Source organism: Streptomyces sp. NBC_01257, from assembly GCF_035917255.1.
In the GTDB taxonomy this organism is placed as follows: domain Bacteria; phylum Actinomycetota; class Actinomycetes; order Streptomycetales; family Streptomycetaceae; genus Streptomyces.
Window position 1 is genome coordinate 1 of record NZ_CP108472.1, and the last position, 57,456, is coordinate 57,456.

Below are 57,456 nucleotides of genomic sequence, written 5' to 3' on the forward strand. Positions count from 1 at the left end.
GACCTGCTCGCCCAGACGGAGTCCGCATGGCGCGAGGGGGGCCGCCGGGGGCCGGTGATCGGGGTGTCCTCGTTGCGGGGCGAGGAGGTGTCCTTCCCAAACACCACGGACGTGGACGAACTGGTGGAGTGGACCCGTGGCCTGGACAAGGTCACCGTGTACGCCACGTACGCCAGCCTCGGTCTGGGCACGCTTGAGCGGGCGCACGTCGCCGGCCTTTCGGCTTGGGACCTGATCGTCGTGGACGAGGCCCACCGCGTTTCTGGCCGGATCGGGAAGCCGTGGGCGGTCGTCCACGACAACCAGAAGATTCCGTCCCTGCGCCGCCTCTACATGACGGCCACGCCCCGGCTGTGGCAGCTCGGGGACGAGGACGAGACCGGCGCACCGGGCGAGCTGGTCGCGAGCATGGACGACAACCCGGACGGGCCTTTCGGTAGCCGCTGCTTCACGCTGACGCTCTCGGAGGCCATCGACCGGGGAATCTGTGCCCCCTACCAGGTTGTATGCGTGGACGTCACCGACACCGCGCTCCAGGCCGCGCAGCTCCTGGGCGCCGAAGGCCGCTCGGCAGAGGTCCGCGGGGCCCGGCTCGCCGCTCTCCAGACCGCGCTGGTGAAGGCATCCTCGGAGGAGGGCTTCCGCCGCACGCTGGTCTTCCACCACATGGTGAAGGAGGCCGAGGCGTTTGCGGCCGGCCTCCCCGACGTCGCCGCGCAGCTGCATGCCTCCGACCCTGAGCTGTATCCGGCCACGATCTGGGCAAACTGGCTGTGCGGCGACCATAAGCCGCTCCACCGGCGGCGTCTGCTGGGCGAGTTCGCCGACGGGATCGCCACCGATGGCACCGTGGTGGAGAAGTGTTTCCTGTGCTCGGTGAAGGTCCTGGGCGAGGGCGTCGACACCAAGCACTGCGACTCCGTCTACTGGGCCGACGTACGCGGTTCCATGCCCGACCTGGTCCAGGCCGTGGGCCGGGCGCTGCGGATGCAGCCAGGCGAGGGCAAGGTGGCCTCGCTCGTGGTGCCGGTGCTGCTCGGACCGGGCGAGACGGCGGACAACATGCTGACCTCCCGGGCGTTCGGCGGGCTGGCCAAGCTCTTGGAGGCGCTGCGGGCGCACGACGCGCGGATCGTGGAGGCCCTCGCGGAGCAGCAGGCCCCGAGCGCCTGCAAGCCCGTCAGCAAGGGGAGCGGCGAGGGCTCCGGGAGCGTGAGCTCCCCCGCCAGGGCCCTGCTGAAGTTCTCCACGCCACGCGACCCGGCTGCTTTGGCAGCGTTCATCAACCTGCGGGTCATCAATCCGGAGCATGAGCACTGGCGCCGGGGTGTGGAGGCCGCTGTGATCTACGCGCGCGAGCGCGGTGACCTGCGGGTGCCGTTCACGTTTCGTGTCCCGGCCGTCAACGACCAGGAGTCTGAAGGCCAGGGGTGGCCGGCCTCGCTCGCCGGGTTCCCGCTGGGGCAGTGGACCGCCGACGCCCGCCGCTTCTACGCCCGCGGGGATATGGACGAGGCCCGTGTCGCACAGCTGGAGAAGCTCGGCATGATCTGGTCCCACTTCGACGTCGCATGGGAGGCGGGCCTGACCGCCGCGCGCGGGTGGGCCGCCGAACACGGCCACCTCCTGGCCCCGCTGGACGCCACCTTCCAGGGCGCGGCGGTGGGCATCTGGCTGAAGAACGCGCGGGCCGCCGCCCGCAAGGCTGCCGAGAACGAGCAGCGGCGTGCCGAGGGCCTGCTGGTGGGATCGGTGGCCGGGGCGCTGTCGGAGGACCGACGCGAGCAGCTGGAGGAGATCGACGCGTCCTGGTGCCCGTCGTGGCCCGTGACGTGGCAGCGGTGCTTCCACCTCGTGCGGATGCATCTGGACGCGGGCGAGGCGGTGCCCGCCGAGGCGGGCGAGGTCCTGCGCCAGGGTGAAGACCTCGGGCGGTGGGTGACGTCGGTTCGCTACGGGTGGGACCAGCTGAGTGGCGTGCAGCAGTGGATGTGCGAGCAGGTCCTCGGGGTCACGCCTGTGCCCGAGGAAGAGAAGCCGAAGCCGCGTCGTACGCAGGCCGATAAATGGGTCGCCAACCTCGCGGCCGCCCGGCAGTTCTTCGAGCGCGAGGGACACCTCAAGGTGCCACGTAAGCACGTGGAGATCGTGCTCTCCGAAGACAGTCACGAGGACCAGTTCCGCCTGGGGGCGTGGGTCAACAATCAGCGCAGCCGGGCCGCCGCGCTGACCCCGGAGCGGATGGAGCAGCTGTCCGAGGTCGGAATGCGGTGGGTGTAGGAGCGCGTCGCGGGGCGGGGTCGAAGCGCAGCCATGCAGCTGTTTCTCATTAGACCCAGGAAGAGTTCGCCCCTGCAGAGGGCGAGCATTCCCGTGTTCCAGTTGGCGTCGGCGCTCTTCGGCCGTCTGGGCGCTTGTGTGACCGCTGACCACGTCTGCCCGCGGCGCGTCCTCGTTACTCCTGGGTGCGGTCGCCGGGCGCCGCCGGGAGCGTCGGTGGTTGGGCTCCGGCCAGTGGGGTGCGGGTGAGGCTGCCCCAGTTGCTGGCATCCTGGCTGAGTGTCGCGTCAAGCAGTTCCATCGCCTCTTGCGCGATGGTCTGCCGGTCCTCGCCCGCCGCTTCGCGACGCTCGACATTTCTGATGATGCGTTGGAGTTCCGCAAGGATCAGGCTCCGCTGCTGCCACAGATCGTGGTGACGCATGAGGCCGCTCCACGCCGTGATCACGCCGATCACGCCTGCTACCGCGGTGCTGGCCAACCCGAGCCAGGGAGCGTAGGCCCGCCAGGCCGCGACTGCTACGCCCAGCACCGCGATCATTCCGTTCAGAGCGGCGATGCCCACCGTGGTCCGTCGCGCCTTCATCTTCATCAACTCGCGGGTGCGCGTGTACTCCCTGCGGAAATGTTCCAGGTAGTGGGTGGTCACCTCAAGGGCGTCGGCTCCGGTCGGAGGCGGTTCCGTCGGGCGCATGCCTGTGAACCTCTGCTGCCTTACGGCCTGTTGCTCCGTTCCGGGCCTCTGAGTCATGCACGGGATCCTAATCTCGGTAACTTCAGCCCCGGTCGGGGCCGTCCTGCCCGGCCGTGTGTATTCCTCACGTGCTGTCCGGACCCACCTGCGGCGGCGAGGGGTCCGCGTTGTCGTTCCATAGCCGTCCGACCAGGTTGGCCGTGGCCTGAAGCGAGGCCGGCTCGGTGGCCGTCCGCCCGATTTCGGCAGCAGGGCATACAAGTTCGGTTGGGCCGGCCCCCTTGCCACCCGCTTCGGCGGAATGGGGTGCCGGCCGTTTTCAGGGATCCTCATCATCGTCCGGGGCATCCGGCGAAGCGAAGTGAAATGGCACGCCAAGGTGGCGGGCCAGCGCCCGGCCCGCCTTGGCGGAGGCAATGCCGGGCGGAGAGCCGTCAGGGCGGCGGTAGACGGTCGCCAGGCGGCTCGCCCCGTCTGGGGAAATCCAGGACCGCGACCAGGAACACGAACCAGTAGTCGTGCACGGTGTCGCCGTCCCAGACCGCCTCCACCGCGGCCACCCGGCCCGGGAGGGCTGCGGCGCGCGCTGCGAGTGACGGAAGGTCGAGCGGATCCGGCGGGGTGTGCTGCACTCGGTCGCCGAGGGCCTCGTATCGTGTGTGGACCACCCGCTCGGCCTCGTGCAGGCCTATCCCCAGCGGACGCAATGCCTCCCAGACGGACCTGACCGCCGACAGCCGACGATCCCGCAGCACGGCGGCGTCCACCTCCCGGCAGGTCCGTTCCTCCAGGTAGGCCCACCAGCCGCTCACTGGGCCACCGGTCGGGTTTTCAGGGCCTGCGTCATGGGCCCGAACGTACGTCAGGGCCCGGAACCCGGACCAACGGCTCCTTGGTGCTGCCGGACCCCGGGCTCTGGCGCAACTTCCGTGAAGCCCCGTCGGCCGGGGCTCGCGCTGGCCTCTGGACGCGCTGCTGGCCTGCCGGTTCGCCAGGGTCGCCGGCCTCGGACGCCGAGGATCGGTACGGCTTCACGGGAGTTGTGCCAGAACCCAGTCTCGTGGAGAAGGCCAGGTGACGGACAGCCGTCCAAGAAAGGTCTCGTTCACAGGGCCGGGCAGGGCCACGGTCAGGGGTAGCCGGACGCGGCGGCGCGGGCAAAGGCTGTTCCGAATTCCACATGGCTGTCCGGGCCCGCGATGCCTCAGGGGTCAGCACGTAGGTGTCAGGGCTATGGAACCGGGCGTTGGGGACGGTCAGGTCGTGGTCGGGTCCGCCCGCGTGGTCCATCTGACCGGCATGTCACTCCTGGGGGCTGGTGGAGACCGTCAGGCGCTGGGGGGGACGCGCAGGGCCAGCAGGGCAGTGTCATCGCTGGCCCACCCGCCGTGGTGATCGGACAGCACGGCGGCCAGTTCCTTGACCGTCGCGGCAGCGTCCAGGCCGGTCGTGGCGGCCAGCGCCGCGGCGAGCTCGGCCTCACCGAAGGTCGGCGGGGCGGCGGCCGGGGTACCGGGGCGCGGCCGGCCCTCACAGGCCCCGTCGGTGTAGAGCAGCAGCAGGTCGCCGGGCGCCAGGCGGTAGCGCACATCGGTCAGCTGCGTGGTGGGCAGCACACCCAGCAGCGTGCCCGGCGTTCCGAGCTGCTGGATACGGCCGTCGGCGCGGCGCACCAGTGCCGGCAGGTGGCCTCCCAGTGCGATGCGTCCGGACAGCCCGGCCCGGGTGATGCGGAAGGTGGTGTATACGGCGGTCAGGAAGCGGGGGGCCCGCTGTTCCAGCATCGCGGTGTTCAGCCGGTCCAGAAGCGCGGCCGGTGACGGCGTCTGTCCGGCGTCGGCCCGAACCGTGTAGCGAGCCATCGAGGTCACCTGCGCTGCGGCCACGCCCTTGCCGCACACGTCTCCGAGTACCGCTCCGTAGTAGTGCCCGTGGGTGTGGAAGAGGTCGTAGAAGTCCCCGCCGACCTCGACCCCGGCCCGTCCGCTGGTCGATGCCGGGAGGTAGGACGCAGCGGTCTCCAGGCCCGGTACGGGGCGCAGTGTCGGCGGCAGCAGTCCCTGCTGGAGGCTGTGGGCGAGATCGGCGGAGACCCGGTGCGCCTGGCGGGAGGATTCCAGGCTCTGCCGCAGGTGAATTTCCGCCGAGACCGAGCGAGCCAGTGTTGCCAGGGTCGTCAGATCTCCCGGTGTCCAGGTGCGGGGTTTGTCGTCGATGACGCAGAGACTTCCCAGTACCTGCCCCTGCGGGGACAGAAGGGGGTAGCCGGCCCATGCGCCGATGCGCATGGGCGTGAGCGAGGGGTGGTCGCGGGTACGCGGGTCAGCGGCCGCGTCGTCCACGATGAAGGATTCCCCGTCCAGGCCGACGAGGAAGTAGCAGAAGCTCTCGCGCACCGCGTTCTGCCGGTCGGACAGCTCTTCGGCGTCCACGCCGATGCAGGTCTTCCAGAATGAGCGGTCGGCATCGACCAGGGTCACGAACGCCCGCCCGGAGCCGGTCACCCGCGCCGCCAGCGTCGCCAGGTCCTCGAAGGCCTCCTCCGGCCCGGTGTCCAGCAACCGCGTGGCCGCCACCGCTGCGAGCCGTACCGAATCCGACAGCGCCGCCGGCAGGCCGTCCGGCCGCACGCCCCCCGCGAAATGCACCCCGCTCACCACCGGTCCAGCAACTCCCTCAGGCCCTGTTCGGGCACATAGCAAATCACGCCCCCATCCCCCACGACAGCCTTCCTGTCGCCCGCACTGGCTGACCACGATCAGTCACGTCCCCTCAGTGATCGGACGGCACATGCTCAAGATCGCGGTGGGCTCGCCGCATCACAGCTGTTGTCACCCGGACCCTCTGGGTTCGCCGGCATCACAGCTGTTGTCACCCGGACCCTCTGGGTTCGCCGGCATCACAGCTGTTGTCACCCGGACCCTCGTGGAGTCCTCGGCGAGGTCGGCGGCCGGCTCCCACGCCCAGGGTTGGGAGCCGGCCGGCGGGCAGGGTGGGCGCATCCGGTGGGAGCCGGGCAGCCCGGTCGTCCAGGTCGGCAAGGATGCCCAGTGCCTCTGTGAACCTCGTTGCGGGCCAGGTCTTCGCCTGCCGTCTGACCGAGGCCGGGCTTTTCGGCGAGCTGCGGGTCTGGGAGCCGCCGGATCTGCTTGACCGTGGGCTCTGCGCGGTGCGGTTGCTCATACAGTGCCGGATCACCCGCGTAAGGGCCTGGCCCTGTCCTGCGTTCGCAGCGCAGGGTCAGGTTGTCGAACGCCTCAAGCCGCTGTCTCATCCAGTCCTGATTCACGGGCCGCATTCCAGGCGCGGAGTCCGGCAATTCCCGGTCTCACCGGCTCGGCAAAGCCAGGAGCAGCGGTAAGGGCCTGCACCCAGAGGGCGGTTCGGGCCCTTCCGCTGGGATCTACAGGTCGAACTCGAGGTGTTCGATGTCCGTGAACCGGACCTCTTCCAGGCTGCCGGCGCGGCGGCCGCCGTCCTGGAAGTACACCTCCTTGAGCGCTTCGGCCGCGATCTCCTGGAGCCGCTGGTCGGTGGCGCCTTGCTCCTGGGCGTCGAAGAGGCGGGCGGCGTAGCGGGGCGGCAGGGCGATGGTCAGGTGGCGGATGCGGTCCTGGTCCGTCGACCCGATCGGTGCGGTGTAGCCGATGCGGGCGCGGGTGTCGACGACGATGCCGCCCGTGGACGCGGCCTTCGCCTTGGCCTTGGCACGGATCTGCGGCTGCCAGCGGGCCTTCACCTCGCGCTCCAGGCGGGCGGCGAGGTCCGGGCGGGGCTTCCTGATCTGGTCCTTCACGTACCGCTCGACGGTGCGCTGGGAGATGCGCAGCATCTGGGCGACCGCCTTGGTGCCCCCCAGCTGCTTGACCAGGTAGCGCATCTGCGGGCCCGCGCTCTTCGGCGCCGGGCGGGTGAACGCCTTCTGCACCGCGGCTTCCAGGCCGTCCCCGAACAGGCTCATCGTCGCGTTCTCCTACTCTCCCCTGTCGACGTCGGTGACGGTGCCGTCCTTGATGTACCGGGCGAGGTTGAGCTCGGGGGCGTGGAACTGCTCGCGGACGCCCTCGCCCCACAGCACGCTCTGGGTGCCCTCCCACTTCACCAGGCCGGGGTTCACCCCGAGCTTGAAGCCGCCGGGCAGCGGCTTGCCGTCCCGGTAGGGCAGGAAGTCCAGCGGGGAGGGCCCCTGGGAGGCGTAGACGGCGCAGTCCGAGAGGACCGCGACCGGGTACTGCCCGGTGAAAGCGGCATGCTTGACGATCTTGCGGTGCATGTTGATCCGGGTCCGGGAGATAACGGCGGCGCGAATGTCCGGCCGCCAGGTGGGCCGGGCGAGGGCCCGCCAGGGCTGCCCAGGTTTCCAGCCCTCGCCGCGCGGGCGCTCGCGCAGCTTGCCGATGCCGCCCTTCACGGACGCCTTGACCGCGGACACCACGATCGCCAGCTCAGGGTCACGCTGCCGGTAGCCGTCCATCGCCTTCAAGAACTCCTCCGGCGACAGATCGGCGCCCACCCCGAGGTCGGCCATCGTAGCCAGGTAGGCGTCGCGCAGCCGCTGGTACCAGCCGTCCAGGTAACGGCCGTTGTCGTGGCGCACCCACGCCTCGATCGGTGTCACGTCGTAGCCGAGCTCCACCGCGTAGGCGACGGTGGGCGTGGCGTACCACGCCGGGCCCTCGGGCCGTTCACCCTTCGGTGTGAACGGGCTGGGCAGCAGCGAGCCGTCCAGGTCCGCCCACGTGTCCTTGGCCACCTTCACCCTCGACAGGTCGGCATGGGACAGGTCGACCAGCCAGGAGCCGGGCAGTTTCGCGTCGAAGACGGGGTTCTTGACGTGCACCGGTGCGCCCAGGCCGACCGTGAGGCCGTTCGCGCCGGCGGCGAAGGCCATGTTCACATCGATGCCCACCAGGTTGCGGTGCAGGCATTCGGCGTCAGTGAGCGGGCGCGCCCAGTCGTACGCCTCCTCCACCAGAACCTCCGCCGGGGTGCGGTGGTGGAAACGCGGCAGGTCCGCGAGCAGCGGGTGGCCGTCGGGAGCCTCGCACGGTGCACACTGAACCGGGTCCCTGCCCAGCGAGCCGGGGTTGTGCTCGGAGTGCCGCTTGCCCGTCTCATCGGGTTCGGAGGCACGGGTCGGCGGATGCAGGGCGGTCATCAGTTCCAGACCGGTCACGGCGGTCGATCCGCGCGGCGTCATCACCCGGGCCGCATACGTGCCCAGCAGCCGGGCCAGATCCGCCGGTGGCAGCTGCCCCGTGTCCGCCCAGTGCCGGGTGTCGAGCGCGTCCCACGACGGGATGCACAACTGCACGCACGCCCGCTCCGAGCCCTGCGCGGGGCGGTAGATCCGCGCCCACGGCCCGAAGCCGCGCTTGGTCAGCTGCCAGCTGGCGCGCGTCAGCTGCTTGATGACCTTGTGGCCCTCCGGGATCCGCCCGGCCAGGCGCTCCTGTGGTGTGAGCGTGACCGGCAGGCCGTAATACTCCAGCGCAGCCCTGGTGAGCACGAGCAGCGGATCGCCGTCCTTGCCCGGCCCGGACAACTTCGGCTGACCGAGCCGCCCCTGGCTCAGCGTCCACTCCACCAGAGCCGCAATCGACTTCGCCGGTACGTCCAGGACCAGGCCCCCGACGCAGTACGCCAGCACCTGACCATCTGCGTCGACGTCGACGACCGCGAGCGGCCCGTTCTCGAACCGTGCATCACCACCACCGCCGTCGCTGGCGGCGGGGGCAGCCTTACGCGCGGGCGGCCGACGCGGTGCCGGCCTGGTCGTGGCCACCGGATCCGGCACGACGGCAGAGACCAGCGCGGTGTCCTCGGAAACAGGCCCCGGCGCCTGGTCTGCGGGTTCGGGGCGGGCTTTGGCCGGTTCAGCTCCCGTTGGCGCAGGAGCGGCTGCGAGGACAGGCGTCTCGGGGGCCGCCGTGTCCTCACAGGGCACCGGGGCGCCTGCGGGGTAGAGCTGGGCAAGCTGCTTCAGCAGGCGGGCGTAGGCATCACGCTCCGGCGGCCGCGGTTCGGTCCTGCCGGCCTCCCAGCCGGACACCGTGGCCCGGCGCACCTGCAGAGCGGCGGCCACCTCGTCCAGCGTCAGGCCGTGCGCCTGGCGCAGCCTCTTGCGTTCCGCCGGAGGCGGCAGCGTTGAACGGGACGAAACCAGCGCGTCGACCGCATCGAACAGCTCTGACATGCAGCACCTCCAGTCCCCCAACCCTAGCCTGAAGCGCACCTTTCGCGTACTGAACGCGTACGGATGACGTAAATGACGGTTGTGGCCCGGCATCCCCGCCCGTACCGCGAGTCGGCCTGGGGGTGGCGCGTACCGGCCACCACTGGTGGCAGCGTCCCCCGGAGCCCGGGAGGGCATCGGCATCCACGACCCGGCCAAGTCCTCCGCCGGCGTCGCCATCGCCTCCGGACCCCCGGTGGCTCCACACCCGCCGGTTCCGGGCCGCGGGAGAGTGATCGCTCAAGCGCGTCCGAGGCAACGGGATGCCACCTCCAACAGGAAGCGCCGGCACTGCCGGTGTACGCGAAGGGATCCGTCAGGACGGAACCAATGATGTACACGGTGCTCTCGGCGAAGGAGCGCCAAGTTCCCCCGGGCACAGCACCCGCCGGCCCGGACGCTCTGCAGTGATGCCACCCTCGCCCACAACGCGTGAAAGGCAGACCGTGCACACGGCGCCTGAACAGAGGCCGACAGCCGGATGCACCGGCGGGCCCGGATACGGAAGACCAGTCCCGGCACCCGCCGCACGGCCAGGGCCGCATCCGGCACCAGCTCCCGTACCAGTACCAGTACCAGTACCGGCTCCCGTACCAGCTCCAGTTCCAGTACCAGTTCCAGTACCGGCCAGAACGAGAGGGACACGAGGGACACGAGGGACGCGAGGGACGCGAGCAGCGGGCACGCCACAATCGGCGCCTACACCGAGGCTCGGCCGCAGTGCCGGGGCAAAAAGGGGTGCCGTCCGGGGCGTCGGGGCCGCAGAAGTCACGGATAACGGGGTGGGTGGGAACGCAGGCGTTGGCGGGGCTTCAGCCGTGGGATGGGGGTCACGCACGGATATGGGCTCCAGCACCAGGCGGGGCTTCCTCCCGGTGAGTCAGGGCCTTTGGCGTGTCAGGAGTCTGGGTGCGCCTCCGTCCGGAGCCTCCACGAGCCCCCGGGGCAGCCCGCCGGGAGGGGTGGGAATCGGTGGCCTTTCACGTCGGTGCTCCAGTCGTGGCCGCGCCGCAGTCGCACTCGTAGATCCCGCTCTCCGGCACCACCTCGCCCGAATGCCAGGACGTCTGCTCTTCGCTCATGTTCCCCGTGTACGTCGCCCGCGGGTCGGGGCGCGACTCCGGGAACCCACCCGGCATAAGCAGCTGAGCCCCGGAATGCTCAGCCGACGGAGCCGCGAACGAAAGGCGTAGAAGAGCGTTTCATTCCAACAGGGGTGTTTGGTAACGCGGGCGTAGGCGCTTGGCCTGGGAACTCTGCGTGTGAGACAGGCGGCGTCCATCACCTTCCATCGCTTCCTCCCTCGGAGCGGGGCCTGCGGAGCATGACCATCAGGAACGCCGCAACCAGCAGCACCACCCCTGTCACGGTACTCAGCGCGCCGGCCGTCCCAACGCTGCTCCACAGCCCGCTTTCCACGCGTCGGCAAGTCGATTCACACGTCCACGACATCGCCCCGTCGCTATGCGCACCAGCAACGCCGGCCAGACCGAGTACGAAGAACGGGATTCCGCACCGGACCATCCAGCGTGCGGCAAGCAGGTACCCGCGCGAGTGAGTGTCGACCATGCGACCAGAGTCCCAGCCGCCCGGTCGGCAGGCAACGGTGCCGAACACGATCGGGCAGTTCCTTCAGCGCCCGGGACAACCCACCACGGTCACAGCCACCGAAAGCGATGCAGCCGTCCCGCCATGGCCCTTCCTCCGGATCACCCCGAGGTGGTCCGCGAGCCACTCCCAGGGTTGCTAGACAGCTACGAGCCACAGAATGAGCAGGCCCGCGGATAGCACGGCCGGGAACGCGACGAGGGAAAAGAAGAAGGGCTTGCCAGACACTGGTTTCGATCGAGGTCGCGGTCGCCAGGAGGAATGCCGTGACGGTCAGCCCCAGCAGAGCCAGGAGGATGCAGATAATCAAGCCCAGCATCCCGGCGCCCGGGTGGGCCTGGATGCCGGCACTGAGCGTTGCCGTGACGGTGCAGGCCAGCACGGCCGCCAGCGCTGCACAGACCCAGGCCCAGATGAGGGATGAGCCCGCGTCCGTCTCACCGGGGCGAGCCTGCGGCGCGAGTGCATGTACAGCTCTGGGCATCTGGACGGCCGCGGCCCAGCGCATCCGCCACGCAGGAAGTCCCTTGGGCTTTGTCCACGAGATTGGGTTCTGGTCCAACTTCTGTGGAGCTCACACGCTCTGTAACGTGTCGGGATCGGATGGCCCTTCGTGGCTCTTTGAAGCTCCTATAGATCGTCAAGCTGATCTGCTGGGTCAATAGGGTGCGTTTGTGGCTCGGTTCGATGAGGTGAAGACGACGTTCTGGGACGAGGGCGTGTATGGGGTTCAGCCTCCGCTGACCGACGCGGTCATCCAGGACGCCGAGTGTCGGCTCGGCGTTCGCCTGCCGGCCTCGTTGCTGGACATCCTGCGGGTTCAGAACGGTGGCCTGGTCGCGGAGTCGTGGAACGCGTTCCCGACGGACGTGCCGACGTCGTGGAGCGAGGACCACGTTCCGCTCGACGAGATCAGGGGCATCGGCCGTCAAGACGGCCAGCCGTCTTTGCTGGACTCGGATTACCTGGTTGAGGAGTGGGGTCTCCCTTCGCCTCTGGTTCTGCTTTCCGGTGATGGTCACTGCTGGATCGCTCTCGACTACCGGACCTGCGGCCGGCTCGGAGAGCCGTCCGTGACGTGGTTCCACGTGGACGACGACACGGAGCTCCCGCTGACGCGAGCACCGCGCCAGCCGATGGCACCCTCCGCACCATCGAACGGTTGCGGTGGGCAGGTGCGATCCTGGAACCATGAACCATCTCGGCGAGGCGCACCTGCGCACCTGGACGCTGCGCTTCATGGCTCTCCTGGCAGCCGACGCCCGAGATCAGCTTGTTTGGCTGGGCGAGCGTGAACTGGAGACGAAGGACGCCGTCGAAGAGGTGGAGCTGCTCTGCCGTGTCTCCGAAGAACTCGCGGAGCGCAGAGCCTTCGAGCCCGAAGACATGCGTAATCTCCGGGCCATCGGCCAGCGCCTCGGCGAGATCGACGCCACCTGCCGCGTCGGCCTCTGGGGCAACGCCCTGGCCACGGATCCGGCGTGGGACGACATCCGTTCTCTTGCCCGCCGGTTCCTCCTCGCGAGGTCGGGCGAGTGGCGTCAGCCACTGCCACGTCCTGTGCCCCCGGACACGGGCGGCCGCTGAGCACATCCAGGGCGCCTCCCGGGTCGGAGATTCAGCGTTCGAATTCGCGGTGGCTCCGGTGCATCCCCAAGTCGTGAACATCTGCTGTCCGCTCTCGGTTCTGGCACAGATCTTGGGGAGTCGTCGCTCAGCGTTACCTCGCTGTTCGATTGCGAGAAGACTGGTTCGCGCGAGACCGCGTACGCCCTGTAGTTCCCCATCGGAATTGACGCTCCCTCAGGTGTCCGTCGGCCGCTGCCGTGGTCAGTTGTTGACCGTGATCGTGCTGGTCATGCAGACCGATGCACCGTTCTGGGACTCGCTGGTGTTCGACGGGATCGACGAGGTGGACATCGAGGCGGTTACGGCCGCGGTCGGCACGGTCGAGGTGATGGCGAGAGGCCGCGCGGTGGGGGCGGCATGTCCGGACTGTGGTCGCTTCTCAGACCGAGTCCACGACCGCTATCAGCGCAGGCTGAAGGACCTTCCGCTCGCTCCGCCCCCGAAACGCAGGCCCTTTTCAGACCGACGACGTCAACGCGTTCCGCAAGTTCACTGTATTGGGTGACGGTGTCAATGAGGCGCGAATACCAGGCTACGCCTTCCACGACCACAACACCTATACGCCCGATCCCACGATTTGCCCCTCAAGAGATGTCCATATACGCGGGCAAACCCCAGCCTCAACATCACCCGCTTTCAGGTCTTCTTATGATAGATGACTCTCCATCCCCAACGTAGGCCCAGAGAACCAGCTCTCTTTTACGGGTAGCCACTCGAAGCGTGGCTGTTCCTCCCGACTCAAATCTTAGGTTCACCACCCACTCGTCGGCATAGTCGTCAAGCGACCACTCCCCCTTCCCTTTGATTAGTTCCTTCGAAATCACCTCCACTCCCGCACCACCCGTATGGGAGGTATTCAACGAATTCGCCGAAAACCTTCCGCCCTTCTCCAGAACAAGAACAGCAGCTCCCCCATCCTCACCCCGCCAGGAACCGATAATCTCGGACTCATCCACGCTAGACACATCACCCAAGGCAGGCGTCGAGCCGCACGCAGAGGCGAGCCCAACACACAGGAGGAAAACTGTACTTGCAATTACATTCCGCAGAGTTGAAAACATCTGAATTCCCCCTACCTCAGTAAAGCAACGTTTCTCGCCACGTAATCGTCTGACTACTGAGGTTTAACTCGTGGTGTCGTCATGCGGATTTGATGGTCAGGCCGGTCTCGGTGAGGCAGCCGTCGATGAGGTTGCTGCGGTACTGGATGTGCCGTAGGCCGCTCCGGAGGGTGCGGATGAGGTGTTCTGGCGTGGAGAAGGCGACGTTGGAGAGCCAGCCGCGACGTAGCAGGGACCAGATGCCTTCGACGGGGTTGAGGTCGGGTGCGTATGCAGGCAGGTAGTGGATGGTCAGCCAGTCGCGGGATCCGGCGAACTCCCGGAGTCCGGCGGCTTTGTGGACGTTGAGGTTGTCCCAGATGAGGACGATCGGGCCGCCGAGCTGTTGGTGGGCTGCGATCAGAAGGTCCCGGTAGTCGCGCCAGGAGAAGCTCTTGCGCCCGTCGCGCCGGCCGTCGTCCCGTCGCGGCCGGTAGATCAGCCGGGATCGGTGGCCGGATTTGTAGCAGGTCAGCGCGGCGATCGATATCCGTCTGCGTGAGCGGCCGCGGACCCGCACCACCGGGGTCCGCCCGCGCTGCGACCAGGTCTTGGCGTGCGACGGCGTCATCGAGAAGCCGGCTTCGTCCTCGAAGACCAGCCATCCTCCACGGGCCGCCGCCAGCCTTCCGCGCGGGGCCACACCTCCTTGACCCACCCGGCCACCGCATCATCGTCCCGCTCCATGGCACGACGGGCCGGGACCTGGCAGGACCAGCCGTTACGCACCAACAACTTGCGGACACCCTGAATCGTGTACGTGAGGTGGAAGCGCCGTCCGATCACCGTCTTCACACGGCTCAGAGTCCAGCGCTGGTCCTCCCAGCCATGCGCGGCCGGCCCCTTGGCCAGCTCCGACTCCAGCTGAGCAAACTGCTTCTCACTCAGTCGCGGCAGCGATGCAGGCCCCTGCGATCGCAGGGAGCGTGGGCCGCCCTCGGCCCACGCTTGACGCCATCGCTGCACCGACCGGACGCTGACCCGTAGATCCCTGGCAATCGCTGAACTGCCCTCGCCCACAGCGAACCGCTCAGCTGCCCGGAGCCGTAACTCCTCGCGCTTGCACTGCCGTTCAGCGGTCAACCCGCCACCCTGTGGATACCTCATCCTCCCGTGATACCGCAGGCAAGCACCCCGGTCAGCCCCTACGACTTCACGAGTTCAATCTCAGTAACCGGCGCCATAGCGCCCGCGACGCCGACGGTCCAGACCGAGTTGGTCAGGGTGCTCACTCGGCGGCTGCCACAACTGAGGCTGCGACAGCCGATGCCGTTCCTCAGCCTGTTCTTCCCAGTGAAAACGGTCATCCGCGTCGGGCCACGCGACTTGCAGAACAGGGAAGGGAGGTCGTCGGTAGAACCCGATGGCCCGCCCGAAGAAGGTCCGGTACCAGCGGAGGTCAACGTGCCTGAGCGCGACGTGGTGACCGTCGACAATGCCAGGGTGCCTCTGGCCGTCAGCCAGTACAGCGCACGCGGCGGACTTCTCTCCGATGCTGTTGAGCATGCGGTGCATGGCGTGGATATCGAGTCCGAACATGGCGAGCTCAGAAGCGCCGTGAGTGTGTGCGAGGCCGATCGTGTAAGCGAATCCAGGACCGATGTCGTCCTCGGGAACCATGACGACGTGCCATCCGTGCTGCTGCACATTCTCGATGATCGTCAGATCCATGCGGTCCGCTTCGTCTCGGTCGCCGTAATCATGGCAGAGGACGCAGCGGCACCGGAACGGATCAGCAGTCACATGCGGAGGCTACGAGGTGAGCGTTCGGGCCGGACAGCCGGGCTCGCGACCACCCTTTCAATCGAACGACGCGGTCCCTCTGCGACCGGTCCCCAAGATCTGTGCCAGAACCGAGATTAGGCAGTAGTTGTTCAGCCCTTCGGACAGCGCCCAGACGGGCTCCCGATTCGAACAGCAAGCAGCCGTAACGAGGGGCAAGTGGGGCGGTCAAGTGTGTCCCAGACTCAGGTCGGGCTCGCTGCGGAGGGTCCGAGCCTTCCGATGACCTCGCGCATCTCCTCTTCGTCGGCCTCGTAGACCGTCTCCCCCATTCGTGGATCCCGGGCGTGGAGCGTGTGGATGAGTGGGCCGTGGGGCGCTCCGAGGTGGACGAGGGAGGCCGACGGGCCGTGGACGGCGCGCTCGGTGCCGGGGCGGGCGGTCAAGTCGATGCGGCTCACGACGCCAGGCGTGACCGAGACGGTGGCCTGCTCCAGGCGCCCCAGGATCTGCAGGTGGAAGTGCCCGCAGAGGATGAGCTGGACGTCGGTCCCGCGGATCGTCTCGGCCAGTTCGGCGCTGTTCTGCAGGCCCAGCGCTCGCTGAACCTCGACGTCCAGTGCGACCGGCGGGTGGTGGAAGGCCAGGACGGTGCCCACCGGTGCCGCCGTGGCCAGCAGTTCGCGGAGCCAGTCGAGTTGGCCGCCGTCCAGCCGGCCGTAGCCCTTGCCCGGCACGAGCGTGTCCAGTGTGATCAGCCGCCATCCATCCACTGTGCTCGCCCCCGCCCGCTCACCGGCCGCTCCCTCATATGCCGTCTCGGGCTGGAAGTGGCCGATGCCGAGCACGTCGGCGAATGCGGTGCGGTCGTCGTGGTTACCAGTCGTGTAGAAGACGTTAGCCCCTCGTCGGCCCGCGTAGTCGGCCAGGAGTTCACGCGCCCGTGCGTATGCCTCGCGCGAACCGTCGTCCGCGACGTCGCCGGTGACCACCACCGCGCCGAGGTCGCGCAGATGGCCCAGTTCGGCCAGCAGCCCGCGCAGTGCAGCAGTGCCATCCGCGCCATCGGCGTCAGGGCCGCCGGACCGATCGAGATGGGTGTCGGAGAGATGCAAGATACGCATGAGCTGACGCTAGCCTCCAGCACCCACGCCGGGCCAGGGCCTTTCTCACTACGCGCTCCCTCCCATCTGCCGACCCCGGCTACCCTGCCCCTGAAATCGAACGGCGACAGAGCTGGGTGCTGTCCGAAGTGCTGAACAACTGCTGCCCAGTCTCGGGCTATGGCGCAACTTCTGTGATGCCGTAACTTTCTGCCATGCGTGCGCTTCCAAGCCGAACGGGAGAGCGACTGATGGCCGGTGGAGTCGTTCTCGACGGAGAGCTGACCCGTCTTGTCCCGACGACCGAGAGTGATTTGGACCTGCTGGCCCAGTGGTTCGCCTCCCCCGACTTCGTCGAGCACTGGGGTGGACTACCGATTTCGCGTGCCGAGGTGGCTGAGAAGTACGTGGGGAGGCGCCGGCCGCGTGTGGAGTCCTTCCTCGTACTGGCAAGGAGCACGCCGGTGGGCTACGCACAGTACTGGCGGGCCGGAGCGGCTGAAGGCGGCATCGACATGGTATTGGGACCGGAAGCAAGGGGACGGGGCTTGGGACCGGATGCCGCTCGCGTGCTCCTTGCGCACTTGGGCGGGAACCTCGGGTGGCGGCGTGTGACAGTCGATCCCGTGAGAGGGAACCAGCGGGCCGTACGCGCCTGGGAGAAGGCCGGCTTCCGGCAGGTGTCAAGCGAGGCCGAGGACCTCCTCATGGAGTTCAGGTTTCCCGAGGGACGCCTGAACTGACCCCTGTCGTTCATCACTCACCGTGCGCTCTTCACAGAAGTTGAGCCAGAACCCAATCTCGTGGACAAAGCCACCGCGGAGACCCTCTCGAAGGCGACCCGGGGTTACGACGCCGGGAAGAAGATCAACGGGCGCAGGAGATACATCGCCGTCGACACGCTCGGCCTACCCGTGATGATCACGGTGACGCGCGCGGACATCAGCTACCGGGACGCGGCCCGCGAACTCCTTTGGCGGCTTCGACTCACGCAGCCGCAGATCACCCAGGTCTGGGCGGACTCCGCCTACGCCGGTCAGCTCGTCAACCGGGCAGATGACCGCCTCTGGATGACCTTGCGGACAATCTCTCGTCCGCGCGGCGCCAAGGGTTGCGTCGTCCTGCCACGCCACTGGAAGGTCGAGCGCACGATCGGCTGGGTCATGAATGCCCGCCGCAACGTGCACGACTACGAACGACTCCCGCACCACTCAGAGGCACACATGAAACCGGGCACTCATTGCGCTCATGACGAGGCGGCTCACCCGGAAAAGGGCCAGCTATCAACTGGTCGAGAAAGACCAGGCCAACCAGCTGAGACGCGTGCCGCACCCATCACGTCAGCCGCAGTACTCCGCCGGGCGCCTCGACGTCAGGCGCACACTCCACGCAGTCCGCGATGGGCAGTGGCTGCGGGAAGTCCTCCTCCCCGCCGTTCAACCAGCCAACGAGCCGCTGGGCGAGAGTGAGGTCCTCTGGGAACAGGGCATGACGCAGGCACCGCTGATTCGGATGGGTGCGGATCCTCTGGAGGGGTGATCGGCAAGCTTTTTCCAACCTCAGCTTGAGCAGGTCATGTGGCCGGGACTGCTGGCCGCCGAGTGCGGGGCTGCCTTGCTTTGCCCTGCTGTCGGTGGCGAATGCTTGACTCGCGGGCATGGACGACGAACAGCTTCTGACCGCCGTGGCCGAGATCCTGTGGCCGGATCACCAGGACCTGGACTGCCGCCAGCACGGCGATGCACCAGGTCACATTTGCCTACCCATCTCCGCTCGTGCTGACCTGCACAGTGTCGTCGAGACGCTTTCTAGTCGGCACGGCGAGCCTTTCGGCGGCGCCGACCGGCTGCCGCCCCTGCCCTTGTCGGGGGAGGTCGACTGGAGGTACGCCTGGCCGTTCAGTAACCGGTGGGTCACCTTCGGGCGGTCCGGCCAGGGCGAGGGTGCCGGGCCCGCCCTGATGGTCGCCCTGCGCAGCACGCCGGTCGCGAAGCAGCTGCCCGCGGAGACCTCCTGGCTGGAACGGCTCATCGCAGTGACGGGCTGGACGCCAAGGACCGCGGGCCAGGTCGACTGGGCGGAAGTCGAGTCCCGTCTGGGAACGCCCCTGCCGAGCGACTACAAGGCACTCATCGAAGCGTTCGGCAACGGCATGTTCGACGGTTTCCACTGCGTGTTCATGCCGGATGACCTGGTCAAGAGCGCAGAGTTGGAGGCGAGGCTGGGCCAGCCGCTCTGGGAGCCGCATCCGCCGTTCCCGGCCTCGGGCGGGCTGATGCCCTGGATGAGCAACGAACACGAGCAGACGTTCCACTGGATCACGGAGGGCCCCGACCCCGACCGGTGGCCCGTCTATGTCGTCGGAGCCGAACCGAAGGCAGGACATCGGTTCGACTGCACGGCCACGGAGTACCTCTTCCGTCACCTCACCGACCGGCTGCACCCGATCCCGATGCCGGTGCACTTCCGCGCTCACTGGTTCATGGACTGCTCCGCGAACGGGGAGCTGGACGCGGCGATGGAATAGTCCACGCAGCACCGTGCCCTTGGTGAAAGAGCGTTTGAGATCTGCTCGTAGGACAATCGACCGGTGACCCACCCCCTGAATCGTGACCGCTCGCTTGAAGAGCTTGAACGCGACCGCTGGCTAGCGCCGACAGCCGACGACACCCGTCTTTTCATTACTGCACACGCCTTGCGGCGTCGGCCGATCGGCGAGCTGACCGTCGAGGACATGCGCTTGTTGATCGGGCAGGACATCGGCCTGCCCTACCTCCTGCCACTGGCAGTGGAGGTACTGCGGGAGAACCCGATGACAGAGGGGCACATGTATGAGGGTGATCTGCTGTCCGCAGTCCTCACCAGGAACCCATCGGTCTGGGTCGAGTTCCCCGAACTCGGCAGAGAGCTTCGCGGGCTCGTCTCGAAGTTGACTGGCCTGCCCACGGACCTGCAGCAGAAGGTTGAACGCTTCCTGCTTCCATAGAGCACCGACGAAGGCGGTTCCCCCTCGAAGGTACGGGCGGCGCATTTTTACATAACGTCTCGCAGGAGCGAGCGCGCGCCGGGACGCGACACCGGTCCGCCACGGGTGAGTCGGCGGACCATGATGCCGATCATTGCCCAGCGGATCATGGTCTCTGAGCGGACCGGACTGGTCTCGTAGTCACGTGCGAGGCGGCGGTGGGCAGTGAGCCACGGAGAAGGTGCGCTCGATCACCCATCTCTTGGGCTGGATCTGAAATCCGCGCTGGTCCGGGGCCTTGCGCACGATCTCCAGCTCGCGGCCGAGGATCGTGCGTGACCACTCCACGAGGCGGCCGGCGAAGCCTTGGTCCGCCCAGATCTTCTGCACGCCCGGATGGTCCAGGCGTGTCCACAGCAACGAACGCTTCGCGCCGTCGCGGTCCTGGATGTTCGCCGCGGCGGTCCAGGGAGTCGGCCTCTGGTGGGCAGCTTGTCCGTGGAGTGGCGCAGGTACCGGCGGTCAGTCATGCGTGCCGGTCTCCGTCCGCCGGTTGTCTGCCAGCTCGATCAGGGCGAGCACCGCGGCGTGGCGGTTCTCCTCGTCGCCCAGTCGGTGGTGGTCGTCTGGCCCGGCAGCGCTCTGATGGAGGCCGTGCTGACGCTCCGTCCAGTCACGCAGGATGGCGCGGGCCTCGTCCGGTGTGGTGTCGATCGCGGCTGCGACCTCGGACCAGGTGGCGCCGAGCAGGATAGCCTCATGGATGTCGCCCGCGCGGCGGGCAATGAGATCGCGCCGGATCGACTCCGACAACGCGAGCACGGCCAACACGTCGTCGGTGCCTCCACGCTCGACCGGGTCCGGGAAATCTGCAGGCAGAGTCCTGTTCATCAGCCGGTCGACATGCCCGACGCGCTTCTCCATCTGCCAGGAAAGCGGAACCCGTCTACCAGAGATCATGCGGACGTCGTCCGGACGGCGGACAGCAAGGTCATTCCAAAACTCGTACTCGGGTGTGCTCATGCGCCCCCCTTAAAGAGTGTTTTGTCCTGCCGGGGGTGTTTGGTAAGGCGGCGGATCACGGTCGCTCCTGGGTGCGATTCGTGGGGTTCAATGCGGCTATGGGGAATGCTCTGTGGGACCGGCTCTCGGTTGAGGTGCAGGCTGAGGTGGACGGCCTCGTTTCGGCCGGGCGGAATGTGCAGGCCATTGCCGTGATGCGTGAGCGTGCCGGTCTGCCGACTCCGGGTCTGCATGAGTGTGTTGACCTGGTGGATCAGCGATTCAGGGTGTTGCGGCAGAGGTCGGCGAGCTCGTGATGGTGCGGCGGCCAGGGGTCATGCGTCGCGCCAGTTCGGGGTCGATTCGCGGGTGAGCCGTCGGCTCATGAGGTCGACCATGGCCACCTTGATCATGGCTTCGGAGCGGTGGGGATGGGTCTCGTAGTCGCGGGCGAGGCGGCGGCGGTGCATGAGCCAGCCGAGGGTCCGCTCGACGACCCAGCGTCGCGGAATCACCTTGAAGCCCTTCTGAGCGGGGTCGCGGCGGGTGACTTCGACGTCGATACCGAGACGGGCGCCGTGGTCGATGACTTTGGTGCGGTAGCCGGTGTCGGCCCAGGCTTTGGTGATGCGGGGGTGGCCTTCGGCGATGTCCGAGAGCAGGTGGATGCCGCCGGCGTTGTCGGAGACGCTGGCGGCGGTGACCAGCACGGCCAGGAGGAGGCCGAGTGTGTCGGCACCGATGTGTCGTTTGCGGCCTGCGATCTTCTTGCCCGCGTCGATGCCCTGGCCGGCCGCGGGCACGTTGGCCGAGGTCTTGATGCTCTGGGCGTCCAGGACGCAGGCGCTCGGCTCGGCGTCGCGACCTTCGGCCTCCCGGACCAGGCGCCGCAGGAGACCGTTGAGCTGGTCGAAGACCTCGTCCTTCTGCCAGGCGGCGAAGTAACCGTAAACCGTCTCCCATGGGGCGAAGTCGTGAGGCAGATACCGCCAGGGAATCCCGGTCCGGTCGACATAGAGGATGGCGTCCATGATCCGGCGCAGATCGTGCACGGGCGGCCGCCATGTGCGGGGGAAGAAGGCCGTGACCTCGGGCGCCCGTTTCAAGGAGTCGCTGACCGTGGAGGAGCAGATCGACCGTACGAAGGCGAATCTCTCGGCGTACGTCGCCAAGCTCTTCGGCTGAGCGGGGCGGACGGCGTGCCCGCCCCGACGTTCGACGGGGCGGGCGCGGCACGATGTGCGGGCCGGTCACCGCGCGGCGGCGGCCGCGTAGCCGGGCGCCGTGTTCCGCGTACCCGCGGCACCCCCCAGCACGTACCGCTGGGGACCGGACACGGGCCCTTCCGCTGCGCGGTCACCTCCGGGACGGGCCAGGGCCTTTCGTGAAGGGAAGCACCAGCCGCGACGGGTGCGCGGCGTCACGGTAGATCTTGTGCGTGACGGGCCGGCCCACCGGCAGGTGGAAGGCGTCCGGCGGCAGCAGCGCGTTGTGCTCGTCGGCCAGCGGCTCGTCGTTGGACAGCTCCACGACCAGCTTGTGCCCGGGCAGGAACGTCGCCGCGAACGGGTAGACGCGCAGGACGTACTCCTCGATCCTCCCCGGCTCGACCGGCACCGCGCGGGTGTGCGGGTGATAGGGGTCGCCCTCCGTGGTCCGCTCCTCGTCCAGCTCGCGGTGCGAGGCCTTGAGATAGGCGGTCGTGATGAGCTGGCGTCCGCCGGCCGGGGCCTCGTCCCACATGCGCAGGATGAAGTTGGTGTCCGGCTGGTCGATCTCCGCGAAGAGGTGCGCCGCGCCCTGTCCGATCATCTCGGTGGGCTCGGTGAAGGGCTCGGTGCTCCAGTTGAGGATCTCCACCTTGTCCGTGACCGTCAGCGGCGCCTGGTAGAAGCCGTCGGGCGCGGCGTGCTCGGCGCCCATGAGCTCCGGCTCGAAGGAGAGCTTGCGGCGCGGACGCAGGTAGAGCGACTCGTACGTCACGTGCTTCGGCGGCCACTCGGTGCCGGTGACGGTCTCGCGCGAGCCCTCGACGTGCACGGTGACGGCCGGCTCGTCCATGATCCCGTTGTCGATGCCCTTCAGCCAGTACTCGTACCAGCGGAACATCTTGTCGTGCTCCTCGATGAAGGGGCGCGACTGCATCGGCGGGTAGGGGCCGATGTCGAGCTTCTTCGGGCCCTTCAACGCGTGGTAGGTCTCGATGGTGCCGTCCATCGTCCAGCCGCGGCCCTGGTCGATCTGGAGCCAGACCGGGATGTCGATGTTCGGGGCGAGCGTGAGGGGGTTGCGCTCCTCGTACCACTCACCGTCGACCTCGTTCATGACGATGTCGAACCAGGCCTCGTGGTTCTTCGGGTAGTTCAGCACGTGGAAGAGGTTCGGCCAGGCGGCCACGTCCGGGTCCTGGAGCCGCCTGGCGACGCGCTCCTTGATCTCCTCGGGCGAGAACGTCTCCAGCATGCGGGACTTGACGCCGTCGGTGAAGGCCCAGCCGGAGTCGCCGCCGCGGCCCTCGCGGGCGGCGCGCGGCATGAACCACATGATGCCGCCGTGGTAGGTCGTCTCGTAGAAGTCGTAGTGACCGCCGCTGACGAAGATCGCCTTGAGGCTCGGCGGACGCTCGGCCGCCGCCAGCACCTGCATCGAGCCGAAGTAGGAGATGCCGATCATGCCGACGTTGCCGTCGCACCACGGCTGCGCCGCGACCCACTCGATGAAGTCGTAGGCGTCCTGGCCCAGCGAGACGCCGCCGGCGTTGTAGTTGCCGATGTGCTCGCCCTCGGAGGCGCCGGAACCGCGCAGGTCGCCGATGACGTGGACGTAGTCCTCCTGGACGACGCGCGCGATGTCACCGGCCTCGATGCAGCCGTCCCACATCGGACTGGGGCGCCGCTGCGGCGGAGTGGTGAGCGCGAGCGCCTGGAGTTCCTTGCCGTACGGGCTGAGCGCCACGAGCGCGGGCCGCGGCTTGTCGTCGACGCCGCTGTAGGTGTCGGCGGCGAGCACGACACCGTCGCGCATCGGCACGCGGAGATCCTTGACGACGGCGATCTTCTGCCCGCCCGCCTGAATCGTCTGGTAGTCGGTCATGGTGCGAAGCTCCTGTGCTACGAGTTCTGGTGCTGCGTGCGGTATCCGTGCATCGAGGTGAAGAACGGCGACGGTTCGAGCGCGGGGTCGCCCGTGTAGCCGAGCTCCTCGGCGGCGGGGGCGAACGGGGAGTACGGCGATGCGGTCTCCCGCAGCCCCGCCTCCAGGCAGCCGCAGGCGGCTGCGCCGACCCGGCCCTCCGCTTCGAGGCTCTGACCGAGGGCCTCCCGCGCCTGAGCGGCGTCGAGTTCGACGCCGTACGGGGTGCCGTCGGCGCGGCGGTACGGGTGCCCGAGGTACAGGTGTTCCGGACGCAGCTCGTCCCGCACGTACTCCAGTCCGGCGCGGTAGGCCGCCGGGTGCGTGTAGCCGGGGAAGCCGTTGGCGGCACCGTGGACCTGGACGGCGTCGCCGACGAACACCGAGCGCTGCCCGTCGAGGGAGTAGGCGACCGATCCGGGGGTGTGGCCCGGGATCGCGTGCACCGAGACGGTGACATCGCCGCCGAGGGAGAGGGTCTCCCCGCCGTTGACGAGCAGGGAGGGCTCCATCTCTCCGGAGATGACCGCCCGGGTGGCCGCCGCGACCTTCGTCTCGCCCTCGGGATCGCCGAGGTACCGGCCCCGCCCGGCGAGGTACTCGTCGACGTGCGCCCGCCGTGACCGGAGCATCGGTGCGTCGGCCTCGTGGATGACCACCTTCGCGCGGCGGCCGGTGAGCTCCCACAGGGCGTGCGCCCCGCCGATGTGGTCGATGTGACCGTGGGTCAGCAGGATCCAGCGCACGTCCTCGATGCGTCGGCCGATCGCCTCCAGGGCGGGAGCCATCCCCTCGGCCGGGGATGAGGCGATCCCCGTGTCGACGATGGCCGGCTCGGGGGCGTCGATGTAGAAGCTGTAGAGGCCGAACCGGCCCCACGGCGAGAACAGGGGATGGACGTTGACTGCGTGCGACATGGTCTTCTCTTTCCGGACTCGTACGTGGGGCGGGCCGGCCGGGTCAGTGCCGGCCGAGGAAGTCGCGCGTCTCGGCGAAGACCCGGTGGTACTCCGGGATCCAGGAGAAGTGCTGGACGAATCCGTGGCCCGCTCCCTCGTACCGGCTCACCGTCGCGTCCACACCGGCCTCCCGCAGCCGCCGTCCGTAGAGCTCGCCCTCGTCGCGCAGCGGGTCGTGCTCCGCGGTGACGACGAGCGCCGGCGGCAGCCCGGTGAAGTCCGTCCGTTTGACCGGGGAGACGAGCGGGTCCGCGGGGTCGGCGCCGCTGTCGAGGTAGAAGGCGTTGAAGGGCTTCAGACCGGCCGTCTCCATGCCGTAGCCCACGGCGTTCTCGCGCAGCGAGGCGTAGCGGTCGGTGTCGAAGTCCAGGTCGAGGGACGGGTAGTAGAAGATCTGGTGGGTGATCCCCTGGAAGCCGTCGTCATGGGCCCGGGCCGCGACGGCGGCGGCGAAGGTCCCGCCGGAGCTGTCGCCGGCGACGGCGAGCGTCATGCCGTCCCAGGCCAGGCTCTCGCCCTCCTCGGCGGCCCAGCGCACGACCGCGTAGCAGTCGTCGAGACCGGCGGGGAACGCGGCTTCGGGTGCCAGGCGGTAGCCGACGGAGAGGACCTTGAGCCCGGTCTCCTTCGCCAGTGAACGCGCGACGTGGTCGTGCGTGTCCAGGCTGCCGAGGAAGAACGCGCCGCCGTGGAAGTAGACGAGCACGCCGTAGCTGTCGGCGTCGGCTGGGGTGTAGATCCGCACCGGCACGTCGCCCGCCGCGGTGCGGGCCGTCACGTCGTCGACGGCGTGGAGCGGCAGGCGCTCGTCGAGGGGCGGGACGTGTGCCTCGTCCCCGGCGCGCATGGCGACGGGGTCGAGCGGGCCCGGGGCGTGGGCCGGCAGGCCGGCGATGAACTCGGCGATCTCGGGATGCAGCGTCATGGCGTCAGCCCTTCGCGCCGATGGACGCGGGCTTCTGCCCGGGGAAGACCTCGTCGATCTCGCCCTCGCTCCAGCCCTGGCGCGAGACCGCCTGCAGCGTGTCGGTCACCGGCTTCCGGGTGGCCTGGAACAGGGCCAGCGCCTCCTTCACGGAGTCCGCGTCCCGCAGGGCGTCGGCGAGTGCGCCGGCGTCCTCGACGGCGGAGTTCGCGCCCTGGCCCTGGTGGTGCAGCATCGAGTGCGCGGCGTCGCCCATCAGGACGACGGAGTCCGAGTGCCACGTGTCGATCGAGTCGATGTCGTACACGGCGCGGATGTTCACGGTGTCCATGTCGAGATCGCGCGTGATGTTCACGAGGCGCTCGTCGAAGCCCTCCACCGTGGCCAGGAGGTCGTCCTTGGTGACCTCGGGGACCCAGGTGCCGTCCGGGCACAGGGCAGTGATGTCGAACGACACCTGGTTGCGGTGGCGCAGCGGCAGCAGATAGATCTTCGTGCCCCGGCCGATGTACATGCGGAGGTTGTCGTCGACGACCATCCCGTAGGCGTCGTCGGCGGAGATGACGGCGCGGTAGGCGTGCTCGCCGGAGAAGACCGGCTCCTTGTCGCTGAACAGTTCCCGGCGGACGACCGACTTGATGCCGTCGGCGCCGATGACCAGGTCGGCCTCGACGCTCGTACCGTTGGCGAAGGTGAGGACGGCGCCGTCGCCCTTGTCCTGGACACTCTCCAGCTTGTGGCCGAGGTGCACCATGCCCTCGGGGAGCACGCTCAGCAGAGCGTCGATGAAGTCACCGCGGTGGATGAGGTGGGTGTGGGTCTGCTCGCCGGCGACCGGCCACTCCTCTTTCATGATCGGATCGCCGGTGGGCGTGAGGATCTCGAAGATCTCGCTCGGCGAGCTCACCTTCGCGATCGCGTCGAAGATCCCCCACTCGCGGAACCGGTTCATCGTGGAGGGCCGCAGACCGATGCCCGCGCCGGCCTCGCGGATCTGGTTGGCCTGCTCGTAGACGTTGACGCCGGCGCCGAGCAGGCTCAGGGCCTTGGCCGCCGACGCACCGCCGTACCCGGCTCCGACGATGGCGATCTTGAGGTTCTTGAGGTCTGAGAGCTGCATGGTGGTTCTCTCTACTTCTGGATGGTGAGGAAGGCGGCCGGGTTGTCCACGAAGATCGTCTTGATCGCGGCCTCGTCGAGACCCGCGGCACGGAGGTCCGGGATGAGGTCCTCGAAGATGTAGTTGACGGTGTGGCCCTTGACGCCCGGCCAGCCCAGCGCGCTGCAGTTGGCATCGGCGGAGGCGAGGACCTGGGTCAGACGCCCGTCGCCGATGAACCGGAGGAAGTGGTCCAGGCGTTCCTTGCGGGGACGGGCCCAGAACGGCGGGTCCGGCAGCTCGGTCTCGTAGCCGAAGGTGTCGAAGCCGATGCGTCCGCCCTGCTCCGCGATCCAGACGTCGCGCGTTTTGTCGGCATTGACGCCGTCGTCGACGTGCCCGAACAGGACGCGGTCCAGCGGGAGTCCCTCTTCGGCGAAGATCGCGATGGCGTTCTCGGCGTCGATCGCGAGGTGGGTCAGGATCGGCACGCCCGTGGTGAGCGAGGCGCGGGCCGCGGCGCGATAGATGCGCTTGTCCAGGTCCGTCATGCGGCCGCCGCGGCTCACGCCGACCTTGATGACGCCCGCGAGACTGCCGGTGTTGCCGATGCCGACGGTGATCTCGTGGACGAACTGCCGGGTCAGGTAGTCCACATCGGCCCGGGCGAAGTGCGGCAGCGCGGTGTCGCCGCCGACGAAGCCGGTGCAGGCGACGATGTGCACGCCGGTCTTCGCCGACAGCGACTTGTAGTAGTCGACGTCACGGCCGTTGCAGATCCCGGTCGCATCGACGAAGGTCCCGCCGCCGTACTCATGGAACGCGCGCAGCTTCGGGACGGTCTCCTCGTAACGCTGCTCGGGGGACTTCCACCACTTCGTGTCCAGCTCGGAGCCGGGCATGCCGTAGCCAATGTGCTCATGGATGGCCACGAGGCCCAGCTCCTCGGCCGGGATCGTCCCGAGGACGGTGTTCACTCTCGACACAACACTCACCTTTGAATGAAGAGACTTGATGGTCGTGCGCGTCGGTGCGCTCAGCGCACCGACAGCAGGTCGCGCGGGTTGTCCACGAGAATCCGCTGCACGTCCTCGTCGCTGAGACCCTGAGCCTTCAGGAGCGGGACGAAAGTGGTCAGGATGTAGCTGTACGGCAGGTCGTTTCCGGCGTGGCCCTTCGCCACCCCGGTCGAACTGCTCGACAGCAGCACCCGGTTGCCGTGGCCGTCCCGGACGAGTCCGGCGACCAGAGCGGCGCGCTCGGCGTCGCTGACGTGGTCCTCGTCCTGGACGCCGACGTGGTCGAGTGCCACGTAGGCGCCGCGACGGGCGACCTCCTGGGGAGCGCCGGCGGCGACGGCGTCCTCGCGGTCGAGTCCGGCGACGACGACGCGGTCGGCCGGCAGCTTCTCGTCCAGGGCGACGCCGAGGTCGTGCAGGGCCTCGCTGCCGTAGCGGACGGAGACCGCGACACCGGTGCCGAGGGCGGTCCGGGCCGCGCCGCGCAGCAGGCTCTCGTCGGTCGCCGTCATGCCCTCGGGGGTCGAGACGGTGGCTACCAGGCCGGCGGCGCCGCGTCGCTCCACGCGGGGAACGACCATGCCTTCGGTGACCTCCTGGGTGAAGAGGTCGGCGAACTTCTCGGCCGGCCAGGGCGTCGGCGGGTTGGTCTGCGGCGTGAGGAAGTAGCCGCCCAGCAGTTCCTCCGGCCCCTGCCCCGTCGAGGCGACGATGTGTACACCGGTCGCGCGGGAGAGCGCCTCGTAGAGCCGGAGGTCGCGGCCGTGGAACATCCCGGTGCTGTCGACGATCGTGCCGCCGCCATGGGTCCGGAAGTCCGTCAGCTTCGCGGCGAGGGTCTCGAAGACCTCTGCGCGGTCGATGGTGATGTCGAAGGCGTACTCCGCGCCCGGAACCACCGACAGCAGGGCCTCATGGACCGAGACGACGCCCAGCTCCTCGGTAGGCACCGGCCCCAGAACGGTGTTCACGGTGTTGGTCTTGACGCTCATGCCTGCCCTCACATGTACGGGTGGGGTGCATTGCACCTTGTGGCTGGCCTCACCGTAGCCATTCGCTTTACATCGCGTCAATGAATCAGACACCTAGAAAAAATATTCATCTGAGGGTGTGCCGAGGGTCGCGGAAAAGGGGTTACATCCATTCCCTGCATGTCAGTGCATGCCAATCATTCACTTGTTGGATGTGAGCGCGGCCACTTCACTGGACGCATGACCACCCCATACGCCTCCGATATCGACCTCTTCGCGGACGAGGTCGTACTCGACCCCTATCCCGTCTACGCCGAGCTGCGGGAACAGGGCTCAGTCGTCCATCTCCGGAAGAACGACGTCCATGTGCTGACGCGGTACGAAGCCATCCGCGGCGCCCTCGCCGACTGGCAGTCGTTCTCCTCGGACTCCATCGGGTTCAACCCGATGGTCAACGAGGCCCTGAGCGGCACCTCACTCGCGTCCGACCCACCGGTGCACACGCAGTTGCGGGCCACGCTCACCGAGAACCTCTCACCACGCGCGCTGCGCGGGCTGAAGGGGCGCATCGAAGCCAAGGCCGACACGCTGGTCGCCGAACTCGTCGAACAGGGCAGCTTCGAGGCGATCGACGCCCTCGCCCGGGCGTTCCCCCTGGAGGTCGTCGCCGACCTCATCGGCTTCACCGGACAGGCCCGCGACAACATGCTGCGCTGGGGACAGGCCGCCATGCAGGTCATCGGTCCGATGAACCGGCGCACGACGGAGAACTTCCCGATCGCCGGCGAGCTCTACGCCTGGTGCTCCCAGGTCCGCGCCACCGATCTGGCCGAGGGGTCCGTGGGCCGCGGCATCTTCGACGCCGAAGCACGCGGCGCCATCGCACCCGGTTCGGCAGGCGCGATCATCCACCAGTACCTCGGTGCGGGAGTCGACACCACGGTGGCGGCGATCGGCAACATCGTCGCCCTCATCGGCTCGCATCCCGGCCGGCTCGAACAGATCCGCAAGGACCCCTCGCTGGTGCCGGCGGCGTTCAACGAGGTGCTCCGCTTCTGGGCCCCCGTGCACGCCTGGGGCCGCCGCGCCACCGAGGACGTCGAGATCGACGGGACCGTCATCCCCGCAGGCGCCCAGGTCGCCGTCCTGTTCGGCGCCGGGAACCGCGACCCCCGGCACTTCGAGGACCCGGACACCTTCCTCGTCGAGCGCAACCCCGTCGACCACCTCGCGTTCGGCTACGGCCCGCACGGCTGCGCGGGCCAGGGGCTCGCCCGGCTGGAGGCCCATGCGGTGATCGACGCGCTGTCCCGGCGTGTGAAGCGCCTCGTCGTCGGACCCGAGGTCCGCATTCCCGGCAACATCACCCGGAGCATCGAGGAGCTCCCCGTCCTGGAGGTGGTCGCGGCATGAGGATCGTTCTCGACCGCCCCCGCTGCGAGGGCCACGGCCTGTGCGAGGAAGCCGCACCACAGCTCATGCACCTCGACGACGACGGCGAGCTCGTCCTCGACCGCGAGGAGATCGGCAGTGCCGACGCCGCCCCGGCGAACGCCGCCGTCCGCGTGTGCCCGGTCGCCGCGCTGAGGATCGCATGAGCGGCACGCCGGCGGACCGCGTCGTGGTCGTGGGCAACGGGATCGCCGGCCTCACCGCGGCCGACACGCTCCGTGAGGCCGGCTTCGACGGCGAGCTGACGATCGTCGGCGACGAACCCCACCCGGCGTACAGCCGCCCGGCGCTGTCCAAGGCGCTCCTGCTCGACGACGCCGACCTGACGTCGCACGAGCTCCCCCCGGCCGGCCACGGGGCGACGGAACTCCTGGGCGTACGTGCGACCGGGCTGAACCTCGACCGCCGGCTCGTGACGCTCGACGACGGCACCGCACTCCCCTACGACCGTGTCGTCCTCGCCTCCGGCTCCCGGGCGCGACGGTTGTCCGCCCTGCCCGGCGAGCTCACCCTGCGGGGTCTCGACGACGCCCTCCGTCTGCGGGGCCGGCTGGCGGCCGGGCCCTCGGTCGTCGTGGTCGGCGGGGGACCTCTCGGGATGGAGATCGCCTCCGGATGCCTGGCCGCCGGCTGCCGGGTCACCCTCATCTCCCAGGGGATGCCCCTGTCGGTCCAGCTCGGGCCGTACCTGGCCGGTGTCTTCGTCGGGGCCGCGCTGGACCTGGGGCTCACCCTCGTGGAGACCGGATCGGCGCGCATCGAAGGGGCCGGCGACAGCGCCCGGGCCGTGCTCGACGACGGCACGGTCCTCGAAGCGGACCTTCTCGTTTCCGCCGTCGGCGATATCCCCAACACGGAGTGGCTCGTGGACACGGGACTTGTCTCCCGGGGCGGCGTCATCCCGGTCGACGCCCGGGGACTCGTCCGACCCGATGTCGCGGCCGTCGGCGACCTCGCGGCCTTCCCCACCACATACGGTCTGCGCCGCCTCCCCCTGTGGAGCAGCGCGATCGAGCAGGCGAAGACCGCCGCACGGGCGCTCGTCCACGGCGAGGACGCGCCGCCGCTCCGGCTCCAGCCGTACTTCTGGACGGAGCAGTTCGGACTGCGCCTCAAGGCGGTGGGCTTTCTGCCGCTGGAGGGGGAACCCGCGTACGTCGACGGAGGTCCCGGCGGTGAGCCGGCGCTGATGCGCTGGTCCCACGCCGACGGCACCGGTGCGGCCGTGGCGCTCAACTACCGGATCCCGATCCCCCGGCTGCGTCGCATGACCCGGGCGGACTCGTAAGGTCTGCTCCATGAACGACGGCGAAGAGGGCACCACGGGTTCGGGGCTGGACCGGCTGGCCTCGGTCAACCTCAATCTGCTGGTGCCCCTTCTCGCGCTCCTGGAGGAGGGCTCGGTGACCAGGGCGGCGGAGCGGGTCGGGCTGTCGCAGCCGGCCATGAGCCACGCCCTCACGCGCATGCGGCGGCTGCTGGGTGACGACCTCGTCGTCCGGCAGGGGACCGGCGTCACGCTCACCCCGCGCGCGCTGGAGTTGATCGCGCCCCTGCGCAGCGCCCTGGAGCAGACCGCGCGCATCGTGGACTTCCCGTGCTTCGACCCCGCCACGGACCGGCGCGTCATCACGGTCGCCATGACGAACAGCACGGCGTTCGTCGTCGGCCCCCACCTCACCCGGCTCGTCGCCGAGCGCGCCCCGCACGCCACCCTGCGCGTGCGCACGATCACGGTGCCGACCGAGGCCACCTTCACCGACAAGGGCGTCGACGTCGTGCTGCTCTCCGAGGGCCACTTCTCGCCGTACCCGCGCGAGCGGCTGTACAACGACCGCTGTGTGGTGGTGGCCTCACCGGACACCCCGCCAGAGGCGAGCGCTCTCGAACTCCTCACCACACAGCGGCACATCGTCGTCGACACCGAACGGCGCGTCTTCCCCTACGCGTTGCTGGAGGAGCACGGGATCACCTACCGGGTCGGTCAGCTGATCTCCGACTTCCTGCTGGTTCCGTTCCTGGTCGCCCGTGCCGGGGGTGGCGTCGCGCTCCTGCGGTTCCAGGTGGCCACCGCCATGCGGGCGCTCACCGAGCTGCGGATCGAGGAGTTCCCGTTCCCGCTTCCGGGGCTCGGGATCGACATCGTGTGGAACCCCCGCCTGACCGATCAGTACTTCACTCAATGGCTGCGGGCGCTGCTGTTCGACGCCGCGGCAGGTCTGTGAACACGACGGCGGGCGCCGCTGTTCGACGCCACGGCGCGTCCGCGAAGACGACGGCGGGCGCTGCCGCGCAGCGCCCGCCGTCGTGCCGGTGACCGCGACCGCGACCGCGTTCAGTGCAGCAGGCGTACCCAGCTCGTCCCGAGCTCGTCGAGCATCTGGTCGCGGGTGAGCTTCCACTCGGCGCGGTGCCAGTTCTGGGCCACGAAGTCGAGCTCGGCCATCGCCAGCACACCCCGGAAGTGGCGCTGATACGGCTCAAGGCGCCCGGCCGCCGCCAGTCCGTCCTCGATGTCGCCGATGGCCTCCTCCATCCATCGCTCGACCAGGTCGGTGAGTTCCGGATCGACCACCGCGGCGTCCCGGCCGATCCGGATGAGGGGCCAGATCGCCGGCCAGCTGTCGGCGGTGCGGCGCATCCAGTCCGTGATCGCCTCCGGCGATCCGTCGGCGACGGTGGCCACGAGGCCCTGCGCGGTGGAACCGTGCTCGGGCGATCCGACGCGCTGCAGGACCTCGTTGAGCTGCTCGTCGATGAGGGCCTGCATCAGCTCGCTGCGGGAGGAGAAGTACGCGTAGAAGGTCGCCCGCGTCGTACCCGCCGCGGTCGCGATGTCGTCGACCGTGGTGACGGCGTACCCCTTCGCCTTGAACTGCTCGATTCCCGACTCCAGCAGCAGACGCCGGGTCATCTGCTTCTGTGCCTCACGAAGGTTCGCCATGACCGGATCCTAACGCGATGGGGTGCGTCGATCGCACGAGGCGGATGGGTACCACACAGACCGCACCGAGTCCTGACGCACCGTAATCCGACCGGCCGCGGCGGCGGCTCACCGGATCAGGTCAACGGCCAGCAGTTCCCGCAGCTCCTCGACCGTGGCCCCGTACGTCTCCAGGACCCTGACCCCGTCCGGACCGGGCACGAAGACGCCGTAGTCGGTGTAGACACGGCTGACGCAGCCGCTGCCGGTGAGCGGGCAGGTGCAGAAGGGCACGAGCTTGGGTGCGCCGTCCCGGGTGAACAGCCTCATCATCACCAGGACCTCCCGGGCGCCGACGGCCAGGTCCATCGCGCCGCCGACGGCGGGGATGGCATCCGGGTCGCCGGTGTGCCAGTTGGCCAGGTCACCGTGGGCAGAGACCTCGAAGGCGCCGAGGACGCACACGTCCAGGTGGCCGCCCCGCATCATCGCGAAGGAGTCGGCATGGTGGAAGTACGCCGCCCCGGGCAGCTCGGTGACCGGGACCTTCCCCGCGTTCGTGAGGTCGGGGTCGATCGCGTCGCCCTCCGCGGCCGGGCCCATGCCGAGCATCCCGTTCTCGGTGTGCAGCACGATCCCCGCGTCCGCCGGCAGGTGCTCGGCGATCCGGGTCGGCTGCCCGATGCCGAGGTTGACGTAGGAGCCGGGCGCGATGTCGCGGGCGACGCGGGCCGCGAGTTCGTCGGTGGTGAGCGGGCCCCGGCCGAGGTGCTCCACGGGTCCGGTGCCGGGCATGGCGTGGGTGGCCGTCATCAGCGGGCTCCTTGCACGGTCAGTCGCCGGGTCTCGGCCCGTACGAGGCGGTCGACGTAGATCCCGGGCGTGACCACGGTCTCCGGGTCGATCTCCCCGGCGGCCACGATGTCGGTGACCTGGGCGACGACGGTCGTGGCCGCGGTGGCCATGACGGGGCCGAAGTTCCTGGCGGTCCTGCGGTGGAGGAGGTTGCCCAGGGTGTCCGCGCGGTGCGCCGAGATCAGGGCCACGTCTCCCTTGGCCGGGTACTCCAGGACGTGGGCGCGCCCGTCGATCTCCCGGGTCTCCTTGCCCTCGGCGAGGAGGGTGCCGGCGCCGACGGGGCAGTAGAAGGCACCGATGCCGGCGCCTGCGGCCGCATCCGTTCGGCGAGGGTGCCCTGCGGCACCACCTCCAGCTCGATGCGCCCGAACCGGTACAGCTCGTCGAACACATAGGAGTCGCTCTGCCGGGGGAAGGAGCAGATCACCTTGCGGACCCGGCCCGCCTTGAGCAGCGCGGCCAGTCCCACCTCGCCGTTCCCGGCGTTGTTGGACACCACGGTCAGCTCACCGGCGCCCTGCCGGATCAGGGCGTCGATGAGGTCGAACGGCATGCCCGCCAGACCGAATCCGCCCACCAGGACCGTCGAGCCGTCCTCGACACCCGCGACGGCCTCGTCCGCCGTCGCGGCGATGGTCGTGATCATGCCGGGGCCACCCGGTGAGCGGCGTCGTCCCCGAGCCGGGCCGAGGAAAGCGGGATCGGGGTGAACATCGCGGGTTCCTCGTCGGGCTCCAGTGCGGTGGGACCGTACACCCAGTCGGTGAAGGCGTAGTCGTGGTCGTCCCGGCCACGCATGATCGCGTTGCGCCGCAGCCGCTTCTCCCCGTCCAGGTGCCACAGCTCGCCCCAGGCGCGGGCGGTGGTCTGCACCCTGCGGCAGTGCTCGACGCGGACCGCCTCGTATGAGGCGAGCACGGCGTCCCAGTCCGGTACCCGCGTGTGCGCGGCGGTCTGGCGGGCGACGTGCCGGGCGAAGACCCAGCCGTCCTCGATCGCCATGACCGCGCCCTGCGCCATGTACTGGAGCGGCGGGTGGGCGGCGTCGCCGAGCAGGGCGATCCTGCCGTGCACCCATGTCTCGACCGGGCCGCGGTCCAGCATCTGCCACCAGCGGTCGCGCCACATCAAGGGGATGCCCTTGCGTACGGTGTCGCAGGTGGCGGCGAAGGCCGCGTCCAGCTCGTCCGGCGTACCCCAGTCGTCCTGCCCGGCCAGGGCCTTCGGCGACTCGAACACGGCGACCTGGTTGAACATGTCGCCGCCGCGGAGCGCGTACTGCACGAAGTGGCAGCGCGGTCCGACGTACACGGTGACGTCCTTCTCGGCGATGCCGTTGTCGCGCACCTCGTCGATCGGGACGGCCGCGCGGTAGGCGACGTAGTCGGAGCTGACCACCTCGTCGCCGACCAGTTTGCGCCGCGCCACCGAGTGCAGTCCGTCGGCGGCGACGACCACCGGCGCCTCCTGGGTGCTGCCGTCCGCCAGGTGGATCCGGGCGCCGCCGTCGGTGTGCTCGTAGTCGGTCACCGTCCGGTCGGTCAGCAGCTCCACACCGGCCCGGCGGCAGGCGCGCAGGAAGATGGCGTGCAGGTCGCTGCGGTGGATCACCATGTACGGGAAGCCGTAGCGCCGCTCCAGATCCCGCAGGTCGAGCCGGGTCAGCTCGCGCGCGTCGAGGGCGTCGCGCATCACCATGTTCTCCGGGAGTACGCCCAGCTCCCTGGCCTCGTCGAGCAGGCCGTACTCGTCGAGGATGCGGGTGCAGTTGGGCGCGATCTGGAGGCCGGCGCCGACCTCGCCGAACTCAGGAGCGCGTTCGAGGACGCGTACGCGCAGTCCCTGCCGGGCGAGGGCGAAGGCGGAGCTGAGGCCGCCGATGCCTCCGCCGACGACGATCGCGTCGGGGTGGTCGCCGGTGGGGGGCGTCGCAGGGTGGTTCATCGTCTCTTCCTCGTATCGCGTACGGGCTGCAGAAGTACGGGCTGCAGAAGGGGGTGCGCTGCCGGTCCGGCGGCTCAGAGCCAGCGGGCCAGGGCGGGCACGGGCCCGCCGTCCGGTGCGGTCAGCGCGTGCGCGCGCCCGGTGAGGTAGGCCGTGATCTCGTGGAGGCCGCCGACGATGACCGTCGGCTCACCTTCCCCGGGGAGCTTCCAGAAGGCGCCGGTGCCGGTCGCCTCCAGAACCAGCGCCGGCCCGCCGTCCTTGGCGCGCTTGGCGACGACGTCGTCGCAGAGTGCGGCGAGGAAGCCGGCCGGCAGGTCGGCGAAGGACGGTCCGGTGCCCAGGTCGACCGCGTGGACGCACACCTCGCGGGCGCGCATCCAGGGCAGTTCGGTGGCGGGCACGGTACGGCCCTGTGCGGTCACGACCGGGGACTGCCACTGCTCCTTATCGAGAGCGGCCGTTGACCGGGCCAGTTCCTCGGCGGAGCCGCGCAGCCACGCGGTCAGTTCGGCGGCCGGCATCCCGGCGCCCCGCTCGATGCCGGCGGCACGCTCCTCGGGGGAGGCGTACATCGGTGTGCGTTCGCCGGTGGCGGCCCAGTGGACGAGGTTGCCCAGGGCATCGGCGTTGGCGGCGACGTGCGCGACCAGGTGCTTGCGGGTCCAGACCGGCAGGGTGCTCGGCTCGTCCAGGGCATCGGCACCGAGGTCCGCCGCCTGGACGAACAGGGTGGTGCCGAGCTGCGCCCAGCTACGGGCTTCTTCGAACGTACGGGACATCAGGCGGACTTCTCCTTGACGACGCGGTTCTCCAGCCGGCCGAGGCCGTCGATCTCGGCGACGACGCTCTCGCCGCCCAGCAGGTAGCGCCCCGGCTTGCGGGCGTGCCCGACACCGCCCGGGGTGCCGGTGGCGATGATGTCGCCGGGGTTGAGGCGGGTGATCGTCGAGACGTACTCCACCAGCGCGACCGGGTCGAAGAGCAGGTCGGCCGTGGTGTCGGACTGCATGACCTCGCCGTCCACGGTCAGCCGGACGTCGAGCGCGGGGCGTACGCCGCCCGGCAGTTCGTCGGGGGTGACCAGGAAGGGGCCGACCGGGGTGCTGGAGTCCCACATCTTGCCCTGCAGCCACTCACGGGTACGGAACTGCCAGTCCCGGCAGGTGATGTCGTTCAGGACGGTGAACCCGGCGATCGCCTGCTCGGCCTCCTCGCCCCGGGCGCGGCGCACACGCTTGCCGATGACCACGGCGAGCTCCACCTCCCAGTCGAACTGCTCGGTCTCGTCCGGCCGGAGGATGTCGTCTCCGGCGCCGATGAGGGAGTCGGCGAACTTCGCGAACAGGGTGGGGTGCTCGGGCAGGTCCCGGCCCATCTCCGTGATGTGGGTGCGGTAGTTCAGCCCGACGCAGATCACCTTCGAGGGCTGCGGGACGACGGGGGCGTACTCGGCGCCTCCCGCGGGGTACGTCGCGGAGTTCCCGGCGGTGGCCGCGGCGGCGTGCCCGGCCCAGTCGTCCCGGCCGAGGAGGGTGCCCACGTCCGGGACGCCGAGGTCGATCAGGACGTCGCCGTCGAGCCGGACGGCCTTCGTGGTGCCGTCGGTACGGAGGGTGGCGAGCTTCATCGGGTGGTTCCTTCCACATGGGTACGGTCGAGCCGGAGGGCTTCGAAGATCGGGGAGTCGCTGAAGCGGAACAGGTCCAGGGCGCCGGAGTCGGAGTCCGTGGCGCCGGCCTCGGATCGCACGGACAGGGGCTGCCAGGAGGGGACGACGAACAGGTCACCGCGTGTCACCGTCCAGGACTTCTCCCCGACGGTGACGGTGCCGGAGCCGTCGAAGACCTGGTAGACCGACGAGCCGGTCTCGCGGACCGGGGCGGTTTCCGCGCCGCGCACGACGCGGTGCATCTCGGCGCGGATGGTGGGCAGCACATCGGCGCCGGTCGCCGGGTCGGTGAACCGTACGGCGGCGTGGCCGGCCTCGACGGTGCCGGTGAAACCCTCCGCCTCCAGGGCGAGCTGGTCGCCGAGTGCGCGGTCGGTGTGCTCCCAGCGGTACGCCAGCAGGGGCGAGCCGGGGGCCGGTGCGGTGGCGGAGACCGGGCGCAGGCCGGGGTGTCCCCACAGCCGTTCGGCGCGCGAGCGGTCGGGGGTCGTGCGCTCGGCCTCGCTGACCGCGTCGCGGCCGAACTCGAAGAACTGGGTCTCGTTCGCGTACTGGAACGGGATGTCGAGGCCGTCGATCCAGGCCATCGGCTCGGTGGTGGCGTTGTGGTGCGCGTGCATGTTCCAGCCGGCCTGCGGCAGGAAGTCGCCGCGCCGCATGGCCACCGGATCGCCGCCGACGACCGTCCACACGCCCTCGCCCTCGACGACGAAGCGGAACGCGTGCTGGGTGTGGCGGTGCTCGGGGGCGTCCTCCCCCGGCATGAGGTACTGGATGGCGGCCCAGAGGGTGGGGGTCGCGAACGGCCGGCCTCCGAGGGAGGGGTTGGCCAGCGCGATGGCCCGGCGCTCGCCGCCGCGCCCGACCGGGACGATCTCGCCGGCCTGTGCCGCGAGCTCCCGCAACCGTTCCCAGCGCCACACGTGCGGGACCGCACGCGAGCGTGGATGGGCCGGCATCAGGTCGCCGATCTCGGTCCACAGCGGGACGAGGAGTTCCTGTTCGAAGCCCCGGTACAGCTCTTCGAGCTCCGGGGTGACCGTGGGCTGGTCCGCTGCGGAAACGGCCTGCAGCCGGACGGGCGAGCCCGTCGCGATGTCTGGGGCGGGGGAGGACTGAGTCACGGGCTCAGCGTGCGTCGTGTTCGCAGACAAGACATGTAGATTCTGGAGGGCAGAACCAACGCTCGCCGGGCGTGGAACAGCCACCGCGTCCGGGCCGCATCCGGAGGCACCCGTGGACAAGCCGCTCAAGACGCCGCCGCCGTATCCCATCGCGAGCGTCGACCACGCCCTGCGGGCGGCGGCTCTGCTGCAACTGGAGGGCGCGGCGACCGTCTCGCAGATCGCCGAACGGCTGGGGGTCGCCCGGTCCACCGCCCACCGGCTCCTGGCGATGCTCGTCTACCGGGACTTCGCCGTGCAGGACGAGAACCGCGTCTACCGCGCGGGCCCCGTCCTCGAACTCGCGGCGCACTCGCAGTCCCAGGTCTCCCGGCTGCGGGCCGCCGCCCTCCCCCACCTGCACCGGCTGGTCGGCCTCCTGGACGAGACCGCGAATCTCACCATCCGTACGGGGGACACGGCGAGGTTCATCGCCAGTATCGAGAGCCGGCAGGCGCTGCGGGTCGGATCCCGGGAGGGGATGGTGTTCGCGGCCCACCGCACCACCGCCGGGCTGCTCCTCCTCTCGGGCCTCGACGACGCCGAACTGGCGGAGATCTACTCCGCCGCGCGCTACCGCGACCGCCCCGCGGACCGTCCGGACCTCGCACGGTTGCGGAACGAGCTGACGCGCATCGGCCGCAACGGTTTCGCCGTGAACCAGGAGCGCTCCGAGCGCGGGCTCGTCGCGGTGGGTGTCCCGGTGCGCGACCGGGACGGGACCGCACAGGCGGGTCTGTCGGTGTCGATGCCCAGCGTGCGCTACGACTCCCACGAGCTTCCTTCACTGGTCGCCACCCTCAACGCCGCGGCACGCGCGGTGGAAGCGGATCTGGCCGCGGGGTACTGATCCGGCCGTCCGGACAGCTCCCACCACAGCCTCGACCTACATCGAGGCTATTCACTTGAGTCTACGAACATTTCATTGACACGGCGTATGGCCAAGTGTCATTCTCCACGACACCGCGCCGGATTCGAGCTGTGTCTCCTTCCCCCTCAACCGTGAGCACGGCAGCGTCCGGCACCACCTGTCCGCACGGAACGGACCCGCGGCACCCGACGACAACCTCGTCGGCCTGCCCGGGGTCCGGGGTCCCTGCGCGACCGGTGAGCGACGGAACCCTCCCCCCTCCCCTCGCTACGGCCGTCGGCCGGAGCCCGTCCCGCCCGACGACGGCGGGGCACTCACCTTCCCAGCCAGGGAGAAAGCAATGACGCTGAACAAAGGGACAACGACGTCCCACGGCCCAACCGCGGGGGCTGCCCGGAAGCCGGGCTACGCGGGAACGCTGGCTGCCACCAGCTGTGCGGTGTTCGTGGCGCAGGTCGCCAACGCACTGCCGGCTTCCCTCAACGGACTGTTCCAGGAGGACCTCAACACCCACGGCTCCCAACTGACCTGGATCACCTCGGCCTTCATGATCGCGGTGGTCTGCTTCGAGTTCACCTTCGGTGTGCTCGGTGACCGCTTCGGCCGCAAGAAGCTGATCACCGCCGGTGCGGCCCTCATCGCCGTCGGCAGCACCGTGGCCGCGGTCGCGCCCAGCGTGCAGGTCCTCTGGATCGGCGCCGCGATCAACGGTCTCGGCGCCGGCGCCCTGTTCCCCGGCTCGCTCACCATGCTCGCGTCGGTCACGCGCAACCCCCGGGAACGGGCCCAGGCCGTCGCGCTGTGGAGCGGGTTCCTGTCCGCCGGCGCGGCCGTCTCCCCCCTGATCGGCGGGGCCTTCGCCAAGGTCGGTTCCTGGCGTGGCTCCTTCTGGGTGCTGGTCGCGCTCGCCGCGCTGAGCATCGTGCTCACACTCTCGCTGACCACCGAGTCCAAGGCGTCCAAGCACCGCGAACTCGACGTCCCGGGCCAGATCACCTTCGCCCTCGGTCTCATCCTGGTGCTGTACGCCGCCGTGGAAGGACCCGAGTCGGGGTGGACGACCCTTCCCGTCATGCTCTCCGGCATGCTCGGCCTGGTCTTCCTCGCCGGTTTCGTCCTGGTCGAAGTGGGCGCCGCGTCCCCGATCTTCGACCTGACCCTGTTCAGGAACCGGGCCTTCGCGGTGTCGTCCGCCGTCGCGGTGATCGGCATGCTCGCCTTCCTCGGCGCATGCTTCGCGACGAGCATGTGGCTCGGACCCATCCAGCACCAGGACCCGCTGCGGGTCGCCGTCCCGTTCCTGCTGCTCCAGGGGCCCGCCTTCGTCCTGATCCCGGTCGTCTCCCGGCTGCTGCACCGGGTCGCCCCGACCTGGTTGCTGACCTCGGGCTTCCTCCTGATGGCGGTCGGCTGTTTCCTCTGCACCCGGCTCGACGTCAGCGACCTCGACCTGAGCGCCTTCGTGGTGCCCGACCTGCTCATCGGCGTCGGCTTCGCGCTGTGCGTGAGCTCGGTGACGGCCGTGGCCCTGGACAGCGTGCCGCCGCATCTGGCCGGCATGGCGAGTGCGACGACCAACATGCTCCGCGATCTCGGATTCGCGCTCGGCCCGGTCGTCGTCGGGGCCGTCGCCCTGTCAAAGGCGGCCTCGGCGTTCTCGTCGAAGCTGGGCGGGGCGGACCTGCCCGCCGAGCACCTCGGAGCCGCGCGCGGGATCGCCGCAGAGGGCGGACCGATCGCCGTGAACAGCCTGCCGCCCGGCACCCCGGGATCGGCGGCGCACGATCTGGCCCTCGACGCACTGGGCAGCGGCTTCGGAAACGCCTTCCTGATCTGCGGCATAGCCGCCGCCGTGGCAGCGGTCCTGACCGCCGTCGGCATGATCGGCGTCAAACCCCACCGCTCCCCCGCCGAGCCTTCTGCCGAGGCCGCCGCCACCGCGCCGGTGACGGTGTAGCGGCAGCCGTCCGAGGGCCGGTTCTCCGCGCATCTGCGGAGACCCGGCCCTCAGAGGCGGACGCTACGGGGCGCAGTACTGCGACGCCTCGTCCAGATTCTCCTTCGTGATCAGAGTGAGAGGGATCCGGGCGATCTTGTCGGCCCTCTTCTCGTCGTCGAGCCGGGCGACGGCGTTCCGCACCGCTGTCTCGCCGATCACCTGCGGCGAGTTGGCCACGGTGGCGGAGAACCGGCCGTCCTTGACGGCCGTCAGCGCCTTGTCCGTACCGTTCTCGGTCACGATCCTGACGTCCTTCGCACCGGCCTCGTCGAACGCCTTGCGTACCGCGAAGGCCATCTCCTCGTTGGCGACGAAGGCGTAGTCGAGACCCGGGTGGGCCTGGATCATGTTCTCCGCGACGGACTGGGCCTCGACGGGGTTGAACATCCCCGGCTGGTTCGCCACGACCTTCGCGTTCGCGGGCAGGGCTTCGGCGAAGCCCGCCACCATCAGATCGGACGCGGCGCCGGGCGCCCGTGCCACGATGCCCACATCGACCGGCTTCCCGCCGGCGTCCTTCCTGATCCAGCCGGCGTCCAGGGCGCCCAGCTTCCCGAGGTCGACCACCGCCGCGCCGAGGATGCCGTCGACCTCGTCGGTGGCGACCGACGTAAGGAAGATGGGTACGTTCGCGGCGGCGGCCTTCGCTATGTCCCCTTCGAGCGCGTCGACGTTGACCGTCTGCACGACCAGCACGTCGACGTCGCGGGAGATCATGTCCTCGATGTTGGACAGTTCCTTGCCGGGGTCCATCCTGGAGTTGGCGAGGTAGACCTTCACCCCGGCTGTCTTCGCCGTCGTCTCGACGGCTTTCTGCAGACACATGGCGAACTCGCTGGTGTCTCCGTTGACGAAGCCGAGCGTGACGAAGCCGTCGCTCGCACTGTCGGCTCCGGCACCGCATCCGCTCAGCACGATCGTGGCGCCCAGGGCGACCGCGGCAGCCGGGCCCGGTCGGAGACGGGCAGGGAAGGGCATGGTGAACCGCCTTTGTTCTCGGGTGGGGTGGCGCCGGCACAGGAAGCCGGCGCCGGACGACCGGGGCTCACATGGGCTGGACCATCGTCTCCAGGACGTGCTGGGTCAGGCCGGCGTGGTCGAAGTCCGGGTGCCGGGAGGGGTCCATCTCGTACTCGCCGATCTGCACCGACGACTCCACGACAAGCCGGCACCGCTCGTAGCGGGCCTCGGTGTACTGGGCGAACGCCTCCTCATGGCTGCTGTGGGCCGCCAGACACCGGGCGAGGACGACACGACAGTCACGGCCAACGCGGTCGTGGTCAGCATGCGGACCCCCTACCAGCGGAGGGCTGCAGCTGGTGACCCCAGCGCGCAGGCGACACTGAACAACTCGGCGTACTGGGCTGGGGTCCACAGCGCCCTGCGAGAAATGGCCAAGCCGAGCTGGCCGGCCAACACCGAGCACATCCGCCACAACGCCTACGTCACCACCCGTGCAGCGCAGCACCCCTCCGAAGTCGAAAACGTCCCCTTCGAGTTGTCCCGCGGCCGTCGCATCGACAGCGCAGCGGTGGCAAGGGAGCTTGCAGTCATCGGAGCGATCATCAACACCCCCGGCCGGGTTGAGAAGTTCAGGTTCACACCGTCGTCTCCGGATTCGTCGCCCTACTGGCTCCAGCCCCAGGACTTCGGAGACCCCCTGACTGCCGAGATCTGGGATGCACTCGTCACTGGGCCCGACCCCGCGATCGCACTTCCCGCAGCCAGCGATCCCCGGCTCACGACGGAGCAACGAGCCACGGCGATGATCCAGCACATCACCACCCGGCTCGCCTACAACGATCACCACCGCTCAACTGCCAGTCCGGAGGCCAAAGCACGCCTTGACGCCAACGCTCACCAGACCATCGCCACTCTCCTGGCTCGAGCGACCGCTCCGGACTACAGCCCCAACCCCGACAACGCGGCCCAATACGCTGTCACCTTCATCCTCGAGCCGAGCATTCCCGCCGCCGTCGAGGATCTGGCAGGCCACGTCCGCGACTACGGTCTGGCCGATACCTCCCTGGACCAGGTGGCCCTCGAACTCGACATCGTCGAGTACGCCCTGGATCAACTTGCCGAGCGCCTTGACGAAGCACCCCGCACCCTTGCCGGCTACGGCCCTCCCGACCAGATCTCCGAACCGGCACCCGATCACACTCCGGGTCCGGGTTACGCCTCCCGGCCCATGGAGCGGCGCGTCCTGATCTCGCTCATGCAGAATCCAGGGCAGTTGCACACGGGCGGCCCCACTCGGTCGCTGGCCGAGCAGGACTTCACGCAGCCCGAGCACCGATTTCTGTTCAAGGCCATCCAGTCACTACCACCGAATGCCGCGCAGGACCCATGGCTACTGAACAACCAGGCCCAAAAGTTGGCCCGATACGACGGCGCCCCGCCGCTGGACTTTGCTGAGACGTCGTTTCTTATGGCTGTCAGAGCGACATGAGAGTCTCCTGGTATGAGCTACGAGCTTGTTGTCTGGGAAGGCGAGAGGCCGACGGATGACAAGACCGCGGGCCGAATCCTCAGCGGCCTGTACGACCGCTACATCGACAGCGAGGTTGGAGAGCCTCCTTCCGAACGCACAGCGACCTACGTGGCTGCGTTGCTTGAGCGGTGGTGCGACCTCACCGAGGACGTGGAGGACGCCTCGCCCTGGTCAACCGGGCCGTTGATCCGCGAAGCCAGTGGTCCGCTGATCTACTTCCCCATGCGCTGGAGCATGGCCGAGGAGGCGTCCGCGTACGTGGCGGCCGTGGCGGGGCCCCGCCCCTCTGCTCACCTGCACGGCTCTGGCCTTTGCCCACCCCCGGGACGGCACGAGAGCGGCAACGCCGGTACGCCGCGAACGCACAAGGCGAACACGACGAGCGGCGCTCTCTTCAGCAAGGCCGTCATCGCCTACTCACACCACCGCGTCCGCGGCCGGCCCGCAGCCCCGGTGGCGCCGCAAGGCCAAGCCCCGGAACCCCAGTCACCGAAACCGGGGTTCCGTTCCGGACATTGAGTTTCACCAAGAAGATCGGCATTCTTGGCACTGGGGACATCGACAAGACGTTGACCAGGCGGTTGAGCGCGGCCGGGCACGAGGTAAAGGCGGCCAATCCGCGCGGCCCGGCGACGATCGCGGCGGACGGGCTGGCTTCGGGCGGGCGCGCAGTGCCAGAAATGGGAGCGCATGATCGCCTTCACCGCCCAGGGCCGGACATCGCCATCACCTACGTGGTGACCCGCCCCCGGCACACCGCAATCGCCGACTCTAAGTCATGCCCACCGACCAAGCCTGACCACGTCGTATCGGACAGTCAGCCACCATAAGGCCGGTCGCCTGAGCATCGCCGCAAAGTTCTACGAGGTCGCCTTCGAACCCCTTCTACAGCCGCGTCAGCACTGCTGTAGACGCCGCCACCGCCGGTCCACATTCGCGCAGCCGGCATCGGTCTCACCTGCTGCGAAGGTCTCCCGTGACCGAAAGTTAGATATCTTGACATAGCTATATCTGCATACCTAGAGTCGCAGTTATGCCCCGCCCCACCAGGTTCGTACAGGACGTCGACCACGTAGCCGCCGAGCTCGTGTCGTGCCTGCCCGCGCTGGCCCGGGCCGTGGAGCGGCAGATCGGACCGCACGTCGAGCACCCCAAGCCGTCCGAGGCGCAGATCGCCCTGCTCCGTCACGTCGAGGCCAACGACGGAGCGACGGTGCGCAGGGCGGCCGAGGCCTTGCTGATGAAGCCGAACAACGTGAGCGCGCTGGTGACCCAGCTGACCGAGCAGGGCCTGCTGGAGCGCCGGCCGGACCCTGCCGACAAGCGCATCGCTCACCTGCACCTCACCTCGACCTCGCGGCAGCAGCTCACCGAGGTCCAGAACCTGATGAGCGGCCTGGTCGCCGAGGCGCTCCAGACCATGACCGAAGGTGAACTGGACGCTCTCGGCTCGGCACTGGGCGCGCTGCACGCGCTCAACGACCGCCTGCATCCCCTCAGCCACTGACACGCGCAGCCGACGTCCCGGACTCTTCGCGGACTGTCGCGCCCGTAGTCGTGCGAGTGGCACGAACCGTTTCCGTGTGCCGACGGGATGACACCTCTCCTCCCCTGCGTCCGGCCTTCCTCAGGCCCCGGACGCCGCTTCGTCATGCGCGGACGCGTGGTCCCGTCCGCGCACGACACCCAACACACACCCCCTTACTCACGAAGGACAGACACCTTCATGCCCTCCGACGTCCTGAACTCCCCAGCTCCGCCTGCGCGTCCGGTCCATGAGGACCAGCCGCGCGGACACCGCGCGAACCCGTGGCTGACACTCGTCGCCGTCGCCTTCGGCCTCTTCATGGTCGGCCTCGACGGCTCGGTCGTCTCGATCGCCAACCCGGAGATCGGCCGGGACCTCAACGCCTCCACGGCCGACCTCCAATGGGTCACCAACAGCTACCTGCTAGCCCTCGCCGCCGCGCTGATCCTCGGCGGCAAGCTCGGCGACCGTTTCGGCCGCCGCACCTTCTATCTCGTAGGAGTCGCGGGATTCACCGTCGCCTCCGTGGCCATCGGCCTCTCCGGATCCATCGAAGGAGTCATCGCGTTCCGCGCGCTCCAGGGCTTCTTCGGCGCGCTGCTGATGCCCAACACCCTGGGCATGCTGCGCGCCGTCTTCCCGCCGAAGAAGTTCGGCATGGCGGTCGGCATCTGGGCCATGGTGTCCTCCGTCTCCACCGCGCTCGGTCCAATCGTGGGCGGCCTGCTCGTCGAGCACGTCAACTGGGAGTCGGTCTTCTACATCAACGCGCCCATCGGCGTCCTCGCGCTCGTCTTCAGCATCATCGTGCTGCCGCAGAGCAGGAACACCAGCGCCACAGATGAGAAGTTCGACATCCCGGGTGTCGCCCTGCTGGCGCTCGGCCTTCTCGCGGTTGTCTTCGGCGTCGTCAAGGGCGAGACCTGGGGCTGGACTTCGGCCGGCACGCTGGGGACCATCATCGCCGGCGTACTGATCCTGCTGCTGTTCGGCCGGTACGAGACACGGGTCGCGCACCCCCTGCTGCCCATGCGTCTGTTCCGGAACCCGGCGCTGACCATCGGGACCGTCATCACCGCGCTGAACTTCTTCGTCCTGCTCGGCATGATCTTCTTCGTGATGCTGTACCTGCAGAACGTGCGGGGCTTCACTCCTGTCCAGGCCGGTATCCGCACCCTGCCTCTGAGCCTCGCTTCGGTCGTGGCGTCGCCCCTGGGCGCCGCGCTCACCCAGAAATTCGGCCCCCGGCTCACGATGCCGCTGGGTATGGCGCTCCAGGCCGTCGCCTGCTTCGCAATGCTCGGATGGGGTGCGGACTCGTCCTACACCGCGATGTGGCCCCCGTTCATCGCGCTCGGACTGGGCGTCGGCATGGTGATGGCGTCGTCCTCCGACGCGATCGTCGGGAACGCACCCGTCAAGGACGGCGGGGTCGCCGGCGGCCTCCAGGCGACGGCGCTGCAGATAGGCGGCGCGCTGGGCACGTCCGTTCTGATTTCCCTGATCAGCAGCCGCGTCGGCTCGACCCTGACCGGCGAGCTGACCTCGTCCGGGGTACCCGCCGATGCGGCCCACGGGCTGAGCGAGGCGAAGGACGCCGTGGCAATGGGCGTCGCGCCGGTCTCCGACAGGATGCCGGCACAGCTCAGGTCCGCGGTCGTGGAGGGAAGCCACGACGCCTTCATGAACGGCGTACACACCGCCGTGCTCGTCTCGGGCCTGCTGTGCCTGCTGGGTGCCCTGCTCGCCGTGGTCGGTGTACGGCGCAGCCCCGAGACGACCGGTCACTGAGAGGCAGGACCGAACGGCCCGGCCGGGTGACGCAGTAGGGAGACACGCCTCCTCGCGCCCGGCCGGGCCCACCCCCGCTGCAGCGTGGGCGCCGTCTCGAGCCGCGCATCGGCGACGGTTCGGCCATCACAAGCTTCGAGCTTCCGGGCGGCTGCCGATATATCCGACGTCGCACTGCCCTTCCGGTCGTCACGCTCAGGGCTTCGGTCTACTGTCGACCACAACCGGCAGCAGACCGAAGCCCGCCGAAAAGCGACTCACGTGGAATCCGACGAGCTCAATAGGGCCTCAGCTGATGGTGACAACCCGCTGTACAGCCAGGCTTCGCGAGGACCGGCCGGCGTGGACTGTGTAGGAGCCGGGGGTGAGTTTCCAGGCGCCGGCAGTCCACACCGACAGGTCGCGGGCAGAAACGCTGAGGGTGATCCGAGTGCTGGCACCGGGAGCAAGCGTGACCTTGCGGAAGCCGATCAGTCGCCGTGGCTCGGCCTGGGCGCCGGCAGGCAGCCCCGCGTAGAGCTGCACGACTTCGGTACCTGCGCGGGAACCTGAGTTGGTGAGGGTGACGGCGGCAGTGAGCGTCTTGGTCGCTGTGTTGTAGGACGTTTCCAGGGAGCCGAGGTTGAAGGTGGTGTAGGAGAGGCCATGGCCGAAGGGGAAGAGCGGGCTCTGGTTCTTCGCGTCGTAGTAGCGGTAGCCGACCAGGTGCCCCTCACTGTGGGAGACAGTGGAGCCATTGCCCGGGTAGGTGGCCGGTGTCGCCCCGGGTCCCTGGGACGCCGTGACGGGGAACGTGACCGGAAGACGGCCCGAAGGGTCGGCGTCACCGAAGAGGATGGCGGCGAGGGCCGTTCCGGTGGCGCGTCCCGCATACCAGAGCTGGATGACCGCTTCGACATCGTTGATCCACGGCATGGAGACGGGGCCGTCGGTGTTCAGGACGACGATGGTGCGGGGGTTGGCTGCTGCGACGTCGGCGATGAGCTTGTTCTGGTCGCCCGGCAGGTCGAGGGAACCGTGGTCCATGTCCTCGCCCGCGACCCTGTTCACGATGACGACCGCGGCGTCGCAGGCCCGTGCTGCGGCTACCGCGTCGGGTATGAGGGACTTCGGCTGCCAGCCGAGGGTGAGACCGCAGGTGCCGGTATCGGCGGTGCTGTTGCTGTAATCGATGCTGACACTCACCGCCTTCCCGGCGGTGAGATCGATGGTGCCCTGGAGCGGATAGTCGTACGGCCCGAGGAAGAACCGGCGGCTGTGCCGGGTGCCGGAGATGACCGTCTTGCCGTTGATGACGAGCTTGGTGGTACCTGAGGGCAGCAGCGAGAAACGGTGCAGGCCGGTGGTGGTCGGCGTGAGGGTGCCACTCCAGCGGGCCGACCACACGGCGGGCAGACCGGCCACGGGCGCACTGGTGAAATCGACACCGGCACTGACCTGTGTGGCGACGGGAGTACCGGACGGTTCGGCTGCGGCGTAGAAGCTACCGGTGAGCCCTGCCGCACCAGAGGCCGTGCGCAGCACCGTCGCCGGGACGGCGGTGAGGGGGATGTCTCCGACGGATCCCTCGCGGTAGGTGACGGCGACCCCGGCGCCGGCGCGGTCCTTGATGGCCGCCAGCGGGGTGGCCCAGGCACCAGGGGTGACGTAGCTGGAGCCGGAGACTCCTGTCAGGGCGGTGTCGCCCGCGGGGCCGATGACCGCAAGGGACTTGATGGCGGAGGTCAGCGGGAGGGCTTGGCCGCGGTTGGTGAGCAGGACCGCGGAGTTGACGGCGAGGGCATGAGCGAGGTCCTTATGGGCCTGGGTGCTGACGTCCGCGGCGGGCGCCGGTACGGGGTGGTCGAACAGGCCGTTGGCGTACATGGTGTTGAGGATGCGCAGGGCCGCGTCGTCCAGGCGGGCCGTGGGGACGCTGCCATCGACGAGGCCGCCGACAGGTATCTTCACGCCACCGGGGCCGAGACCGCCGAGGTCCATGCCTGCCCTGACGGCTCCCACAGGATCATCGCCGGCCCAGAAGTCGGGGACGGTGTAGCCCTCCAGACCGATGGTCTTCTTGAGGTCGTTGAACAGCGCGGGGCTCTGCGTGGCGAACGTACCGTTGATCTTGGGGTAGGCCATCATCACCGAGGTGACGGGCACGGTGGCGATGATGCGCTCGAAAGCAGCGTGGTAGATCTCGTGCAGGGCCCGGTCGGAGAGCTGCGCGTCGAAGAAGAAGCGGTTGACTTCCTGGGTGTACGCACTGAAGTGCTTGACGGTGGCGACAACATGTTGTTCCTGTATGCCTCGGGTGAGCGCTGCGCCCAGGGTCCCAGCCAGGAGAGGGTCCTCACCCATGCCCTCGGCCTGTCGGCCGAAGTGCCAGGTGCGGGCGGTGTCGACGGTAGGGCCGAGAAGGTTGTTGTAACCCTTGGCCCGTCCTTCGGTGCCCAGAGCCGTGCCGAGCCGGCCAGCGAGGTCGGCATCGAATGTCGCGGCCTGGGCCATGGGGACGGGGAAGGCGGTGACGCCGGTCTCCCCACGCAGTCCTGCCGAGGCGTCCACCATGGTCAGGGCCGGGATTCCGAGAGAGCTCAGGGCCGCGAAGTCGCATCGGACGAGGGCCTCCTTCTGTGCGGCGGTCATCCTCGCCAGCAGGGCGACGGCCCTGCTGTCGGGGGCTGTATCCGCGGTGCGACGGGGCGCGGAAGCGGCCGGTGCGATGCCGGAAGCCAGAGCGGTCAGGACGGCGGCGGAGAGAAACGTACGACGATTCATGGCGGCTCTTCCATGAGGAAAAAGGGCAGGACAGAACAGCGCTGTGCGATGCTCGCAGCTGTCACCGCGCATTGCTGGGGTGGGGTAACTCAGGGGATACATCGGGCAGAGTCGACGCTCGCGGCCCGACCCTCTCGGGATACCTCATTCAGGGCGACAGGGGCGCCCTTGATATCGGTGCTGCCAGAGAACATCTTCTGGATCTTCAGCGCCCGGCAGAGCGAATGGCCACAGCCTGGTACTTTCCTTCAGGCTGGCAATCGGGCCACCCCTGATACATATTCCGTTGATTACGGGACTGAGTGGGCGTTCTTTCTCAGCACTCCGGCTACGGACAGAGCGACTGCCGGATCACCTCCGCCCGAAGCCGCACCGACCATCAGCGCAAGACGGCGACGGACAATGAACTTTCATGTTCACAGCGGCTCTCCCGGACGAAAGTGGCAGCTTCTGAACGAGCCGCCGTGGGGGGCGGGGCCGGCCGAGCAGTCAGGTGCTCGGCCGGCCCCAGTTCGAGGAGGTCGGAACCTCGGTGGGACACACGTGCGTACAGAAATGCACTGCCACTTCATTCGAGACAATCAACGCCGCGTACCGCGGCATGCGATTTCGGTGTTCAGAGACAACCACCCGTGAAGCGTTTCAACCAACGAAGGGAAACTATTGCCTATCACCCCTTCGGGTCAACCCTCAAGCAACACTCACTTCAAGAAACTCACGGTCGGAACGACCAAGACTTTCCAGTTGGATCGCTTTAAAATTTCAATTGAAAGCTTACGCGTGCGCTCTTTATCGACGCAGTAAATGGACGTCATCCACATGGCAAATACAGATGCGTTCATCGAACCCGGAAACCGCAAAGCCCGGCGCATTGAAGCGTGCACCGGGCCTGCAGTAGCTGATGAAACGGGGGTCAGGCTGCCTTTGTCACGAGTTCCACCGTGCTGAGGACATGCTTGCCCGGCCCCAGGACGACCGGCGTGCAGCCGGGCAGTTCTGCGGTTGCCTCACAACCCTCCGGTACGACGAGGTGGGCTGTCAGCCCCGCGGCTGTCTGCTCCCACGACAAAGACACCGAGCCGTAGGGAGTCTCGTGCCGGGTACGGGCCGAAGTGATGCCGCCACCGGGACGCGGACGGAAGGCGATCCTCCGGTATCCGGGGGCCGTGGCGGTAATGCCGCCCACCACGCGGTGGAGCCAGTCGGCGACGGCCCCGAGGGCGTAGTGGTTGAACGACGTCATACCTCCGGGGTTGAGGGTGCCGTCGGGGCGAAGGCTGTCCCAGCGTTCCCAGATCGTCGTGGCGCCCATGTCCACGGTGTACAGCCATGAGGGGCACTGGGTCTGGAGGAGCAGCCGGTAGGCGATATCGAGGTGTCCCGAATCGGTGAGGGCGTCACAGATCAGTGGGGTGCCGACGAAGCCGGTTGCAATGCGGGCGTCGTCCTCGATGACCAGCTGGGCCAGACGGTCACCGGCCGGCTGCCTTTGCGGCGGGGCCAGCAGGTCGAAGGCGAGCGCGATGGCGTAGGCAGTGGGGCTGTCACTGCTTATGCGCCCCGATGCAAGGACGTAGCGGCGGCGGAAGGCGTTGGCGGCCTCGTCGGCCAGCGTGCTGTACCGCTGGGCGTCCGTGCCATCGCCCAATGCGGCTGCCGCCAGCGCGAGGTGACGGGCGGAGTGGGCGAAGTAGGCGGTAGCGACGAGGTAACGGTCGGTGCGGCCGGCGGCTGGGTCCTCGGGTGGTGCGGCAGGGTCGAGCCAGTCCCCCAGTTGGAAGCCGGTGTCCCACAGTCGGGTCGGCCCAGCGAGGCTTTCGACGAGGTCGACCCACTTCTTGGCCATGGGGTAGTGCCTGCGCAGGAGATCAAGGTCTCCGAAGCGCTGGTAGAGCGTCCAGGGAGTGAGTGTGGCAACGTCGCCCCAGGCGGCCCCGGGGTGGATCGGCGTCCACATGGGCTCGCCCGGGATGACGGGCACGTACCAGGGAATCGTTCCGTCGGGGAGTTGCTCCAGGCCGACGTCGGTGAGCCAGGAGTCGAGCATGCCCGAGCAGTCGTACAAGTAGCTTGCCGTGGGGGCGAATACTTGGATGTCGCCGGTCCAGCCGAGGCGTTCGTCGCGCTGGGGGCAGTCGGTGGGGATGTCGACGAAGTTGCCGCGCATGCTCCACACGACGTTCTCGTGCAGCCGGTTGACCAGCGGGTCGCTGCACTCGAACCAGCCGGTGCGACGCATGTCGGTGTGGTACACCCGGGCGGTCACCATCTCGGCGCTCAGGTCTGCCGTCCAACCGCTGACTTCGGCGTAGCGGAAGCCGTGGAGGGTGAAGCGCGGCTCCCAGGTGAGCGGGCCCCCTCCGGAGAGGATCAGAGTGTCGGTGGCGTATGCCTCGCGCAGCGGCCGGGTGGCCAGTTCGCCCTCCTGCAGGACTTCGGCGTGCCGGAGGCTGACGACGGTGCCGGCCGGGCCGTCGAGGGTGATACCGAGACGGCCGACGAGGTTCTGCCCGAAGTCGAGCAAGTGGCGGTCCTCGCCGGTGCGAGTCACCTCGACCGGTGCGATCCTCTCGGTGCAGCGCACCGGCGGTCCCGTCGGGGCGACGAGGGTGCCGAGGTCACGGCTGTGGGTGCGCACTGGGGTCCACTCCCCCGCAGCGGCGCCGGGAGGGGTGGCCCAGTCGGGATCGTGCAGTCGGGCGTCGAACGTCTCGCCCTCGTACAGTCCGCTGGTCAGGATCGGTCCGGGCGCGGCCTTCCAGGTCCGGTCCGTGGCGATCGTGACCGTGGTGCCGTCCTCGTACGTCACCTCCAGCTGGGCGATGAGGGATTGGTCGGTGCCGTAGATGTTGCGGGTGCCGCCGTCGAAGCCGTACTTGCCGCGGTACCAGCCGTCGCCGAGCCACGCGCCGATGGCGTTGGCGCCTTCGGCGAGGTGGCTGGTGACGTCGTGCGTGCGGTAGCGCAGACGGTGCGGGTAGACGGTCCAGCCCGGAGCCAGGGTCTCGTCGCCGACGCGGCGTCCGTTGATCTCGGCCTCGTACAGGCCGTGTGCGGTGATGTAGAGACGGGCGTGTGCCACCGTCCGGTCGATCCGGAAGTCTTTGCGGACGCGGGCCGGACGGCGGGCGGCTTCCGGGTCCTCGGTCCAGGCGGCGCCCACCGGGGCTGCCTGCCAGTCGGCGGCGTCGAGCAGGCCCGCCTCTACCGCACTCAGGGCGCTCCAGCGCGAGGGCTCACTCGCTTCCGTCGTCCAGACGCGGACACGGACGGTCGCTCGTTCACGGGAGTTCAGCGGATCACCGGGCCAGGCCACCAACACTTGGTCTCTCGCGGCAACGCGACCGGTGCGGTCGATGCGGCCGGCTCGGGCGACTTCGAGTTCGTACGCTTCCTGGGACCCGCCGCCTGCCGGCAAGGTCCACGTCAGACGGGGGGCGGGGACGCCGATGCCGAGGCCGTCCGGCAGGTGTTCGAAGGACACCGGGCAGGGCTGAGGGGGGAGCAAGGAAAGCCTTTCTTCACGTGCGCGGGAGCGGGTCGAGCGGGCTGCGAGCAGCCGGTCTCAGCCCTTGACCGCTCCCGAGGTCAGGCCCTTCATGACCTTCTGGTTGAGGAAGAGGTAGATCAGGAGGGTGCCGAAGACGTTGATGCAGATCGCGGCGAACAGCGGACCGTATTGTGTGGCACCGAAGTCGCCGGTGAAGTTGAGCAGGCCGACCTGGATGGTGCGCAGGTCCTGGTTGTTGGTGAAGGTCAGCGCGATGAGCAGGTCGTTCCAGATGAAGAAGAACTGCACTAGGCCGACAGTGAGCAGGGCGTTGCGGACCATGGGCACGCTGATGGTCCAGAAGGCGCGCAGGATGCCCGCGCCGTCGATGGTGGCCGCTTCGAACAGTTCGCGGGGAACGGTCCGGTAGTAGGTGGCCATCATGAAGACGGTCAGGGGCAGGCCCGTGCCGGTGTAGGTGAGGATCAACGGCCACAACGTGCCGGACAGGCCGGTCTGGAAGTACACGGTGAACAGCGGCAGGAGGATCATCTGCGGGGGAACCATCATGCCTGCGAGGAAGACGAGAAGGGTGAGGCTGCGGCCCTTCCACACCATGATCTGCAGGGCGAATCCCGCGGCCGTGCCCAGGAGCAGCATGAGTGCCAGTGCGGGCAGGACGGCCAGGAGGCTGTTCTGGACGTACAGCCCGAGATGGCCGGTGGTCCATGCCTCGGTGTAGTTGCCCCACTCCCACGTGGTGGGCAGGCTCCAGGTGGAGTTGTTGAGGTAGTCGTCATTGGACTTCAGGGAGGTCAGGAGCATCCAGATCAGTGGGTAGATCTCGACGACCAGCAGCAGGGTGACGACGATCTTCACCCACAGCCTGCGCGGCGCCCTGGCCCGCCGGACGGGACCGGCGGAAGCGGACGGCCCTCGGCTCCGGCGGCCTGCGGAGGCCTTCACAGGTGTGTCGATGGCCATGTGCTCAGCCCTCCGTGATGTCGCGCCGTGAGACGCGGTAGACGGCCAGGCTCACCATCAGGCACACGACGGTGAGCAGCAGGGCGATGGTGCTGCCGTAGCCGTAGTCGCTGTAGGTGAACGAGGTCTGGAACATGTACAGGGTCAGTGGAGTGGTCCCGTTGCCCGGGCCGCCGTTGGTAAGAGCGACGACGGAGTCGAACACCTTGAGCGTCCCGTTGATGCTGAAGATCAGCGACGACATCAGCACGGGCAGGGAGAGCGGCAGCACGATGTGGCGGATCAGTCGCAGCCCCGAGGCTCCGTCCAGGCGCGCCGATTCGAGGACTTCGTCGGGGATGTCGACGAGGCCGGCGAAGAGCAGGACGGCGTAGAAGCCCATGGAGCGCCAGATGTCCATGAGGATCAGGACCCAGAACGCGCTGCCTGCGCTGCCGAAGAAGTCGATGGAGTCGATTCCGACCGCGTTGAGCAGGGAGTTGACCGGGCCTGTCTGCGGGGCGACTTGGAAGAACTTCTGGAAGAGCAGGCCGACCGCGACGGTGGGCAGCACGACCGGGAAGAAGGCCAGCGTACGGATCAGCGCTGAGGACCTCTTGAGGAAGAAGACGTACAGCAGGGCCAGGAGGTAGCCAGCGACGACCTGGCCGACCGTGACGAGCGCCGCGTATTTGAGGGTGAACCAGAGGGCGTCGCGGACGGCCGGGTCCTCGAACAGCCGGGAGAAGTTGGCGCCGCCGTTTCCGGTGAATCCCTCGATGGTGTTGCCCTGGGTGAAGGAGTACCCGAGGGACCACACGATGGGGACCAGCATGATCAGTGAGTAGACGAGGAGGGCGGGGCCGAGCAGGATCGCGATGGCCCTGCGGTCACCGAGTACGCGGTGCATGGATGGTGTCCACTTCGTTTCCGTTGAAGAGACCTGTCGGACGGAACCGGGGGCGGTCCGCGCGGGGAGGCTTCGGCCGCCCCCGGTGGGTCACTTGGCGGTCAGCGCGTCCTGGACGGTCTGCATGAACGCCTTTGGCTTCATGCTCCCGGTGACCAGGCCGGCCGCGTTGGTCTGGCTGACGGTGGTGGCCTTGGTGCTGAACAGGGCCTCGAACCACAGGACGTTCTGCTTCGACTCACTGATCGTCTTACGGACCTTGGTGGTGACGTCGTTGGCGTCCATCACCCCGGTGTTCACCTTGAAACCGGAGATGGAACCGTGATTCTTGAGCGCGGTGCTGCCGTAGTTCTTGGCGATGCAGGAGACCCAGTCACCGGTCTTCTTGTCGAAGGACTTCGCACCGAGGGTGATGCCGAGGCCGACGTTGGAGGGGTACTGGTCGATGGATCCCTTGCCGCCCGACACGGCGGGGAAGGGCATGAAGCCGACGTTCTCCGCGCCGACCTTGTTCTGCTTCTCGTCCGAGATGTTTGCCAGTGCCCAGTTGCCCATGTAGAACATGGCGGCCTTGCCGTTGAGGAACTGGTTCATGGCGGTGTCGTAGTCGATGGAGCCGACGCCCTTGCCGAAGTAGCCCTTCTTGCCGAGGCCGGCGATCTCCTCGGCGGCCTTCACATACTCCGGGTCGGTCAGCTTCGCCTTGCCGTCGGCCACCTTCTGGAGGGCGTCGGGCCCCAGGCTGCGGTAGAGGTACGTGCTCAGCAGGCGGGTGATGGGCCACCCCTGCTGACCGGAGGCGGAGAAGGGCTGAACGTTCTTGGCGTCCAACTTCGCCGCGGCGGCCACCAACTCGTCCCAGGTTCCCGGCACGGCTATGGCGTTCTCCTGGAAGAGCTTCTTGTTGTAGAAGATGCCCTCGATGTTGTACTCATACGGCAGCACCTGCAGCTTGCCGCCGTACAGCGCCTTGATGGTGGAGACGGCGGCCGGCTCGAGTTGATCGAGAACGCCGAGAGAGGTGAGCTCCTTCTCCAGGTCGGCCACCTTGCCCGACTTCGCCAACTGCTGGGTGAGCGCGGGGGCGTTGCCCGCGGCGAACTGCACCGGCAGCGCATCCTGGCCTGCCAGCAGTTGCAGCTTCTGATCGAGGCTTGTCTGCGGCACGGTCTCCACCTTCAGTGGCAGAGCGTCGTTCGCCGCCTTGCACGCGCCCTTGGACATGGTGGTCAGGGCCGTCTTCACGGTGGTGTTCTCGGTGACGCTCAGGTAGCTGAACTCTTTGGGTGCGGCCGAGGAACCGGAGCCGCTGCCGCCGCAGGCGGTGGTGACCAGCGCCAGTGAGGCGGTGGCGGCCGTGAACAGGCTCAGACGCGCACGACGGGCGTGAGGCATGCGAAGGGACACGGAGACTCCCGAAGGTCTTTGAGAGAAGGGGCGAGGAACGACGAGCGGCGCTGAGGAAAGGAAACGAGTCCAACCGCACAGAAGGTTGTGTGTAACGTTCTCCACCACGAAGTGGGCAACACCCTGCACCGCCCGCAGCTATCCGTCAAGACACAGAGCCGTAACACCGAGGTCCGACCCTGTAGCCTTGTGGCCATCCAGAGGTCATTATGTAGACCGTTACACTCGTACCTACGAAGTCTGGAGTACTGACGATGGGCGGGGCCGAACCCAAGCAGAACAAGCGCGTGACCATCACCGACGTCGCCCGGCACGCCGGCGTGTCCGTCGCCGCGGTCTCCAAGGTGCTGCGCAACGCCTACGGCGTGAGCCCCGGCATGCAGGAGAAGGTGCGGGCGGCCATCGCCGAACTGGACTACAGGCCGCAGGCGGCGGCACGCGGGATGCGGGGGCGGACGTACACGATCGGCGTGCTCCTGGACAACGTCCGCAACGCCTTCTTCGCGGACATCCTCGACGGCATCCAGGAGGAGCTCCGCACCAGCGAGTACACCGTGTTGATCGGCGCGGCCGGCTTCGACCCGGACGAACAGGCGAAAACCATCCGTTCCATGGTCGACCGTCAGATGGATGGCTTGATCCTCATCGCTCCGGGAACCTCGCGCGCCGAGGTACTGGCAACTGCGGCGGCCACGCCGACCGTCGTCATCGGTCACCACGACGCAACCGACACCCACGACTCGGTGGTCGACGCGGACGACACCGGCGCGGGCCTGGTGGTCGAC

Annotated in this window: 51 protein-coding genes and 2 pseudogenes (1 of these 53 only partly in view); 22 read left to right on the forward strand and 31 right to left on the reverse strand. The window is 68.6% G+C overall.

The features are described from left to right. A partial coding sequence (locus OG408_RS00005; protein ID WP_326667195.1) for a DEAD/DEAH box helicase occupies positions 1-2,280 on the forward strand: 2,280 nt, incomplete at its 5' end. A gap of 175 nt (positions 2,281-2,455) precedes the next feature. Here the strand turns inward: OG408_RS00005 and OG408_RS00010 are convergent. Further along, positions 2,456-2,929 carry an SLATT domain-containing protein gene (locus OG408_RS00010; protein WP_285574570.1) on the reverse strand — a complete coding sequence of 158 codons (474 nt, stop codon included), beginning with the start codon at positions 2,927-2,929 and terminating at the stop codon, positions 2,456-2,458. 145 nt (positions 2,930-3,074) lie between these two features. On the opposite strand from OG408_RS00010, the pseudogene OG408_RS40060 reads away from it, so the two are divergent. Beyond that, positions 3,075-3,236: pseudogene (locus tag OG408_RS40060) on the forward strand (IS5/IS1182 family transposase); the annotation flags it as partial. A 172-nt stretch (positions 3,237-3,408) separates the two neighbouring features. Here OG408_RS40060 and OG408_RS00015 read toward each other — a convergent pair. The 4 genes from OG408_RS00015 to tap all read right to left on the reverse strand — a co-directional run bounded on the left by OG408_RS00015 (position 3,409) and on the right by tap (position 9,170). Then, the gene (locus OG408_RS00015; RefSeq protein WP_326667200.1) at positions 3,409-3,786 is read right to left on the reverse strand and encodes a hypothetical protein; all 378 of its coding nucleotides are present in this window, start codon (positions 3,784-3,786) and stop codon (positions 3,409-3,411) included. 516 nt (positions 3,787-4,302) lie between these two features. Further along, positions 4,303-5,631, reverse strand: coding sequence for a PP2C family protein-serine/threonine phosphatase (locus OG408_RS00020; protein WP_442805981.1), 1,329 nt, complete (start codon positions 5,629-5,631; stop codon positions 4,303-4,305). Positions 5,632-6,377: 746 nt separating this feature from the next. Beyond that, positions 6,378-6,935 carry a telomere-protecting terminal protein Tpg gene (tpg, locus tag OG408_RS00025; protein WP_326667204.1) on the reverse strand — a complete coding sequence of 186 codons (558 nt, stop codon included), beginning with the start codon at positions 6,933-6,935 and terminating at the stop codon, positions 6,378-6,380. Positions 6,936-6,947: 12 nt separating this feature from the next. Beyond that, positions 6,948-9,170 (reverse strand): telomere-associated protein Tap, encoded by a 2,223-nt coding sequence (gene tap / locus OG408_RS00030; protein ID WP_326667207.1) that lies wholly within the window; start codon positions 9,168-9,170, stop codon positions 6,948-6,950. 2,366 nt (positions 9,171-11,536) lie between these two features. Between tap and OG408_RS40065 the strand changes: the two genes are divergently transcribed. The 3 genes from OG408_RS40065 (at position 11,537) to OG408_RS00040 (ending at position 12,951) form a co-directional block, all read left to right on the forward strand. Next, on the forward strand, positions 11,537-12,112 hold the full coding sequence (locus tag OG408_RS40065; protein ID WP_442806115.1) for an SMI1/KNR4 family protein: 576 nt from the start codon (positions 11,537-11,539) through the stop codon (positions 12,110-12,112). Then, positions 12,009-12,404: a hypothetical protein gene (locus OG408_RS00035; protein WP_326667208.1), complete on the forward strand. Its 396-nt coding sequence runs from the start codon at positions 12,009-12,011 to the stop codon at positions 12,402-12,404. Before OG408_RS40065 ends, OG408_RS00035 begins: the two co-directional genes overlap by 104 nt. A 220-nt stretch (positions 12,405-12,624) precedes the next feature. Beyond that, positions 12,625-12,951, forward strand: coding sequence for a transposase family protein (locus OG408_RS00040; protein ID WP_326667209.1), 327 nt, complete (start codon positions 12,625-12,627; stop codon positions 12,949-12,951). 121 nt (positions 12,952-13,072) lie between these two features. Here the strand turns inward: OG408_RS00040 and OG408_RS00045 are convergent, their stop codons facing one another. The 4 genes from OG408_RS00045 to OG408_RS00065 form a co-directional block, all read right to left on the reverse strand. Further along, a complete protein-coding gene (locus OG408_RS00045; RefSeq protein WP_326667210.1) occupies positions 13,073-13,402 on the reverse strand; it encodes a hypothetical protein in 330 nt (109 codons plus the stop codon). A 184-nt stretch (positions 13,403-13,586) separates the two neighbouring features. Next, positions 13,587-14,653 (reverse strand): IS630 family transposase gene (locus OG408_RS40070; RefSeq protein ID WP_442805982.1). Its coding sequence is split into 2 segments (ribosomal slippage): positions 13,587-14,207 and positions 14,210-14,653, totalling 1,065 coding nucleotides; the frame shifts between segments, so codons are not numbered across the junction. A 60-nt stretch (positions 14,654-14,713) separates the two neighbouring features. Continuing rightward, entirely contained in the window at positions 14,714-15,289 is a 576-nt protein-coding gene (locus tag OG408_RS00060) for a DUF4262 domain-containing protein (protein WP_326667212.1), read from the reverse strand. Between the two features lie 224 nt (positions 15,290-15,513). After that, positions 15,514-16,392 (reverse strand): metallophosphoesterase, encoded by an 879-nt coding sequence (locus OG408_RS00065; protein ID WP_326667215.1) that lies wholly within the window; start codon positions 16,390-16,392, stop codon positions 15,514-15,516. A gap of 230 nt (positions 16,393-16,622) precedes the next feature. Between OG408_RS00065 and OG408_RS00070 the strand changes: the two genes are divergently transcribed. The 4 genes from OG408_RS00070 to OG408_RS00080 all read left to right on the forward strand — a co-directional run bounded on the left by OG408_RS00070 (position 16,623) and on the right by OG408_RS00080 (position 19,357). Continuing rightward, positions 16,623-17,114, forward strand: coding sequence for a GNAT family N-acetyltransferase (locus OG408_RS00070; protein ID WP_326674431.1), 492 nt, complete (start codon positions 16,623-16,625; stop codon positions 17,112-17,114). Positions 17,115-17,174: 60 nt separating this feature from the next. After that, on the forward strand, positions 17,175-17,840 hold the full coding sequence (locus OG408_RS40075; protein WP_442805983.1) for a transposase: 666 nt from the start codon (positions 17,175-17,177) through the stop codon (positions 17,838-17,840). Positions 17,841-18,028: 188 nt separating this feature from the next. Continuing rightward, positions 18,029-18,898 (forward strand): SMI1/KNR4 family protein, encoded by an 870-nt coding sequence (locus OG408_RS00075; RefSeq protein WP_326667217.1) that lies wholly within the window; start codon positions 18,029-18,031, stop codon positions 18,896-18,898. Positions 18,899-18,961: 63 nt separating this feature from the next. Next, positions 18,962-19,357 carry a contact-dependent growth inhibition system immunity protein gene (locus OG408_RS00080; protein ID WP_326667218.1) on the forward strand — a complete coding sequence of 132 codons (396 nt, stop codon included), beginning with the start codon at positions 18,962-18,964 and terminating at the stop codon, positions 19,355-19,357. Between the two features lie 180 nt (positions 19,358-19,537). On the opposite strand, the gene OG408_RS00085 is transcribed toward OG408_RS00080, so the two are convergent. The 3 genes from OG408_RS00085 to OG408_RS00095 all read right to left on the reverse strand — a co-directional run bounded on the left by OG408_RS00085 (position 19,538) and on the right by OG408_RS00095 (position 21,444). After that, positions 19,538-19,786, reverse strand: a complete 249-nt coding sequence (locus tag OG408_RS00085) for a transposase (protein ID WP_326674432.1) — start codon at positions 19,784-19,786, stop codon at positions 19,538-19,540. Positions 19,787-19,858: 72 nt separating this feature from the next. Continuing rightward, on the reverse strand, positions 19,859-20,359 hold the full coding sequence (locus tag OG408_RS00090) for a hypothetical protein (RefSeq protein WP_326667220.1): 501 nt from the start codon (positions 20,357-20,359) through the stop codon (positions 19,859-19,861). Between the two features lie 314 nt (positions 20,360-20,673). Beyond that, a complete protein-coding gene (locus OG408_RS00095) occupies positions 20,674-21,444 on the reverse strand; it encodes an IS5 family transposase (RefSeq protein WP_442805984.1) in 771 nt (256 codons plus the stop codon). Here OG408_RS00095 and OG408_RS00100 point away from each other — a divergent pair. Then, the gene (locus OG408_RS00100; RefSeq protein ID WP_326674681.1) at positions 21,368-21,523 is read left to right on the forward strand and encodes a hypothetical protein; all 156 of its coding nucleotides are present in this window, start codon (positions 21,368-21,370) and stop codon (positions 21,521-21,523) included. The genes OG408_RS00095 and OG408_RS00100 overlap by 77 nt on opposite strands. A gap of 171 nt (positions 21,524-21,694) precedes the next feature. Here OG408_RS00100 and OG408_RS00105 read toward each other — a convergent pair whose 3' ends face one another. Genes OG408_RS00105 through OG408_RS00130 form a run of 6 tightly spaced genes read right to left on the reverse strand, consistent with a single transcriptional unit; the run spans position 21,695 to position 28,464 of the window. Continuing rightward, positions 21,695-23,431: a CocE/NonD family hydrolase gene (locus tag OG408_RS00105; protein WP_326667221.1), complete on the reverse strand. Its 1,737-nt coding sequence runs from the start codon at positions 23,429-23,431 to the stop codon at positions 21,695-21,697. 17 nt (positions 23,432-23,448) lie between these two features. After that, positions 23,449-24,387, reverse strand: a complete 939-nt coding sequence (locus OG408_RS00110) for an MBL fold metallo-hydrolase (protein ID WP_326667223.1) — start codon at positions 24,385-24,387, stop codon at positions 23,449-23,451. Between the two features lie 43 nt (positions 24,388-24,430). Further along, complete coding sequence (locus OG408_RS00115; RefSeq protein ID WP_326667225.1) at positions 24,431-25,354, reverse strand: alpha/beta hydrolase; 924 nt, start codon at positions 25,352-25,354, stop codon at positions 24,431-24,433. Positions 25,355-25,358: 4 nt separating this feature from the next. Then, positions 25,359-26,474: an FAD-dependent monooxygenase gene (locus OG408_RS00120; protein WP_285572748.1), complete on the reverse strand. Its 1,116-nt coding sequence runs from the start codon at positions 26,472-26,474 to the stop codon at positions 25,359-25,361. A gap of 11 nt (positions 26,475-26,485) precedes the next feature. Next, positions 26,486-27,439: a phosphotriesterase family protein gene (locus tag OG408_RS00125; RefSeq protein ID WP_285572746.1), complete on the reverse strand. Its 954-nt coding sequence runs from the start codon at positions 27,437-27,439 to the stop codon at positions 26,486-26,488. A 50-nt stretch (positions 27,440-27,489) separates the two neighbouring features. After that, entirely contained in the window at positions 27,490-28,464 is a 975-nt protein-coding gene (locus OG408_RS00130) for a phosphotriesterase (RefSeq protein WP_285572744.1), read from the reverse strand. A gap of 219 nt (positions 28,465-28,683) precedes the next feature. On the opposite strand from OG408_RS00130, the gene OG408_RS00135 reads away from it, so the two are divergent. From OG408_RS00135 to OG408_RS00150, 4 genes are read left to right on the forward strand one after another with little or no spacing between them, the layout of a single operon-like run. Then, positions 28,684-29,856, forward strand: a complete 1,173-nt coding sequence (locus OG408_RS00135; protein WP_285572742.1) for a cytochrome P450 — start codon at positions 28,684-28,686, stop codon at positions 29,854-29,856. Next, positions 29,853-30,041 carry a ferredoxin gene (locus OG408_RS00140; protein ID WP_285572739.1) on the forward strand — a complete coding sequence of 63 codons (189 nt, stop codon included), beginning with the start codon at positions 29,853-29,855 and terminating at the stop codon, positions 30,039-30,041. The genes OG408_RS00135 and OG408_RS00140 overlap by 4 nt, the downstream gene beginning before the upstream one ends. Continuing rightward, complete coding sequence (locus OG408_RS00145; protein WP_326667233.1) at positions 30,038-31,183, forward strand: NAD(P)/FAD-dependent oxidoreductase; 1,146 nt, start codon at positions 30,038-30,040, stop codon at positions 31,181-31,183. The genes OG408_RS00140 and OG408_RS00145 overlap by 4 nt, the downstream gene beginning before the upstream one ends. Positions 31,184-31,193: 10 nt before the next feature. Then, entirely contained in the window at positions 31,194-32,120 is a 927-nt protein-coding gene (locus OG408_RS00150) for a LysR family transcriptional regulator (RefSeq protein ID WP_285572733.1), read from the forward strand. Positions 32,121-32,230: 110 nt separating this feature from the next. On the opposite strand, the gene OG408_RS00155 is transcribed toward OG408_RS00150, so the two are convergent. The 7 genes and pseudogenes from OG408_RS00155 to OG408_RS00185 all read right to left on the reverse strand — a co-directional run bounded on the left by OG408_RS00155 (position 32,231) and on the right by OG408_RS00185 (position 38,416). Then, entirely contained in the window at positions 32,231-32,839 is a 609-nt protein-coding gene (locus OG408_RS00155) for a TetR/AcrR family transcriptional regulator (protein WP_326667236.1), read from the reverse strand. Positions 32,840-32,947: 108 nt separating this feature from the next. After that, positions 32,948-33,631 (reverse strand): 3-oxoacid CoA-transferase subunit B, encoded by a 684-nt coding sequence (locus OG408_RS00160; protein WP_326667238.1) that lies wholly within the window; start codon positions 33,629-33,631, stop codon positions 32,948-32,950. Then, positions 33,631-34,322 (reverse strand): annotated as a pseudogene (locus OG408_RS00165) (3-oxoacid CoA-transferase subunit A). Before OG408_RS00165 ends, OG408_RS00160 begins: the two are co-directional and overlap by 1 nt. After that, on the reverse strand, positions 34,319-35,620 hold the full coding sequence (locus OG408_RS00170; RefSeq protein WP_326667240.1) for an FAD-dependent oxidoreductase: 1,302 nt from the start codon (positions 35,618-35,620) through the stop codon (positions 34,319-34,321). Before OG408_RS00170 ends, OG408_RS00165 begins: the two are co-directional and overlap by 4 nt. A 74-nt stretch (positions 35,621-35,694) precedes the next feature. Further along, positions 35,695-36,402, reverse strand: a complete 708-nt coding sequence (locus OG408_RS00175; RefSeq protein WP_326667242.1) for a maleylpyruvate isomerase family mycothiol-dependent enzyme — start codon at positions 36,400-36,402, stop codon at positions 35,695-35,697. Then, a complete protein-coding gene (locus OG408_RS00180) occupies positions 36,402-37,250 on the reverse strand; it encodes a fumarylacetoacetate hydrolase family protein (RefSeq protein WP_285572723.1) in 849 nt (282 codons plus the stop codon). The genes OG408_RS00175 and OG408_RS00180 overlap by 1 nt, the downstream gene beginning before the upstream one ends. Continuing rightward, positions 37,247-38,416, reverse strand: a complete 1,170-nt coding sequence (locus OG408_RS00185) for a cupin domain-containing protein (protein ID WP_285572721.1) — start codon at positions 38,414-38,416, stop codon at positions 37,247-37,249. The genes OG408_RS00180 and OG408_RS00185 overlap by 4 nt, the downstream gene beginning before the upstream one ends. 112 nt (positions 38,417-38,528) lie before the next feature. Between OG408_RS00185 and OG408_RS00190 the strand changes: the two genes are divergently transcribed. Next, on the forward strand, positions 38,529-39,305 hold the full coding sequence (locus tag OG408_RS00190) for an IclR family transcriptional regulator (protein WP_285572718.1): 777 nt from the start codon (positions 38,529-38,531) through the stop codon (positions 39,303-39,305). A 361-nt stretch (positions 39,306-39,666) separates the two neighbouring features. After that, on the forward strand, positions 39,667-41,283 hold the full coding sequence (locus OG408_RS00195) for an MFS transporter (protein ID WP_326667246.1): 1,617 nt from the start codon (positions 39,667-39,669) through the stop codon (positions 41,281-41,283). Positions 41,284-41,346: 63 nt separating this feature from the next. Here OG408_RS00195 and OG408_RS00200 read toward each other — a convergent pair whose 3' ends face one another. Further along, a complete protein-coding gene (locus tag OG408_RS00200) occupies positions 41,347-42,303 on the reverse strand; it encodes a sugar ABC transporter substrate-binding protein (protein WP_326667248.1) in 957 nt (318 codons plus the stop codon). A gap of 235 nt (positions 42,304-42,538) precedes the next feature. Between OG408_RS00200 and OG408_RS00205 the strand changes: the two genes are divergently transcribed. The 5 genes from OG408_RS00205 (at position 42,539) to OG408_RS00225 (ending at position 47,138) form a co-directional block, all read left to right on the forward strand. After that, entirely contained in the window at positions 42,539-43,777 is a 1,239-nt protein-coding gene (locus OG408_RS00205) for a hypothetical protein (protein ID WP_326667250.1), read from the forward strand. 12 nt (positions 43,778-43,789) lie between these two features. Continuing rightward, entirely contained in the window at positions 43,790-44,338 is a 549-nt protein-coding gene (locus OG408_RS00210) for a hypothetical protein (protein WP_326667252.1), read from the forward strand. Next, complete coding sequence (locus OG408_RS40080; protein ID WP_405401101.1) at positions 44,335-44,649, forward strand: NAD(P)-binding domain-containing protein; 315 nt, start codon at positions 44,335-44,337, stop codon at positions 44,647-44,649. Before OG408_RS00210 ends, OG408_RS40080 begins: the two co-directional genes overlap by 4 nt. A gap of 203 nt (positions 44,650-44,852) precedes the next feature. Further along, complete coding sequence (locus OG408_RS00220) at positions 44,853-45,326, forward strand: MarR family winged helix-turn-helix transcriptional regulator (RefSeq protein WP_285574683.1); 474 nt, start codon at positions 44,853-44,855, stop codon at positions 45,324-45,326. Between the two features lie 219 nt (positions 45,327-45,545). Beyond that, on the forward strand, positions 45,546-47,138 hold the full coding sequence (locus tag OG408_RS00225) for an MFS transporter (protein ID WP_326667255.1): 1,593 nt from the start codon (positions 45,546-45,548) through the stop codon (positions 47,136-47,138). 288 nt (positions 47,139-47,426) lie between these two features. Here OG408_RS00225 and OG408_RS00230 read toward each other — a convergent pair whose 3' ends face one another. The 5 genes from OG408_RS00230 to OG408_RS00250 form a co-directional block, all read right to left on the reverse strand. Continuing rightward, the gene (locus OG408_RS00230; RefSeq protein ID WP_326667258.1) at positions 47,427-49,901 is read right to left on the reverse strand and encodes a glycoside hydrolase family 3 protein; all 2,475 of its coding nucleotides are present in this window, start codon (positions 49,899-49,901) and stop codon (positions 47,427-47,429) included. Positions 49,902-50,814: 913 nt separating this feature from the next. Further along, positions 50,815-53,385, reverse strand: a complete 2,571-nt coding sequence (locus OG408_RS00235; RefSeq protein ID WP_442805985.1) for a family 78 glycoside hydrolase catalytic domain — start codon at positions 53,383-53,385, stop codon at positions 50,815-50,817. A gap of 81 nt (positions 53,386-53,466) precedes the next feature. Next, positions 53,467-54,375 carry a carbohydrate ABC transporter permease gene (locus OG408_RS00240; RefSeq protein ID WP_285574468.1) on the reverse strand — a complete coding sequence of 303 codons (909 nt, stop codon included), beginning with the start codon at positions 54,373-54,375 and terminating at the stop codon, positions 53,467-53,469. A gap of 4 nt (positions 54,376-54,379) precedes the next feature. Continuing rightward, positions 54,380-55,264 (reverse strand): carbohydrate ABC transporter permease, encoded by an 885-nt coding sequence (locus OG408_RS00245; RefSeq protein ID WP_326667264.1) that lies wholly within the window; start codon positions 55,262-55,264, stop codon positions 54,380-54,382. A gap of 90 nt (positions 55,265-55,354) precedes the next feature. After that, positions 55,355-56,671 (reverse strand): ABC transporter substrate-binding protein, encoded by a 1,317-nt coding sequence (locus tag OG408_RS00250; protein ID WP_326667266.1) that lies wholly within the window; start codon positions 56,669-56,671, stop codon positions 55,355-55,357. 254 nt (positions 56,672-56,925) lie between these two features. Between OG408_RS00250 and OG408_RS00255 the strand changes: the two genes are divergently transcribed. Further along, positions 56,926-57,456: the 5' portion of a LacI family DNA-binding transcriptional regulator gene (locus OG408_RS00255; protein WP_326667268.1), read on the forward strand. 516 nt of this gene lie beyond the right edge of the window; the window shows 531 of its 1,047 coding nt (coding positions 1-531); the start codon lies at positions 56,926-56,928; the stop codon falls past the right edge of the window.

Bases quoted from the DNA above. Each gene is read 5' to 3' on its own strand.
- tpg (WP_326667204.1), bottom strand. From the start codon at position 6,935: ATGAGCCTGTTCGGGGACGGCCTGGAAGCCGCGGTGCAGAAGGCGTTC.
- tap (WP_326667207.1), bottom strand. From the start codon at position 9,170: ATGTCAGAGCTGTTCGATGCGGTCGACGCGCTGGTTTCGTCCCGTTCA.
- OG408_RS00035 (WP_326667208.1), top strand. From the start codon at position 12,009: ATGAACCATCTCGGCGAGGCGCACCTGCGCACCTGGACGCTGCGCTTC.
- OG408_RS00065 (WP_326667215.1), bottom strand. From the start codon at position 16,392: ATGCGTATCTTGCATCTCTCCGACACCCATCTCGATCGGTCCGGCGGC.
- OG408_RS00070 (WP_326674431.1), top strand. From the start codon at position 16,623: ATGGCCGGTGGAGTCGTTCTCGACGGAGAGCTGACCCGTCTTGTCCCG.
- OG408_RS00075 (WP_326667217.1), top strand. From the start codon at position 18,029: ATGGACGACGAACAGCTTCTGACCGCCGTGGCCGAGATCCTGTGGCCG.
- OG408_RS00090 (WP_326667220.1), bottom strand. From the start codon at position 20,359: ATGAGCACACCCGAGTACGAGTTTTGGAATGACCTTGCTGTCCGCCGT.
- OG408_RS00100 (WP_326674681.1), top strand. From the start codon at position 21,368: ATGATCCGGCGCAGATCGTGCACGGGCGGCCGCCATGTGCGGGGGAAG.
- OG408_RS00105 (WP_326667221.1), bottom strand. From the start codon at position 23,431: ATGACCGACTACCAGACGATTCAGGCGGGCGGGCAGAAGATCGCCGTC.
- OG408_RS00110 (WP_326667223.1), bottom strand. From the start codon at position 24,387: ATGTCGCACGCAGTCAACGTCCATCCCCTGTTCTCGCCGTGGGGCCGG.
- OG408_RS00115 (WP_326667225.1), bottom strand. From the start codon at position 25,354: ATGACGCTGCATCCCGAGATCGCCGAGTTCATCGCCGGCCTGCCGGCC.
- OG408_RS00120 (WP_285572748.1), bottom strand. From the start codon at position 26,474: ATGCAGCTCTCAGACCTCAAGAACCTCAAGATCGCCATCGTCGGAGCC.
- OG408_RS00130 (WP_285572744.1), bottom strand. From the start codon at position 28,464: ATGAGCGTCAAGACCAACACCGTGAACACCGTTCTGGGGCCGGTGCCT.
- OG408_RS00135 (WP_285572742.1), top strand. From the start codon at position 28,684: ATGACCACCCCATACGCCTCCGATATCGACCTCTTCGCGGACGAGGTC.
- OG408_RS00140 (WP_285572739.1), top strand. From the start codon at position 29,853: ATGAGGATCGTTCTCGACCGCCCCCGCTGCGAGGGCCACGGCCTGTGC.
- OG408_RS00145 (WP_326667233.1), top strand. From the start codon at position 30,038: ATGAGCGGCACGCCGGCGGACCGCGTCGTGGTCGTGGGCAACGGGATC.
- OG408_RS00150 (WP_285572733.1), top strand. From the start codon at position 31,194: ATGAACGACGGCGAAGAGGGCACCACGGGTTCGGGGCTGGACCGGCTG.
- OG408_RS00155 (WP_326667236.1), bottom strand. From the start codon at position 32,839: ATGGCGAACCTTCGTGAGGCACAGAAGCAGATGACCCGGCGTCTGCTG.
- OG408_RS00160 (WP_326667238.1), bottom strand. From the start codon at position 33,631: ATGACGGCCACCCACGCCATGCCCGGCACCGGACCCGTGGAGCACCTC.
- OG408_RS00170 (WP_326667240.1), bottom strand. From the start codon at position 35,620: ATGAACCACCCTGCGACGCCCCCCACCGGCGACCACCCCGACGCGATC.
- OG408_RS00175 (WP_326667242.1), bottom strand. From the start codon at position 36,402: ATGTCCCGTACGTTCGAAGAAGCCCGTAGCTGGGCGCAGCTCGGCACC.
- OG408_RS00180 (WP_285572723.1), bottom strand. From the start codon at position 37,250: ATGAAGCTCGCCACCCTCCGTACCGACGGCACCACGAAGGCCGTCCGG.
- OG408_RS00195 (WP_326667246.1), top strand. From the start codon at position 39,667: ATGACGCTGAACAAAGGGACAACGACGTCCCACGGCCCAACCGCGGGG.
- OG408_RS00200 (WP_326667248.1), bottom strand. From the start codon at position 42,303: ATGCCCTTCCCTGCCCGTCTCCGACCGGGCCCGGCTGCCGCGGTCGCC.
- OG408_RS00205 (WP_326667250.1), top strand. From the start codon at position 42,539: ATGGCTGCTGTGGGCCGCCAGACACCGGGCGAGGACGACACGACAGTC.
- OG408_RS00210 (WP_326667252.1), top strand. From the start codon at position 43,790: ATGAGCTACGAGCTTGTTGTCTGGGAAGGCGAGAGGCCGACGGATGAC.
- OG408_RS00220 (WP_285574683.1), top strand. From the start codon at position 44,853: ATGCCCCGCCCCACCAGGTTCGTACAGGACGTCGACCACGTAGCCGCC.
- OG408_RS00225 (WP_326667255.1), top strand. From the start codon at position 45,546: ATGCCCTCCGACGTCCTGAACTCCCCAGCTCCGCCTGCGCGTCCGGTC.
- OG408_RS00230 (WP_326667258.1), bottom strand. From the start codon at position 49,901: ATGAATCGTCGTACGTTTCTCTCCGCCGCCGTCCTGACCGCTCTGGCT.
- OG408_RS00240 (WP_285574468.1), bottom strand. From the start codon at position 54,375: ATGGCCATCGACACACCTGTGAAGGCCTCCGCAGGCCGCCGGAGCCGA.
- OG408_RS00245 (WP_326667264.1), bottom strand. From the start codon at position 55,264: ATGCACCGCGTACTCGGTGACCGCAGGGCCATCGCGATCCTGCTCGGC.